47 protein-coding genes and 1 tRNA gene (1 of these 48 running past the window's edge) are annotated in these 57671 nt (G+C 48.5%); 17 read left to right on the forward strand and 31 right to left on the reverse strand.

Annotation, left to right across the window (positions count from 1 at the left end; translation table 11 throughout):
* Positions 1–56: 56 nt before the first annotated feature.
* Both Q0V82_RS06060 and Q0V82_RS06065 read left to right on the forward strand, forming a co-directional pair.
* Complete coding sequence (locus Q0V82_RS06060; protein WP_297573608.1) at positions 57–2390, forward strand: hypothetical protein; 2334 nt, start codon at positions 57–59, stop codon at positions 2388–2390.
* 175 nt (positions 2391–2565) lie between these two features.
* Positions 2566–3354 (forward strand): hypothetical protein, encoded by a 789-nt coding sequence (locus tag Q0V82_RS06065; RefSeq protein ID WP_297573612.1) that lies wholly within the window; start codon positions 2566–2568, stop codon positions 3352–3354.
* A gap of 188 nt (positions 3355–3542) precedes the next feature.
* On the opposite strand, the gene folD is transcribed toward Q0V82_RS06065, so the two are convergent.
* From folD to Q0V82_RS06105, 8 genes are all read right to left on the reverse strand, one after another.
* Positions 3543–4397 carry a bifunctional methylenetetrahydrofolate dehydrogenase/methenyltetrahydrofolate cyclohydrolase FolD gene (folD, locus tag Q0V82_RS06070; RefSeq protein WP_297573614.1) on the reverse strand — a complete coding sequence of 285 codons (855 nt, stop codon included), beginning with the start codon at positions 4395–4397 and terminating at the stop codon, positions 3543–3545.
* A gap of 299 nt (positions 4398–4696) precedes the next feature.
* A complete protein-coding gene (locus Q0V82_RS06075) occupies positions 4697–5686 on the reverse strand; it encodes a DUF4365 domain-containing protein (protein ID WP_297573617.1) in 990 nt (329 codons plus the stop codon).
* Between the two features lie 419 nt (positions 5687–6105).
* Entirely contained in the window at positions 6106–6588 is a 483-nt protein-coding gene (locus Q0V82_RS06080; protein WP_297573619.1) for a hypothetical protein, read from the reverse strand.
* Positions 6589–6671: 83 nt separating this feature from the next.
* The gene (locus tag Q0V82_RS06085; protein ID WP_297573622.1) at positions 6672–7151 is read right to left on the reverse strand and encodes a hypothetical protein; all 480 of its coding nucleotides are present in this window, start codon (positions 7149–7151) and stop codon (positions 6672–6674) included.
* Positions 7152–7239: 88 nt separating this feature from the next.
* Positions 7240–7566, reverse strand: coding sequence for a hypothetical protein (locus Q0V82_RS06090; protein ID WP_297573625.1), 327 nt, complete (start codon positions 7564–7566; stop codon positions 7240–7242).
* A gap of 375 nt (positions 7567–7941) precedes the next feature.
* Positions 7942–9636, reverse strand: a complete 1695-nt coding sequence (locus tag Q0V82_RS06095; RefSeq protein ID WP_297573629.1) for an AAA family ATPase — start codon at positions 9634–9636, stop codon at positions 7942–7944.
* A gap of 524 nt (positions 9637–10160) precedes the next feature.
* Positions 10161–10250 (reverse strand) — tRNA-Ser (locus tag Q0V82_RS06100).
* 87 nt (positions 10251–10337) lie between these two features.
* On the reverse strand, positions 10338–11858 hold the full coding sequence (locus Q0V82_RS06105; RefSeq protein ID WP_297573631.1) for a fumarate hydratase: 1521 nt from the start codon (positions 11856–11858) through the stop codon (positions 10338–10340).
* 115 nt (positions 11859–11973) lie between these two features.
* Between Q0V82_RS06105 and Q0V82_RS06110 the strand changes: the two genes are divergently transcribed.
* Positions 11974–12759 (forward strand): NUDIX hydrolase family protein, encoded by a 786-nt coding sequence (locus tag Q0V82_RS06110; RefSeq protein WP_297573634.1) that lies wholly within the window; start codon positions 11974–11976, stop codon positions 12757–12759.
* A 242-nt stretch (positions 12760–13001) separates the two neighbouring features.
* Entirely contained in the window at positions 13002–13883 is an 882-nt protein-coding gene (locus Q0V82_RS06115; protein WP_297573636.1) for a DMT family transporter, read from the forward strand.
* A 95-nt stretch (positions 13884–13978) separates the two neighbouring features.
* Here Q0V82_RS06115 and Q0V82_RS06120 read toward each other — a convergent pair whose 3' ends face one another.
* From Q0V82_RS06120 to Q0V82_RS06180, 13 genes are all read right to left on the reverse strand, one after another.
* Positions 13979–16120 carry a bifunctional diguanylate cyclase/phosphodiesterase gene (locus Q0V82_RS06120; RefSeq protein ID WP_297573638.1) on the reverse strand — a complete coding sequence of 714 codons (2142 nt, stop codon included), beginning with the start codon at positions 16118–16120 and terminating at the stop codon, positions 13979–13981.
* A gap of 85 nt (positions 16121–16205) precedes the next feature.
* Entirely contained in the window at positions 16206–18023 is a 1818-nt protein-coding gene (locus Q0V82_RS06125) for a M61 family metallopeptidase (protein ID WP_297573641.1), read from the reverse strand.
* 210 nt (positions 18024–18233) lie between these two features.
* Complete coding sequence (gene cysS / locus Q0V82_RS06130; protein WP_297573643.1) at positions 18234–19625, reverse strand: cysteine--tRNA ligase; 1392 nt, start codon at positions 19623–19625, stop codon at positions 18234–18236.
* A 179-nt stretch (positions 19626–19804) separates the two neighbouring features.
* On the reverse strand, positions 19805–20968 hold the full coding sequence (gene clsB / locus Q0V82_RS06135; protein ID WP_297573645.1) for a cardiolipin synthase ClsB: 1164 nt from the start codon (positions 20966–20968) through the stop codon (positions 19805–19807).
* Positions 20965–21735, reverse strand: a complete 771-nt coding sequence (locus Q0V82_RS06140; protein WP_297573647.1) for an endonuclease/exonuclease/phosphatase family protein — start codon at positions 21733–21735, stop codon at positions 20965–20967. Before Q0V82_RS06140 ends, clsB begins: the two co-directional genes overlap by 4 nt.
* 208 nt (positions 21736–21943) lie before the next feature.
* On the reverse strand, positions 21944–23311 hold the full coding sequence (locus Q0V82_RS06145; protein WP_297573650.1) for an O-antigen ligase: 1368 nt from the start codon (positions 23309–23311) through the stop codon (positions 21944–21946).
* Positions 23311–25464 carry a hypothetical protein gene (locus tag Q0V82_RS06150; protein ID WP_297573653.1) on the reverse strand — a complete coding sequence of 718 codons (2154 nt, stop codon included), beginning with the start codon at positions 25462–25464 and terminating at the stop codon, positions 23311–23313. The genes Q0V82_RS06145 and Q0V82_RS06150 overlap by 1 nt, the downstream gene beginning before the upstream one ends.
* 9 nt (positions 25465–25473) lie before the next feature.
* The gene (locus Q0V82_RS06155) at positions 25474–26778 is read right to left on the reverse strand and encodes a glycosyltransferase (RefSeq protein ID WP_297573656.1); all 1305 of its coding nucleotides are present in this window, start codon (positions 26776–26778) and stop codon (positions 25474–25476) included.
* Positions 26775–27362, reverse strand: coding sequence for an acyltransferase (locus Q0V82_RS06160; protein ID WP_297573658.1), 588 nt, complete (start codon positions 27360–27362; stop codon positions 26775–26777). Before Q0V82_RS06160 ends, Q0V82_RS06155 begins: the two co-directional genes overlap by 4 nt.
* Positions 27359–28381 carry a glycosyltransferase family 2 protein gene (locus tag Q0V82_RS06165; RefSeq protein WP_297573661.1) on the reverse strand — a complete coding sequence of 341 codons (1023 nt, stop codon included), beginning with the start codon at positions 28379–28381 and terminating at the stop codon, positions 27359–27361. The genes Q0V82_RS06160 and Q0V82_RS06165 overlap by 4 nt, the downstream gene beginning before the upstream one ends.
* Complete coding sequence (locus Q0V82_RS06170) at positions 28381–29421, reverse strand: glycosyltransferase family 4 protein (protein WP_297573664.1); 1041 nt, start codon at positions 29419–29421, stop codon at positions 28381–28383. Before Q0V82_RS06170 ends, Q0V82_RS06165 begins: the two co-directional genes overlap by 1 nt.
* Before the next feature lie 83 nt (positions 29422–29504).
* On the reverse strand, positions 29505–31904 hold the full coding sequence (locus Q0V82_RS06175; protein WP_297573667.1) for a WecB/TagA/CpsF family glycosyltransferase: 2400 nt from the start codon (positions 31902–31904) through the stop codon (positions 29505–29507).
* Positions 31905–31917: 13 nt separating this feature from the next.
* A complete protein-coding gene (locus tag Q0V82_RS06180) occupies positions 31918–32631 on the reverse strand; it encodes a sugar transferase (protein ID WP_297573670.1) in 714 nt (237 codons plus the stop codon).
* A 77-nt stretch (positions 32632–32708) separates the two neighbouring features.
* Here Q0V82_RS06180 and Q0V82_RS06185 point away from each other — a divergent pair, with 77 nt between their 5' ends.
* From Q0V82_RS06185 to Q0V82_RS06240, 12 genes are all read left to right on the forward strand, one after another.
* Positions 32709–34169: an ATP-binding protein gene (locus Q0V82_RS06185; RefSeq protein WP_297573673.1), complete on the forward strand. Its 1461-nt coding sequence runs from the start codon at positions 32709–32711 to the stop codon at positions 34167–34169.
* Positions 34157–34546, forward strand: coding sequence for a response regulator (locus Q0V82_RS06190; protein ID WP_297573676.1), 390 nt, complete (start codon positions 34157–34159; stop codon positions 34544–34546). The genes Q0V82_RS06185 and Q0V82_RS06190 overlap by 13 nt, the downstream gene beginning before the upstream one ends.
* Complete coding sequence (locus tag Q0V82_RS06195) at positions 34539–34832, forward strand: Hpt domain-containing protein (protein WP_297573679.1); 294 nt, start codon at positions 34539–34541, stop codon at positions 34830–34832. Before Q0V82_RS06190 ends, Q0V82_RS06195 begins: the two co-directional genes overlap by 8 nt.
* A gap of 457 nt (positions 34833–35289) precedes the next feature.
* Entirely contained in the window at positions 35290–35628 is a 339-nt protein-coding gene (locus Q0V82_RS06200; protein WP_297573682.1) for an STAS domain-containing protein, read from the forward strand.
* Positions 35625–36812 (forward strand): NDP-sugar synthase, encoded by a 1188-nt coding sequence (locus Q0V82_RS06205; protein ID WP_297573685.1) that lies wholly within the window; start codon positions 35625–35627, stop codon positions 36810–36812. Before Q0V82_RS06200 ends, Q0V82_RS06205 begins: the two co-directional genes overlap by 4 nt.
* Positions 36809–39052: a hypothetical protein gene (locus Q0V82_RS06210; protein ID WP_297573687.1), complete on the forward strand. Its 2244-nt coding sequence runs from the start codon at positions 36809–36811 to the stop codon at positions 39050–39052. The genes Q0V82_RS06205 and Q0V82_RS06210 overlap by 4 nt, the downstream gene beginning before the upstream one ends.
* Positions 39049–39774 carry a glycosyltransferase family 25 protein gene (locus Q0V82_RS06215; protein ID WP_297573689.1) on the forward strand — a complete coding sequence of 242 codons (726 nt, stop codon included), beginning with the start codon at positions 39049–39051 and terminating at the stop codon, positions 39772–39774. The genes Q0V82_RS06210 and Q0V82_RS06215 overlap by 4 nt, the downstream gene beginning before the upstream one ends.
* 148 nt (positions 39775–39922) lie before the next feature.
* Positions 39923–41431 carry a lipopolysaccharide biosynthesis protein gene (locus Q0V82_RS06220; RefSeq protein WP_297573692.1) on the forward strand — a complete coding sequence of 503 codons (1509 nt, stop codon included), beginning with the start codon at positions 39923–39925 and terminating at the stop codon, positions 41429–41431.
* On the forward strand, positions 41424–42413 hold the full coding sequence (locus Q0V82_RS06225; protein WP_297573694.1) for an SLBB domain-containing protein: 990 nt from the start codon (positions 41424–41426) through the stop codon (positions 42411–42413). The genes Q0V82_RS06220 and Q0V82_RS06225 overlap by 8 nt, the downstream gene beginning before the upstream one ends.
* A gap of 20 nt (positions 42414–42433) precedes the next feature.
* Positions 42434–42976, forward strand: coding sequence for a heme NO-binding domain-containing protein (locus tag Q0V82_RS06230; RefSeq protein ID WP_297573697.1), 543 nt, complete (start codon positions 42434–42436; stop codon positions 42974–42976).
* A gap of 5 nt (positions 42977–42981) precedes the next feature.
* Positions 42982–45009 (forward strand): SpoIIE family protein phosphatase, encoded by a 2028-nt coding sequence (locus tag Q0V82_RS06235; RefSeq protein ID WP_297573700.1) that lies wholly within the window; start codon positions 42982–42984, stop codon positions 45007–45009.
* Between the two features lie 53 nt (positions 45010–45062).
* The gene (locus Q0V82_RS06240; protein ID WP_297573703.1) at positions 45063–45779 is read left to right on the forward strand and encodes a response regulator transcription factor; all 717 of its coding nucleotides are present in this window, start codon (positions 45063–45065) and stop codon (positions 45777–45779) included.
* Here the strand turns inward: Q0V82_RS06240 and Q0V82_RS06245 are convergent, their stop codons facing one another.
* The 10 genes from Q0V82_RS06245 to Q0V82_RS06290 all read right to left on the reverse strand — a co-directional run bounded on the left by Q0V82_RS06245 (position 45780) and on the right by Q0V82_RS06290 (position 55777).
* Positions 45780–46517, reverse strand: coding sequence for a PilZ domain-containing protein (locus tag Q0V82_RS06245; protein WP_297573706.1), 738 nt, complete (start codon positions 46515–46517; stop codon positions 45780–45782).
* A gap of 3 nt (positions 46518–46520) precedes the next feature.
* Positions 46521–47027, reverse strand: coding sequence for a serine O-acetyltransferase (locus tag Q0V82_RS06250; protein ID WP_297573708.1), 507 nt, complete (start codon positions 47025–47027; stop codon positions 46521–46523).
* An 8-nt stretch (positions 47028–47035) separates the two neighbouring features.
* Positions 47036–48040: a glycosyltransferase family 2 protein gene (locus Q0V82_RS06255; RefSeq protein WP_297573713.1), complete on the reverse strand. Its 1005-nt coding sequence runs from the start codon at positions 48038–48040 to the stop codon at positions 47036–47038.
* Complete coding sequence (locus Q0V82_RS06260) at positions 48037–49200, reverse strand: glycosyltransferase family 2 protein (protein WP_297573715.1); 1164 nt, start codon at positions 49198–49200, stop codon at positions 48037–48039. Before Q0V82_RS06260 ends, Q0V82_RS06255 begins: the two co-directional genes overlap by 4 nt.
* Positions 49190–49648 (reverse strand): DapH/DapD/GlmU-related protein, encoded by a 459-nt coding sequence (locus Q0V82_RS06265; RefSeq protein ID WP_297573718.1) that lies wholly within the window; start codon positions 49646–49648, stop codon positions 49190–49192. The genes Q0V82_RS06260 and Q0V82_RS06265 overlap by 11 nt, the downstream gene beginning before the upstream one ends.
* A 166-nt stretch (positions 49649–49814) precedes the next feature.
* Complete coding sequence (locus Q0V82_RS06270; RefSeq protein ID WP_297573721.1) at positions 49815–51050, reverse strand: glycosyltransferase family 4 protein; 1236 nt, start codon at positions 51048–51050, stop codon at positions 49815–49817.
* 188 nt (positions 51051–51238) lie between these two features.
* Entirely contained in the window at positions 51239–51886 is a 648-nt protein-coding gene (gene torD / locus Q0V82_RS06275) for a molecular chaperone TorD (RefSeq protein WP_297573724.1), read from the reverse strand.
* The gene (gene torA, locus Q0V82_RS06280; RefSeq protein ID WP_297573727.1) at positions 51883–54372 is read right to left on the reverse strand and encodes a trimethylamine-N-oxide reductase TorA; all 2490 of its coding nucleotides are present in this window, start codon (positions 54370–54372) and stop codon (positions 51883–51885) included. Before torA ends, torD begins: the two co-directional genes overlap by 4 nt.
* A gap of 12 nt (positions 54373–54384) precedes the next feature.
* The gene (gene torC / locus Q0V82_RS06285) at positions 54385–55566 is read right to left on the reverse strand and encodes a pentaheme c-type cytochrome TorC (RefSeq protein WP_297573730.1); all 1182 of its coding nucleotides are present in this window, start codon (positions 55564–55566) and stop codon (positions 54385–54387) included.
* A 49-nt stretch (positions 55567–55615) separates the two neighbouring features.
* Positions 55616–55777 carry a hypothetical protein gene (locus tag Q0V82_RS06290; RefSeq protein ID WP_297573733.1) on the reverse strand — a complete coding sequence of 54 codons (162 nt, stop codon included), beginning with the start codon at positions 55775–55777 and terminating at the stop codon, positions 55616–55618.
* Positions 55778–56639: 862 nt separating this feature from the next.
* Here Q0V82_RS06290 and gbpA point away from each other — a divergent pair.
* Positions 56640–57671, forward strand: the 5' portion of a protein-coding gene (gene gbpA, locus Q0V82_RS06295; protein WP_297573736.1) for an N-acetylglucosamine-binding protein GbpA. Its footprint extends 396 nt past the window's final position; 1032 of the gene's 1428 nt are visible here — the first part of the coding sequence; the start codon lies at positions 56640–56642; the stop codon falls past the right edge of the window.

Here is a 57671-nt window from a genome sequence, read left to right on the forward strand (position 1 = left end):
AGCGCAGCATGCCAGAGTCAGTGAAGAAATTGCTGTGGTACGGCTGAGCCCTTACTATGATTCCGACGAATCTGCTCCGTGACGTGCGTATGGGGGCAGACATGGGGTATGACCGACATCGAATTAGAGATAACAGTGGTAAATGGCATAGGGTGATGCGTCCATCAGCGGAGGATTATTTCCCGACCGAACGTCAGAGCAAGTGTTACGCTTCCATTGATGAACTTGATGCGCAGCGCCTGACTTGTGTGTATGAGGGGCAGAGCAACCTCTGGTTAACGATTGAAGCTCCCGATATGAAAAACCGCGGGCTCCTCATCGAACTTGCCAAAATGGTACGCACATGGATTGGGCGAATTGGCGAGACACTGGAAATTTTTAGCGAGCAAACAACCAAAAGATCAATAAAGGTCTACCTGCATTTTGCTGGTAGCGACGACATTGAAAGATTCGAGAGTGAGGCCGTTCCTCGTGACATGAACACTTTCTGGCAACTCGAACGAATCCGTGAACAGGGGGCTCTTCGGGTAGTACTCAAGGACGGATTCCTTGCTGGATTTCGTGCGCCAGATAACCGTTCAGAGCGAGCCCTTGTGCGTGCACTCAGCACTGCGTTTGCGACTCTTCTCCGGCTTGATGCTCCGGTTGACTTGGCGATCAAAATTGAACAGATGGCGGTTCCCAATAACACAGCTCGAAGCTTCCACCTTATGCAATCGTTCGATTTCAGTGTCTTTATGCGCGATTCTTTGACCCGCAGCCTTTTGTCCGTCGAAAACGTCGAGTCAGGTGCTGTCCGAATTGAGCTCGGGTGGCGTGCGGTTGCAGCCGATGCTCCTGCATTGTACGAGGGCAAGAAAGCGGTTGGGAAGCTTCTCCACGACGTAGTTGATGTACTCCTTCAGGAGATACAGGACGAGCTTTTCCGTTTTGATCGCAAGAAGACCCTCATGCGCCTTCTTGAAAACTGTGAAAAGGCACGCAGTGACGAGAACCTCTGGCACCGTACGGCTGCAGCCATCCTCGGTCTGCATGCAGGAGAGGATGGTGTCGAAGAAACAATTTCTCACCAATTGGGACGTTATGCTGGTGCGGCAATGACCTCTCGGCTGGTCATCGAGCAGGCTCTTTGTGTATGTCCCATAGACGGAGGGATTGAGCCCTCCGATATAGCACTCGGTCGGCTCCTTGCACGCGCGTCACTTCTTTTTCGCATCGGCGGCATGTCGGATGCGGTACGCTTTGGCGCGCTGCCGGCCATTGTCAGTATCTCCTCCCTAGGAGATCTTCTCTTCCGCGACGAGCTCGGTAAAATGGTACTCGAACCCTTGTTGTCGAAGGAGACCAACGAGCGGTTCGAAGCACATGCAGCACGATTCGAGCAACACTACTCAAAAGTGGGTGAGACGGAGCCCGTGGTTGACGAGGAAGAGTATGCTGACGATGCCAAGCTCGATGACGATACCGAGACCTTCCTTGCATTATGGGAGGCGGAGATGGGATTTACTCTCGACGACGCTCTGGGCTTTGTCAATGCACTTGAGCAAATCGGCATGGCGCAAAACTCTGCTATTTTCCCGATGAAATGGAGCCAGTTGGAGGCCGCCAGCAGGTCGGCTGGGCTCGAAGACGACGTCATTGGAGCTTTTCTTGACCAGTTTGTGCTTAGAACGCGCCCGAAGTGGGATAAGGTGCCAGTCGGGTTTGACCTTTCCGACATCTACCCTTGGCGGTTTGGCCGACGCCTGTCAGTTGCAGCTCGCCCCTTGTTGCAGGTGAACGATAGTCATGACCCGTTGGTGATCGTAACGCCCGGGCTCTTGCGCACGTCGCTACGGTACATCTTCGAAGGGGCGCGCTCGGGGCGGCTCAAACGGGATTTTTTCCGTACGAAGGAGATGCGAGACGACTGGTTAGTGATGGCACGAGAAGGACACACATTCGAGAAAAACCTTGAAAGGGAACTCAGCGACGCTGGATGGACTGTTCTGCGCGGCGTTGGCTTTCCAGAAATCCTGCGACGAAACCTGCCAACAGACCCAGGCGACATCGATCTTCTCGCTTGGCGTTCAGATCGCAATCAGGTGCTCATTGTTGAATGCAAGGATCTTTCACTTGCCCGAAACTACTCGGAAGTCGCCTCTCAGCTCTCCGAATACCAAGGCGATGACATAAATGGCAAACCAGATAAACTAAAAAGGCATTTGAAGCGTGTAGCGCTAGCGCGGGAGAACATCACTGACCTGGCTCGGTTCACGTCCGTGACAGACCCTGAGCTTGTGTCTTGGCTCGTCTTCAGTGGTGCGTCCCCGGTCGCTTACGCTCAGTCGCAGATTGCTGCACTGGAAGGTACTCATGTCGGGCGACCAGACAACCTACTTGAATTTTGATAAAAGGTAACCGGCTGTAGTCGATCAATAGTGGCAGTAACCTGCAGAGTGGCAATGCTAAAAAGCAAACACGACTTACACGGAAACACGTAAATTTAGAACAACTTGAATCGGATAACGCGCTGACTGCACTTGGGTGGTGACAGCCACTTATCTACTTACTCCCTCGGTAAAAATGACTAACAAAATCGTGCTCGACTGCGAAACATTCGAAACTGCTCTCAATAGTTTGGCGAGTATCTTTCAAACCACGCCGGATATCTTACATTCCCAACTCTCTGCAGAGGAAATCGCTACATGTTTTGAAACGCATTGGCGGGAGCTGCCAGATTTCGGAGAGTATCTTTATTCGATAGTTGAAAAATACCATGGAGACCCTTTGTCACTGGATGCAGTTTGTTGGTTCCACACGACGCGCATACTTCCGGGAACGGTTTTTTCGGAGGGCATTCTCCCTCTTAACGCGGCACTACCTTTGTTAAAAGAAATGCTGATCCAAGCGATTGACGACTTAAACATCAGAGAGCAATTGCGAAGATCTCTCGAATCAGGCTGCATCGCTGATTTTCACTACTCCTATAAGACTCAAAATTCCATTCACTGGGGCCCGTATGGCATTTTGGTCAAGGAAGTTGCATTCCATTCTCAAAAACTAAGCCAGCACGATTATTTAGCAATGCCCGAGATAATCGAAGACATTTGCAATGGGTTTCAGAAGACATCAGGCATAGACCTGATGCCTGAATATAGTGCAAAACTTAAACCTGCAATCATCAAGTTCGTCCACCCAAACAACTCTGACGAATTATGCCTCGCCGCAGCCTTGTGCTATGTCTATTCCCAAATTCATTCGGGTGCGCCTTGCTCAAATTCAGTGTTTTGCTTTGATGGCGAGAACAATCCGGTTCCTCCTCAGCACATCTTGAAGATGGAAATTGTTGAGTTAGCCCATCCCTCTGCATAGTTTTTCAACGGAAAAGATAGCGAATCTGCACACGAAAAAATTCCGCTTGCGATGGTGCAGTAGTGAAGGTCTGAAATGGCCAATCTGTCGATGCTGACGGATCAAAAATGAAAGGCCGCTAACCATAAGGTTGCGGCCATTTATATATTGAGGTTAGCAAGAGTAATTTGCTAAAACTGACAATAACATCAAATTGAAGCTCGAATTTTTTTCTCGCCAGAATCCACGCTCTGATAAATCAAAGTGTTGATTGTCATCGGGCCAACGCCGCCAGGCACTGGCGTATATGCTGCGATACGATCAATTAACGGGGAAAGTTCTATGTCACCTACGCCACCCGGGTGATATCCAGCATCGACGACTACTGCGCCATCTTTAATCCATTCGGCTTTGATAAACTCAGGTTTACCTACCGCACCAACAACAATGTCGGCCTGTTTGATCAATGCAGACAAGTTCTGAGTTCGCGAGTGGCAAATGGTAACGGTGCAATCCGCATTCAGTAGCATCATCGCCATCGGTTTGCCGAGGATAGGACTACGTCCAACAACAACGGCGTGTTTGCCTGATAATGGAATGTTATAGGCCTCAAGCAAACGCATGATGCCTTTTGGCGTGGCACAGCCATAAGCCACTTCTCCCATGCTCATTCTGCCAAATCCTAAGCAGGTCACACCATCTACATCTTTCTCTGCACAAATTGCATCAAAGCAAGCACGTTCATCAATTTGTTCCGGAACTGGGTGCTGTAATAAAATGCCGTGCACGTTTGGATTGCTATTTAGTTCATGAATTTTTGCTAGCAGTTCATCAGTTGTCGTCAAAGCAGCTAGTTCAATTTTTAGCGACTCCATGCCGATACGTGAACAGGCATTACCTTTCATTTTGACGTAAGTGGCGGATGAAGGATCCCCTCCAACCAAAATCGTGGCGAGAATGGGAGTTTGACCGTTTGAAGCCAATTTCAGTGCAGTCACCCGAAGCGACAGTTCTTGTTCTGTTTTAGCGGCAAGGGTTTTGCCATCTAGGATTAATGCTGTCACTGGGTAAGTCTCCACCGATTAAAAATCAAACGTATTTTCACATAAAAATAGGCTGAAAATATAAACACTTAAAATTTGACGAAAATGCGCAAACTACATATGGGCCAAGTGGCCGCTTCGGCCGAGAAGCACTAGCCTGATCCCAGAAAACGAAAGGCCGCAACCTGATGGTTAGCGGCCTTTCGTTTTTCACGCTTCGACATCTACAAATCGGCCAAAGCGGCCAATCAAAACCTATTTATTGATGGCCAAAATCACTCAGCCACAACAACCGGTACGGTGTCCGCTTGATGGACTTGTTAGGCGTTCTTTAAGTACTCTCTCTGAACTTTGTTTGTAAGTTCAATCCTCTGTATCTCGCTCGGAGTAAATAAGAGCTGTACAAAACCCTCTTGTGCGGCATGCAAATTCCCCGTGTCTTCTATTTTACCTTCCGACTTTAGCTTACCTTCTAATTCATGGATAAGCCGAACCAACTCTTTCCCCCTAGAAGTCAAAGGCGCCATAAATGATGGCTGCATTTCGCGATCATACCAATCAATCATGCAATCCGAGAAATCAACATCGGCTATACGCTGGTACACTATGAACTTTATATAATCAAACAAGAAGTTATGTTCAGAGTCGCCTACTCCGACCCCGAATGGTGAATTTTGATTATGTAATTCAACTTCTGCCACGGTCATCGCTACATCCATGCCAAAGTATAAAGAGCGGCATATATTAGTTAGACCTGAACAGAATAGATTTAAATAAGTGACAGGGAACGATGCATTATCACTTTGTGACTTAATCAAATAATCCAAAACTTCTTCGACTGACATGAAACCCTGATCTATCACCGCAAACCCTTCAAAGAGAGTTTGAGCGCTGGTGGCTTGTAGGACATTTGACTTGGGTATGCTGATGCCCTTTGCATCTGAAGGCTTAGCAACCCTCAACGCCTGACGGGCATCTTGCCAGTAACTTAAATTAGTATCTGGGCTGTGAATAATTATAAGTACAGGCAAAGGAAATCTTTCCCAGTAAAATCGGTGTTTCTCATCTGGATGGAAAACCCAATCTCCGTTGCTCTCTTTAAAAAATGATGGGCCCGATTTTATTTGAACGGCAATCATTCTTCCTGTCGCGAATCCTTCAGGACTAACATATTCAATCTGACCATCAATACCAACATCAGCCATTGGGGTTTCACGCCAAATCTGACCAATTTTCGCCATAGCTTCAGCTACAGCATTTACTCCTAGCCTCTCTTGAGAATTGGTCTGATTGTATTTGGGAAAGCTCATTTTTTCCTTGATGGCCTAACGTTTAGGTTAAGAGGCTGCGGCATGCCGCCCCAGAGAGCGAAGCGAACGATTTGAACCGTTTGTTAGCTTTGTCACGTCAGCACCGGTAAGAGCGGCTGAATTTCATTGGGCTTTTTTAAGGTCTGCTGCTTGTAGCCGCATTAGCGGCAGGCCAAGTAATCGTGCGATGAATAGTTCGAGGCGAACCCAGCCTGAGGCTTCTGCCGCAGGCGACTCCACTAGAAGAACGGCGTGTGAAGCTAGTAGCGCCATGATTACGCGCGACTGCTCCCATCGGGAGCCCGAGTCATGCAAACAGTGTATGAACGGTGTACATACTTGTTGTAGATGCATATCCAGAGATCGAAGGGCTTCTGTGGTAACTATCCCGTCTCTGCGCGAGTAGCTGACGAAAAGCTTCATTTAATAGCTCCTCCTAAGTATAGAAGCCAGATTGATAGATTTATAACGACTAACAATATGTAGAGCCACATAGAGTGATTGAACCCTGCGGCGAAAATGCGTCTGTATGCAGGGGCTGATACTCGTGATGGTTCGATAATTTGCCCTACAGAAGGAATAATTATTTTCAGATCATTTTGCAAAGCTAAACGAGTGCGAATTGCCTGCATTGTTCCTCGAAGTTTTACCTGATAAAAGTAACCGGTCGCATCTAGAAACCAAAAACATAAAGGTATCAAAAGACCGGCAACAAATATCGAATGATCAAGTTTGTCCAGTGTGAACTTTGCCATAAGGGTTAGCACTACAAATAATGTAGTAACACAGAACTTCTTTATCTCGAAGCAAAAGCTGCTGATTTGCGCGACAGCCCCGTGCAGTTGATCGAGGAGCTTCCAGTCAAGTTCGTCTTGCAGGGTTTTTGTATAGGGTTTAGTCATTATAGCCTGCAGAGCCTAACGTTTAGGTTAAGGGGTGGCGGCACGCCGTCCCAGAGAGCGAAGCGAGCGATTTGAACCGATAGTTAGCAGCCTAGCCACGATTTGATTTCTGAAATAAATTCTTCATCGGATAAGCCTCGCTCTTTGTTGAATATGTCTTGTTTTATTCCGTTATATTTTTGACCTACTTTGTCGCCCTGCAAGTAAGTACGACAAAGCTGCTCGGTGGTAATTAATACGACGCCATTGTTGTTTGTGTGCGTTTCGCTGTATAACGCCCAGCGAAGGTTAGATTCAAGATAGGCTGGCCGCTTTGTAATAATTTCTGGCTGATAGCCGCTACCATTTTTGCCACCTATTCCAAGGCGTCCCATATTTGGTTTTAAATGCTTAACTTCAATAAAGTAGAGTCCGGTGGCTCCGTGGTTTTTGCAAATCACTATGTCTGCAATGTTCTTGTTTTCAAGCAAGACTATACCTTCTTGCATGTTACAGATTTGTTCTGTGATGAGGCTTCTAAGATGGATCTCAAGTTCTTGTTCGTTTTTGAAATGCGATGTCATATCTGGCTACTAACGTAGAGCTAACCGGCGCTGCGCGGCTTTATCGCGCAGCGTCCAGCGACCGAAGGGAGCGAGGTTGCGCGCCATGTTAGACCGCGGTAGGTACGTGGCGAACAGGCTTAGGAAGAAAAATAAACTCCCCGAACTTTTGCGAAACAACCGCAGCCATTTCGTCATGCGAGACGGTGGGTTGGTATTGTTTGAGAGCTCCAATTGCCCCTGTGCGAAGGCTGAACGGGAAAAAGCCTGCGGCAAAATCCAGTGCAACAACCGAATCGTGTTCAATTGCTATTAAGTATGCAAATTGCAAATAAAGGCCGCTTAGAGAACTGGTCTCTAGTTTGATGTTCGTAAAGTCGATTGGGCCGACAGCCAAAGAATGAACTGGGTAGCCAAGAAGAATTTGGGTTTCCATGCGTATTTCTTCTAGTAAGGTCTAACGTTCGAGCTGAGCGTCATCATCGCCTTCGCTCAGATTAAAAATACATAACGCCAGCGGCGATGATGTGCGCTCCAGCGAGGCTTTAGAATGATTAATAAAGACTTTTCCGTTGGTATCTACGCCGTTTTGCGAATTTTTATCAATTTATCCTGTAGCTTGAGTGGCTGCTCCTGGCCGACTACCGTTAGCTGACATGCAATTGTCGGCTTAGTTAGAAGCTGACGCAAAAGTAAGTTGCTTGTTGTCGTGCGAGGCGAACACTAGTGGCAGCTAAGGCCGAGAAGCTGAAGTTCAACCTTGATCCATTAGCGGCAGTTTTACTGTTGTCAGCTGCCTTTTTCCATAGTTTTAATGCTTGGTTAAAAATCCTATTCCAGGGGATGGGTTGTTTTTCGGTGGCTCGGGAGCCGGAATTGGCTTCAGAAGATATTGCTGCGTTTCAATCGCAGAAACATCAGTGACATCATTTAATCCATTCTCAATGGCGAGCACAATTTGGCGTCGTAGTTCTCTGATACTTTCACTTCGGAAGACAATCACCTGCAAATCAGCCTCACCCATCACCGACACAAAATATTGGCTAATATTTCGTTCCTTCAGCTCTCGCTGATAGAAATTTTGCGCAAATTCTCGCATTTCTTGCTTACTTGGCGAGAGAACCGAGTTCACTTCAAGCCGACTTTTCAGAGGGGCACTTAAGCAATCTGTATCGTTAGCGGTTAATATAAAACTGATGTGACTCATATTGATCGGGGTTTCAACGAAGTTATCCATAAAAGAGCGCGAATTTTCAGGTTCCAACAGCATTAAAATCGTATCACTTAAATTCCCGTGCTGACTCCCACTGGCTTTATCGACTTCATCCAGCAGAATAATTGGATTTGCAATTCCACATGTGGCGATAAACTTTGCCGGCCGACCCGCATCAGAGCCAGTCCATTGCTGTTGCGACCCCCGCAGCACCATCACATCGCCATTTCCTGCCAGCTGAAGATTTAAAAACGGTAGATTCAGTGCATTGGCAATTTTTGTGCATAGCCACGTCTTCCCATTCCCTGGTGGCCCTATCAATAATTGACTACCCAAATGAATCGGATATTTGCTTAAGCACTGCCCCACTAACCGACTCCTTAGCTTTCCCAGCAATGCGCCAAATTGAGGACATTCTGTTTTTAATACACTGATCGCATCCACATCAGCCTGAGACGCCATTCGCAATGGCTTGGGTTGTATTAATTTTTTTAGCAATTCAACTTTTTGGCTTTCATTTTTGGTGGCTGCCAACTGATTAATTTGCCTTAAGGCTGCAGTACGATCAGCAAGCAACACCGAGTTTTCCAATAAAACCAGATCCGCATGTTGGTCTTCATATGGAAGCGGAATCACCACGGTCCCCAGCTGAAACGTTAACGGAAAAGGACTCACCCAAAACCATATATTGCCTTGCCGTTGATGTGCCCAACTACTTTGCAGGTAATTTAAATCCGGATCATTCAAATAGGTTACCAAGCTTGTACTTTGTGTAACCCGCAACAAATCAAAATAGCCATCATCAGCATTGCCTTTAATTTCTGCAAAGGGTAACGCTAAATCAACACAGACTGATTTAACTAAATCAGCGATTACTGTTGTCGAATAAGTCGGCAAATGAAAGATGATCGGTTGCTGCATATTAAAATTATTTCTACGCTGAAGCTCCGCTTTGAACTTAACTGCCCACTCCGGTTGAGCAACCTCAATGTGATCATGTTCCTCGCACATTTCTGCAGCAATAAAACCCTCATCGTCAGACGCTGGACCATCGAAAAAAGCAGTGAGATCGACAAATTCATATTCTGCATAGTCAGGATGATCATTTAACACCCGCATGCCAGCAGGAAGTGGTCGCGAGCAAAATCCTGGCACAACAACCGATTTCGATGCAACACCACTGGTTACAGGTTGAGCGGCGTAGGATAAGCGATGCATGCGCGCCAAGGTTTCATAGTCTGGTAGGTGCTTCATGTGTCTTGATGATGATGCAAAATAGATTGACTTGCTCATGCAAATGCTCCTTGATATATTAACCTTCAAAAGAACCATAAAATCTTCTACAGGACAAAAAAACCTCTTAAAGACAAATATATTCTTTAATTTAACATTTGCAAGTTATTTTATATTCCAGAAGGTTTATATGATTTCAAGGAGATCATTCCTGGCTAGTCAACACATTTAGCAGAAGTCAGCTTTGTGAACTGATTCGGAGCAAATAAGCAGCCTTACTTTGCTACAAGGACTGTGAGCAACGACGAGTAAACTTGTATTTATCCTAGATAAGACCCAGCAGCACACCTTATTTAGTGATGTGTCAGATTAATTTTTTCGTACTCTGGAGTGAAATAAATTGGAGGCGAAGACAAACCCTATGAACTTTCACAAGGGCGTGCCCTACTTTGCAATTGCAACGCATGCGATTGAGCGATCACAATGAATCACAACAGCTCAGCACAACTGGTGGGAAAAACGGTGGGAAGATTTTTCTTGAATGCAAAAAAGCCCTGAATAATCAGGGCTTTAGTTTAAACCTGTGGCGGAGAGAGGGGGATTCGAACCCCCGACAGGAATTAACCTGTGGCCGCTTTCCAGGCGACTAACTTAAACCACTCATACATCTCTCCGCAAGAGAGGCCGAATCATACCGAACCCATCCCTTAATGGCAAGCGTGGCGCGGGATTAATTCAAATCCGGCGCTCGCTCAGCCTAATCACACTTCAGCGACTGGGATTTTGCCAATTTTGGCTTGCCACTCTTTTGGTGCGGTGGCATGCACTGATGTGCCATTCGAATCCACGGCGACGGTGACGGGCATATCGACGACATCAAACTCGTAAATGCCTTCCATGCCCAAATCGGCAAAACCCACTACGCGGCTGGCCTTGATCGCTTTAGAGACCAAGTATGCTGCGCCGCCAACGGCCATCAAATACACTGACTGGTGTTTTTTGATCGCATCAATCCCAGCAGGACCGCGCTCGGCTTTACCGATCATGCCCAGCAAGCCGGTTTCTGCGAGTACTTGCTCGGTAAATTTATCCATGCGTGTGGCGGTGGTTGGGCCTGCGGGTCCGATGATTTCATCGCGCACGGCATCAACTGGGCCAACGTAATAAATAAAGCGCCCAGCAAAATCAACCGGCAGTTTTTCGCCTTTATTGAGCATATCAACCATGCGCTTATGCGCTGCGTCGCGCCCAGTCAGCATTTTTCCGTTAAGTAACAGCGTTTGGCCGGGTTTCCATGTCGCAACTTCTTCGCGCGTAACCGAGTTCAAATCGACTCGGGTGGCGGCGCTAGATGGCGTCCACGTTACATCGGGCCAGTCTTCCAATTTAGGCACTTCCAATACCGCAGGGCCTGAGCCATCGAGCGTGAAATGCACATGGCGCGTTGCCGCGCAGTTCGGAATCATCGCCACCGGCAAACTAGCGGCGTGCGTTGGGTAGTCTTTGATCTTCACGTCGAGTACCGTCGCCAAACCACCTAAGCCTTGCGCGCCAATGCCTAGCGCGTTGACTTTTTCGTACAGCTCGACACGCAGTTCTTCTACGCGATTTTGCGGGCCACGGGCGATCAATTCGTGAATGTCGATTTCTTCCATCAACGCTTCTTTGGCCATCACCATGGCTTTTTCGGCTGTGCCGCCAATGCCAATCCCCAGCATGCCCGGTGGGCACCAGCCTGCGCCCATTAAGGGTACGGTTTTCAACACCCAATCGACGATCGAGTCTGAAGGATTAAGCATGACAAATTTGGTTTTGTTTTCCGAGCCGCCGCCCTTGGCGGCAATATCAATCTCCACCGTACAGCCCGGCACGATTTCATAGTGAATCACCGCTGGCGTATTGTCTTTGGTGTTTTTGCGTAAGCCTGCTGGATCCATCAAAATCGACGCGCGCAATTTATTGTCGGGATGCAAGTAAGCACGGCGTACGCCTTCGTTAATCATGTCCGTCACGCCCATCGTCGCGCCGTCCCACTGCACGTCCATACCAACGCGAACGAACACCGTCACAATGCCGGTATCTTGGCAAATGGGGCGATGCCCTTCGGCGCACATGCGGCTATTGGTCAGAATTTGCGCGATGGCATCTTTGGCAGCGGGGCTTTCTTCTAATTCATAAGCCCGACCCAAAGCTTGGATATAATCCTTAGGATGGTAGTAGCTAATGTATTGCAAGCTATCAGCAATGCTGGTGATGAGATCGTCTTGGCGAATCTTACTCATTGTATGCTCCGTAGGGTCCAGTTTTACGCCCAAATTGTAGCGTATCCTGCGGCACTACCGATCATCGGTCTGCTAGATATTTCACCTACATCGTTAAATTTAATTTTTAGAGTTCATGATGACGCCGCTCGCCCACTACCTTGCGCAACAACCGGTGTTTAGCCCTGCGGGATTGTTGCCGTTTTATTTTGGCACCAATCAGCTTGGCTGGGTTGAACCGGAATTCGCCTCGATATTATGTAGTCAGACTCAAGACTGGAAAATAAGTCAGCAAACGCTCTACCTTGACAGCCCGCAGCCAGCACAAGCCATGTACCAAGCGGCCAAAATACTGCAACAACAAGGCTTAATCCAAGGTTGGCGTAATGAACAATATGGGGTCTATGCCCCCAACTCGAATAGCGCCGCCGATTTTACTCAGCCTTTATGGGCATTAGAGCGCGCCGCCTTTCGCCGCTTTGGCCTACTCAGCCGCGCAGTGCACATCAATGGCTACTACCCCGATGGCAGCTTATGCATTGCAAGGCGCGCCAAAACCAAGAGTATTGACCCAGACAGATTAGACAACATGGCCGCTGGCGGCATACCCCTTGGCGAAGAGCCTAAAATTTGTGCGATACGTGAATTATTTGAAGAAGCGGGTTTGAATGATCAATTCAGCAATACGCTGGTGTTGCAAGAAACCATCCTGATGCAACGCAACGAAATCGATGGCACTCACCGCGAACTACTGTATTGCTTTGATTTGGCGTTGCCGGAAAATTTTACACCGCACAATCAAGACGGTGAAGTCGCTGCTTTTTATCGTATGTCGCCAAAACAAGCAATCAACGAACTGAGTCTAATGACTTGGGATGCAGGCGTGGTGACGGCTCGCTTCTTACTGCGGCAGCAATTTTAGTGCTTGTGATCGAAATAAAACCCTAGTTCAACGCTAATACCTAATTAGCGTGTCGCGTAATTGACGCAAAACTAATCTAGCCACCCATTTATTAATTAAAAAACAATAAATTAAGGCAAAATAGCTAAAAAAACTAAAAATCAGCCAATTCATTTAAAAAAAATTTTTCAAATATTATTTTTTCACCTCACGCGAAATGACATAAATAACGCTAAAAATGCAGAGCAACAGGAATACAAACTATGCCCAATTATGCCACCTATGCCAAGCTAGCTTTAGTTTCATTGATCTGGGGTGGCACCTTTGTTGCCGGTCGCTATCTATCTGCAGATGTGCCTCCATTATTATCCGCCTGCCTGCGATTTTTGTTAGCAAGCATGACATTAATCATCTTCATTAGCATCAAAAATAATTTAATTATTGAATTATCAAAATCACAAACACTTAGATTAATTACACTTGGATTCTTCGGTGTGTTTTTGTATAACGTTTTCTTTTTTTATGGTCTGCACTATACCGATGCTTCACGAGCCTCTCTGATTGTTGCGCTCAATCCGGCATTAATTGCGCTAACCGCCTTTTTTATTGAAAAAGAAAAAATATCTCGCACCAATTTAATCGGAATAATGGCCTGTGTAGTTGGCGCGATTACCGTTATTCTCAGCAAAAGCACCATTTCTCACTCAAGCAGCGAACTATGGAAAGTCGACTTACTCATTTTTGGCTGTGTAATCAGTTGGGTAATCTATACGGTATTTGCAAAAAAAATAGTTTTGGAAATTGGCCCAATTCATACCGTAACTTATTCTGTGATTGCAGGTACGAGCATGTTATTTATGGCGCTTATTTTTCAAGGCGGAGATACCATTTCAGCGCTGACCTTAATCACGCAAAAACAAATATTGAGTCTGGTCTATCTTGGCGTGATTGGATCGGCTATAGCTTATATTTTGTATTACGATGGAATACAAAGCATTGGCGCTACAAAAGCCGGCGGATTTATTGCGCTCAATCCGCTATCTGCGGTGATCCTTAGTTTTTTGATTCTGGGTGAAAACTTAAGTATTTCCATGTTGCTCGGCGGCATCATCGCCATTACGGGCATCTATTTTTGCAACAAATAGCGCATTCAATTAGCACGGGAAAAGTGATTCCTACAATCATCCCATTTCAATAAAAACCATAAATAGCGGCCAGAACATCAGACTTTACCAGGCGTTTAAAAGTTCGACATGCTCGGTGGCGTTAACTCGGCAGGCAGGTGTGGCGCTTTGGCCAGCCAGCTCACTAAAGCGGCGCTACTCATGGGTTCGGCGATCAAATAGCCTTGCACTTCGTCACAGCCCATCACGGCCAAAGCTTGCCAGATGGCGATGGTCTCCACGCCTTCGGCGACGACTTTTAGCCCCAATATATGGCCGATTTCAATCATGGAGCGAACGATAGAGACGCTTTCAAAGGTGCTATTCATCGACATCACAAACACTTGGTCGATTTTTAATTCATTCACCGGCATTTTAGCCAAATAGGCAAACGACGAATAACCAGTACCAAAATCATCAATGGATAGCCGCACGCCAAGGGAGCGTAGGCGAGCGAGATTTTGCAGCATCACGTCGGGCTTGTGCATCACACCGGTTTCAGTGATTTCAAGACAAAGATTCGCCGCGTCGCCCGCCTTATTGAGCTGCGCTTCGACAAAATCGACAAATTGCACATCTTCCACATCACTCACCCCCACATTCACTGAAATCAGCAAGCGCAGTCCGGTTTGTTGCCAGGCGATTTGCTGACGCAACACTTCGTGCAACACCCATTCAGTAATGCCGCGTAATTTTCCGGTTTTTTCAGCAAATGGAATAAACAACCCTGGAGAAATCCAACCACGACTCGGATGCTGCCACCGCACCAAAGCTTCGGCCGCATTCACCTGCCCGGTGGCCACATTAATTTTGGGCTGGTAATACACCACTAAATGATTCTCTTGCAACGCTTCGCGTAAATCACCCAACAGCGTAAATTGATCTAAACGATTGTCTTCTCGCGAAGGATCATATAAAACACTGCCTTCACGGTTTAATTTGGCAAAGAACATCGCCACTTCAGCATGACGCAACAAGCCCTCTGCCGTATTGGCATGCTGTGGAAAGATGGCGATCCCCGATCGGATCGCAATATGAATTTTTTGTTCGCCCAATAACAGCGACGCCGATAAGGATTCTTCTATTTGCCGCATTTGCAGCTGAACTTGCGATTCATTCTCTGCCGAGAGTAATAAGGAAAACACATTGCCCGACACTCGCCCCACCAACCGAACCGGATTGGCTTGCAGCAAAGAAAATCGATCCGCGATAATGCATAAGGCACGGTCACCCGCTTCAAAACCAAACGCATCATTCACATAACGAAAATCAGCCAGATCAATCATCGCCACCGCCAGCCATGGTGGATTTCTACTGAGCGCCACGGTTAAGGCTTCAGCAAACTTCACGCGATTGGGCAAGCCGGTTAATCGATCGGTAAATGCTAACTGATGCAATAAATGTTCACGCGCCGAAATCGCGTCGCCCATGGCATTAAACGCCGAAGCCAAGCTGCCCAATTCATCGTGCCGATGAATTGGCATGCGGACATCAAATTCACCCGCAGCAAAGCGGCGCACCGCCAAAGAAAACCGCCGCAATGGCGCGGTCATTTTATTCGCCAAAATAGATGCCACGCCTGCACCCATTAAAAACAACAATAAACAACACAAAGCAGCCTGAACTTTAAGCTGACTTTGCTGCGCCAATACCGATTCCATCGAGATATCAGCCGCTAAAACATAAAACCCGCCGCCCTTGCGTGGCAGCGCCATGGCGGTTGAGCGAAAAACACCATACTCATCCCTCACCTCGCCAAAATAAGTTTTACCACTGTCTAACGCGGCCTTAAATCGCAATTCTTGATCGGCATACGGTTGCAAATAATGCCCATAGCGACCCTCTTTCACCTCGTCCGGACTGGCACTGTCGGCCAGATAACGCACCTGTCCTTGTTCCATCGCCAATACATATAAATAGCGCACGCCAACTTGCTCGGCATAGCGATTTAACTGCAGCACATTGCGCTCATAATCGGCGCTGGAAATCGATTTACCGCTGAGGGTACGATCTAGATATTGCTCAGGCAACACAAAAGGAATCGCCCGCGCAGCAGTCAACAATCGACCATCCAGCTCGGCAATTAAGGCGGTATTTAAAAAAACATACAGCGCAGCAGACAAAGCCATCGAAATTAATAAGTTCAGCAGCAATAAAACCAATAAAACCTTGGTTCTTGCGCCTCTAAACTGATTGATTAACTTCGTACGAAAATCCAAAATAGCGCCTCAAACTCAAGATCCATTGATTGAGCTTAATTAATAGACTGATTTGCTGCAGCGCGCAAAGAAAGTTACGTGAAATCTAACCAATAAACCACTTTCTTCTATCTTTCAGTTTATCTTGGCTTTCTACTGGGTTTGGCTGTAAACCAATGGTATCCAAAGCCGCCCATTGGGGGCTTACTTGGCAGCTAAACAGCACATCACGGCGAAAAGCATGAACTTCAAGCGAGCGCACCGGCAAGTCAGCGCCTTGCGCGGCAGTAGCCAGCATGGCGTCAAATTGACTGGCGTTCACTCGCAAGCCATCAATCGCCACCAGCACGTCTCCTGCAGCCAAGCCCGCTTGTTCTGCGGCACCGGCCGTCATTACATTGAGCAACTTCACCCCCATGGCATCACTTGCACTCTTCACGCCCAAGCTCAACTTGGGCGCGGCCGGTTGTGCTACCCACCCACCCCGATCTTGCGCCGAATCGGCGGCCCTTTGTTGCCAGACAATATCTAAATCGGCGAGCAATGCTTGCAATGGCAGCGGCGCAGTTGAGCGTAAGCCCAGTTCAAATAAAGCTGACAAATCAACACCGGTGACTCGCTGGGCCAAAGCTTCCCACTCGGCTTCGGCAATCCCTCGGCCAGCGGTCTCGAAGTTCAGGCCATACTCTTGCCACAATGCCCGCATCACATCATCCAACGATTTTTGCTGCTGGGTGGCTTGGCGGATGGTTAAATCCAAACACAGCGCAAATAGCGCGCCTTTGGTGTAATAGCTCACCAGCGCATTAGGGCTGTTTTCATCTGGTCGATAATACTTAACCCAGGTATCAAAGCTGGCGTCTTCTAGATTCTGCACTAGACGGCCATACCCCCGCTCAACACTGGTAATGGTTTGCGACAACAAATCCAAATAGGCCTGCTCTGTAATCACCCCTGCGCGCAGCAAACATAAATCATCGTAATACGATGTAATCCCCTCAAACGCCCACAATAGTCGCGAATAATTCTCTTGGCTTAAGTCATACGGCGCGTAAGCGGCAGGTTTAATCCGCTTCACATTCCAGCTATGAAAATATTCATGGCTGCATAAGCCCAAAAACTGTCGATAGCCCGATTTAACCTCAGCCTCATGCGCACGAGGCAAGTCACTGCGATTGCAAATTAACGCCGTCGATGCGCGATGCTCTAAACCGCCGTAGCCCTCGCCCACTGCCAGAGTCAGAAATAAATAATCTTTAAATGGTGCCGGTGTGCCAAAAAATTGAATTTGATACTCGCAGATTTTTTGTAAATCTTGCGCCAAGCGCGGCAAATCGGCTTGATGTCGCCCCGCAATCACCATGCGATGCGGCACCCCTGCTGCCATAAATTCAATTTGAGAAAAATCACTCATTTCAACCGGATGATCAATGAGATCATCGTAATTTTGCGCCAGATACTGACCAAACCCAGCCGCATCCACCTGCTGCGCAGGCAGGCTGGTGGCCACTTTCCAAGTATCGTTCTGGCTCGGAACCATCGTTAAGCTGCAAACTTGATCTTCTTGCCCTGCCACCGCCAAGAAAACGCTGGTGCCATTAAAAAAGCCGCGCTCATGATCCAAATACGCACCGCGTACCGATAAATCAAAGGCATACACTTGATACGTTACCCGCAACGGCGCAGCAACCGCGGCGGCTTGCCAGCTCGACTTGTCTAATTTAGTCAGCGGCACGCGAACACCAGCCGACTCGGCTTCAATACTGACGATATGTTTGGCAAATTCACGCAGCAAATAACTACCCGGAATCCAACTTGGCAAATGCACGATCTGCCCTGCCGCATCAGGCTGCTCAATCGTCAGCTCAACCGCAAACAAATGCGCGGCGATAGAGTGGGGTGTAATTTTGTATTGAATACTCATGATCAATAGCGACCTCAAAATGGGTTTTGCGTCTTTTATTCAAGCCAGTCGTTCAATGCGGCTCATATTGACCGACCTGCCTAGCCACGACTTCTTAAAACAACAGACCTTTGCAAAAAAAAAATGATCGCCAAGTGTTACCTGGCGATCAATCACTTTAAATCAGTTTGTAGAATGGCGCGGTCATTTACCGCGCCAGCCCTAGCGAGATTACTCTCGACGCCAGCCAGTGCCTTGCGCCGTATCTTCCAGCACAATCCCAGCCGCGGCTAATTCATCCCGAATTCGATCCGATTCGGCCCAATTTTTTGCCGCCCGCGCTGCTTTGCGCGCCGCGATTGCCGCTTCGATTTGCTCAGCTTGCCAAGCACTATCGCGGCTACCCGCTTGCAAATATGCTTCTGGATCGCGCTGTAATAAACCCAACACATTGCCTAACGCTTTTAACAAACTCGCGGCAGCAATGCCTTGCTCAGTAGCGCCGTGTTTATTGGCTTGCAAGGCCAACTCAAACAACACCGCCACCGCTTCGGTGGTGGCAAAATCATCATCCATCGCCGCTTTAAAACGCGCCGCCATCGGGTGTGACCAATCAATAGAAACTGCTTGAGCAGGAATCGACTTTAGCGTGGTGTATAACCGCGTTAAGGCGTTTTTAGCATCGTCTAAATGCGCGTCGCTGTAATTGAGTGGGCTGCGATAATGCGCGCGCAAAATAAAGAAGCGTAAAACTTCAGCGTCGTATTGCGCTAAAACGTCACGAATAATGAAAAAATTACCGAGGCTTTTCGACATTTTTTCATTATCAACATTGATAAATCCATTATGCAGCCAGTAATTGACATAAGGATGGCCGTGCGCGCCTTCTGATTGCGCGATTTCATTTTCATGATGCGGAAACTGTAAATCCTCACCACCACCATGAATATCAAATTGCTCGCCCAAATGGTGGCAGCTCATTGCAGAGCATTCAATATGCCAACCGGGACGACCGCTACCCCACGGTGAAGCCCACTTCACTTCATTCGGCTCTTCAGCTTTAGCGCTTTTCCACAACACAAAATCCGCTGGATCTTGCTTATTTTCGTCAATATCAACGCGCTCACCGGCACGCTGATCATCTAAATTTTTACGCGATAATTTGCCGTAGCCTTGAAATTTACGCACCGAATAATACACATCGCCATTGGGCGCTGAATACGCCAAACCACGATCAAACAACTGGCCAATAATCGACTGCATGCCATGAATATGCTCAGTGGCACGGGGCTCATGATCAGGGCGAATAATCCCCAGCGCAGCAAAATCTTCATTCATCGCAGCAATAAAGCGCTCGGTGAGGGCATGAATCGACTCGCCATTTTCTGCGGCACGGCGAATGATTTTGTCATCAATATCGGTGATATTACGCACATAATTCACTTGGTAACCCGACTCACGAAACCACCGCGTGATGACGTCAAATACCACCACCATCCGCGCATGGCCAATATGGCAATAATCGTAAACCGTCATCCCGCAAACATACATGTTCACAATGCCGGGCGTCATCGGTTTAAATTCCTGCTTCTCGCGGGCCAAGGTATTGTACAAAGTGATCATAAAGGGCTCGTAATTGGATTTAGTCCGTCATTCTACCAAAGCTACCGAGTACGCCCAACGCTGTTTACTGAAAAATTCAAACCTTGCTTTGGCTTTCACTCGGCACCTTTAACGCCCAACTCGGTGATATACCCAACACCAGCAGATTGATTTGGCATTTTTGCGCTAATAACGAGCCTTCATTCGAGGTATTTTCGCCCACCGTAGCCCGAAACGCCGAGCAGCAGTCGAACTAGGCCGTAACAAGTCCACACCACAGCCCGACGTAAATAACTGGCTTGATGTATATGCTCGGGCAAAATAAGCAGCGCATCACGCTGCAAGCGGTATTGCAAATCAGCCCGCAGCTGCAGCGCGAAAGACGCATTCTCAACAACAAGATTCGCCTCTCGCGCCAGCAACAAACTAAATGGATCAATATTGCTTGACCCCACGGTGGCCCAGACTTGATCAATCACCGCCACTTTGGCGTGCATAAATCCGCTTTTATATTGATAAATCTCGACGCCAGCGTGCAATAAATCACGGTAATACGCCCAGCTGGCGTATTGCAGCAAGGCATGATCGCGCTCGTCTTGCAGCAAGAGCACCACCTTCACCCCCCGCTTAGCGGCGCGCATTAAAGCTTGGCGTAAACGCAGACCGGGCAAAAAATAAGCGTTGGCGATTATAATTTCAGATTGCGCCGCTTCAATCGCTTGCAAATAGGCTTTTTCAATCGCATGCCGATTGCGCGCATTATCTCGCACCACCAGGCGCGCTTTAGCGTCGCCGACTACCACCGGCAATGGCCATTGCCTGCGTGCAAAAATCGATTTTTTAAATTGCATCCAAGCGGTATACCGCCACTCACGCAGCAAGGCCTGCTCAATCTCCAGCACCACCGGCCCTTTGACGGCAACGGCATAATCGTAGCGCGGCGCCATGCCGGGGCCATCATCGTCGCTAATGATATTGATGCCGCCGATAAACGCCAGCTGGCCATCAAAACAAGATAATTTTCGATGCAAGCGCCGTAAACGTGAGCGCTTGAGCGCAAAACGGCTCACCTCGGGGCGAAAAAACAAAACTTGCACCCCTGCGCCCTGCATCTCTTGGCGCAACGTGGCCGGAAAAGCATAAGCGCCAAAGCCATCGAGCAATAAGCCGACTCGAACGCCGCGTTGGGCGGCGCGCATCAACGCGCGGGCCACCGCAAGGCCGATGTCATCGCTCGCAAAAATATACGTTTCAAGGCGAATTTCAAACTGAGCCGCGTCAATCGCCGACAGCAGCGCAGGAAAAAACGCCGCACCATCGCGCAATAAGGTCAGTTGATGCCCTTCATAACAAGGCGGCGTCATACCTGATTTAAACTACGGGATAACGTGGCCAATAAAGGCGCGTGGTCCGACAAGCTGCGCCAAGGCGCGCCGTGCAATACCTCGGCCGACTCAATACTAAAACCACGGGTATAGATACGATCTAAAGAGAAAAACGGCATTCTGGCAGGAAAACTACGCGCATGCGCCCCATGCAAAGACTGAAAAACTTCGTCCATACCCAATTCAGATTGCAACACTTGGCTAACTTCACCGCGCCAATCGTTAAAATCCCCCGCCAGCACCAGCGGCGCATCTTCAGGCACTTGCTCAGCAATGGCGCGAATCATCAGTTGCAATTGCTTACGCCGATCCGAGGCACGTAAATTCAGATGCACACAAAAAGCATGTAAAGGTTGCGCCCAACGCGGTAAATCTAACTGACAGTACAGCAAACCCCGTTGCTCAAACCGATGCAAAGTTAAATCGTGATTACTGCGATGCAAAATAGGAAACCGCGACAACAAGGCATTGCCGTGATGCCCGAGTAAATAATGGGCATTACTACCGTAAGCAGAAAACAGCGCGTCGCCAGCCAAATACTCATGCTGCGCATCCAGCGGCCAAGTATGGATTTTTTTGGCTAAATCATGGTGCAGGCCTTGTACTTCCTGCAAAAATACAATATCCGGATCGAGTGCTTTTAAAGCATGCCGCACGCCATGCAATACAAAATTCTGATTGAGCGGTGACATGCCTTTATGAATATTGTAAGAAGCAATCTTTAATATATTTTCTTTATTTTTCAACGCTCTACCCATTTTTATTTCGAGACAAGATACAAAAACCCAATCAACGAGGGTTAAAGCCAATGTTTAGCTAGCCACTTTGTTATTTGTAAACTCGAAATAAGTTCAAATGACATTACTCTGACACGCCGCCACCACAAAATAAAGCACGTCAAACCTTAACACAAACACCAACCATCGAGCCTACACCAGTCAGCACGACACCAAGCTAACGCATTACATGCCGAAATTGCTTAGTCCGACTGGATTGATTGTCTCTACCTTGCGACAAAATAGGGATCGCAATAAGATCGCGTTTTAAGAGCGACTCGGCCCAACCAATAATAAAAAACAATGCGGGCATTGGCTGCTCGCCTAAATACACCGTGCCTAAAGAAACAAAAACCATCGCGATAATCCCAGCAAACGTAAATGGTAAAGAATTTGGATTTGCGGGTTCGCGCAGGCCTTTTACCACCAATCTCACCACCATCCATGCCATTAACAACACTAAAAAAACCACTGCAATTACGCCATGCATCAAAGCAAGCAATAAATAGTAATTATCGATTGATTCCATGCCGCCCACTTTGGGCCAAGTGTTACGCCCCCAACCAATTGCCGCATGCTCTAAAGCAATTGCTTCATATTTATCCATTAACTCTTTGCGATACAGCGCTGATTCTTGTGATAGCGTCATCACTGCCCCGGGCTGAACATCAAGATAAGCATCGAGCAACACCTGCCCGACCAATCCGCCAACGACCAAAGCGCAGAGAACCCATTTAAGGCGTTTAGTGCGGTCTTGACCGCGCGATACCCACATCAAGACCCCTCCGATCGCGCCACCAATCCAAGGCCCACGCGCAATCGTCATAATGATACCAAGTAACAGCAAACCATTAACCCAATACGATTTCTTGCCTGGCAGGCGAATATGTCGCATTTGCGCTTCCCAGCACTGCCCCCATTGCAGCCAACGAGCCAGTCGCCATGCCATGGCCAGCATAATGCCTGCCAAAATCGCATGCGAATAAGGGCCAGCAATTCGAGCAACGCCATAGCGAAATGTCGTTACCCATCCCGTGCCTTGCCCAGGGAAAAATGGGCCAATCAATACACTCCACGGATTAATCCCAAAGCGAAACTGATAAATACTTACCGCAGAAACAATCGCGCAACTAATCACAAACACGCGTGCCGCAGCAATATCGTCCGCTTGCTTTTGCAAGCACCAGCGTGCGGCAAAATAAGGTGCCAATACCGAAGTGAGCATCGCGAACATGAGGTTTTGCGCTTCAGCATAACCGGCGTTGGTGTATTCAGAATATGCAACACAAAATGCAAAACCAAAGACCAAACCATCGGTGATGGATGGCCGCCAATTTTTATATTGCGAAATCATCGCTACCACAAAAATCGGCAAAATAGCGGCCTGATTAAAACTAGGGTCAGGTAAGCCTGGCGTCATCGCACGATAACAATCGGGAAGTAATAGCAAAATTGGCAAATAACCCCGAATTAATGCGTATTGAGTGCCTTGTTGCCACACCAAAATAGCGGTCATCAGTAGCGCCAGATAAACCACATATTGCATCAAGACCCCCTTGCACTGACAACCAAGAGACTTTCTGCCGGCAATTTAACGCTGGCCATCCCTTGCTGGCATACACTCTGTCCCCGTACCACATTCACTTTGGCACGGTCACCTTCGTTATCGCCAGGCTGACGACCATCGAGCAAACGCCATTTAATGGCGGCTTGACACGGGATTTGTAGCGCATGTGCTTGAGTTGACGCATTGACCATAGCCATTCTTGTTGGAGAAGCTGTCGCCGTATCTGCAAAACCCAATACCACGAGATCGCGACATGCCTCTACTGAGCCTTGACATTGATAACGCCAAGGCTTGCCACCGGATACCTCATTGAGCATCGCCAGTGCCAAACCTGTAGGGCGTAAGCGTTGCGCCGTCGTCAAATCGCGGCTAATGCCAAACAAAGCCACATCACCCAAACCGTCATGTAATTTAAAACTAAATCCAGCCAAGCTATATACCGCTTGCTCACGAATACCCAGCAATGCCGCATCAAGCAATTGCCGTGCTAATGCCACGCCAGATATCGCTGTAGTGACAATTTGATTCCGTGCTTTGGCATCAGCGCTACCCTGTGTTGAATGAAAATTAACTTCATAGATTGCCAATCTTTTCCCTGCAACTTGTGCGCGCTGTTGCTGCTTTTGCAAAACAGCTTGTTGGCTTTGCAATGCTTTGCCGCGATTGACTTGCTCAGTGTCTTGCACTTGTACATCGTAAAAGAAATAAGGTGCAACAGCGACGCGATCAGCATGAGCCGCCGCGACAATAGGCCCCGGGCTATCGGGCCATGCAAAAGGTGCATTCACCACCGTAATCAAACGTCGCCCAATACCAAAACCACGCTTAGCACTCGCAAGTGCGCGATCGGCCGCCTCGCGATGCTGATTCACATTGCTTAATCCTGCGGGGCGAAATAAGGCATTCCAATTCTCATTTCCAAATTCGAGTACCACCTCATCGAGCTGCAGTTGATCAGCGCTCTTTCGTAATAAGCGCCCAAATTCTTGCCACTCAGCAACCGACAAAGTCGGTGGACCAACCACCCACGGTGCCGCACTCACCTCGGCGCACAAAGCAAATAACTCCGGTACGCTATACGCAAAAAAACTCTCACCCTCACCCGCCCGATAGCGGATCGGCTGACGTGCCAGTTCCGATGCAAATCGGTTCGCCACACGATCACCTAGCTGCCCTTGCCAGTCACGCAAATACCCTGGTTTGAGTGCTTTTAATGTATCAACTACGGCGCGTCGAAAGCCCCCGCTTTGCGCCACAGCCTCCCCGAGATACACATCATCAAGCCAAATTTCACCATCACCTTCACTACTAAAGGACAAAGCCAGCGGGCTCGCTTTCGCCTGCGGTGTTTCAGTCCCCTGCCAAGTTAAATGAATGCTTTGCCATTCTGTCGTTGGCGTCAGTGTTTGCATAACAAAGGGAGCGGCCCCATCACGCGAAAAACGCACCTGCAGCTTGGCACCTGCACGTGGCATTTTGACGCGAAAATTAAGTTGCCACGCCCCCGTTACCGGTAATAAGCGCCCTGCGGAACCACCCAAAGTATCAAAAAAACTCGATACGCCCGCCGCTTGCGCGGCAGTGGATTGCAAACGCAAAGCATATTGCCCTCCCGAAGGAGATACCTGCGCGACTAAACTTGCACGGCCTTGTGGCCACCATTGCGGAACGCCTGTCAAACGCGCGGTTTTCTCTACACTGATTACATCGCCAGTTTGCAAAGTTTGTAAATCATGCTCAAACCAAAATAATCCAGGACCTTTGTCATTACGCCGATAGTCACGAATACGTCCTGCTTTACCCGCTAGCGCCCCAGTTAAAACCTGAAATTGCCCACCAATCCAAAAGCCATCCGGTCTTGCCACCCACGCATCACGATCCGTAATTTGTCGTCCATCAAGTCGATCGACAATCACCAAAGAGCGATCCAATAACGGCTCAAAGCCAGGGTTTCGTACAATATTGGCGCGTAATTGCTCTGCGCCCCAATAAGACGGACCGCCTAAATTTAAACCAAAACGAGGAACAACTTCACCCGGCAATGCCACCAGCGGCGTCAAACTCAAGTTTGCCGCACTCACTGAATTCACTAAATTCAAAACCAAGACAAAGCAAAATAAGTAGCGCCACATACTGACCGCCTAAGCACGGCGAAGTGGGGAAGAATACGCTGTCAGCTGAGTCTGCTCAGCCAACTCGGCATATAGCTTTTCGGCGACATCCAATTTATCTGCCCAAGTAAAACCAAGCTGATTCGACTGATGTATCCGTAATGCACCAAGACGCCCCATTTCACGCCAACGCTCGGGGGCTAAATAGCAATTAAACAATGCCGCATGCAGCTGCTCTAATAAAACGCTGGGTGAATCGGCATCAATGAGTACGCCCACTTCGGGCGTGACCAATTCAGCGGGGCCACCAAAATTAAAGGCAATCACTGGACGCGCACACGCCATCGCCTCAAGTAACACCGCACCGCCGGATTCACGGATCGATGGCAAACAAAAAACATGACACGCTTGCATCAAAGCAGGGATAGCGGCTAAATCAATATGCCCTAAAAAATGACATTCTTGCTCGATCTGTAGCGCCTGTGCTTGCGCTTTAAAATCAGCGAGTTTTCCGCCATTGCCTGCCAAGATCAACTCAACCTTAATCCCCTCTTGCTTTTTCAACTGCGCTACCGCAAGCAATAAGAACTCAACGCCTTTAACTGCCAACATTCGACCAACAAACAGTATTTTTAATGGCTTATTTGGGCTCGGTAGCGGCGGATAAGGACTGGCGACAAAGCGACGCGGATCTATCCCATTTTCAAGCAACATCCGGCTCTGTTTTTGTTGCACTGCTGGCAAAGCAAGTCGTGTCGCTTGTGTGGCCGCTAGCGTAATCCGTAAGGGACAAGACCGCTCTAACCATGCAGACCACCATTGCCCCAGGCGACGTCCATGATTGAGCCATTGTGACTCTTGCTGTAAAACACGATCAAAACCCTGCGGATTACCTAAACCACAATTGAGCGGCCCGCGCAGTAAGGGTAGCGCTAAGCGATCAAGGCATGTGCCTGCAGCCGAACTCACCGGTGTTGGCACGTGTACCGCGCCCCAATCTTGGCCTTGCCGACGTAGGCGACGCGCCAAACGTAAGGCCAAACGATCAAATAAGAAATAATCCAGAGAACTCAATAAAAAAATCGCGTGCTCGCGCCCTGGGAATAAACGACATGCGATGCGATACAAGGGCCCCGCCAACCATTCCGTATCAATAAAATGAATCGTATCGCCAAGCGCAATCCTTGCCGCTAACGCCGCACGATTGCGTTCATGCGTAATCAAAGTCACCGGACGGCGTTGCACCATGCCTTGGTACCACTCCCAGCCAATTTGTGACACCGAGCCCATATCCGGCCCACATTGATACGCCACCATCAATAAATGCTGATTCATGAATGCGCCTCCTGTATACGGTTGGATGACAATAGTTTGGCTGGCACTCCGCCAACAACCGTGCCAGCCGCAACGTTTTTGCTGACCACCGCGTTAGCCGCAATCGTGGCACCATCGCCAATAGAGACCCCAGCTAAAATCACCGCCCCACGACCAATCCATACTTCACGACCAATCTCAATGGCCGCCGCATTAAATCCAGACTCACGTATCGGCAGACCACGGACACGGCGATGATTAGCGTCTCGTACACTACAATATTCGCCCAGCATGCTGCCGGCACCAATCCGTATCGCAGAATGCGCCACAATATGCACGCCGCGTGAGATCACGACCCCATCGCCAATTTCGATTGTGGCGTCATGCTGTGTTTCTAAATACAAACCAGGATACAAAAATCCACGGTCACCGATTGCAACTCGCTGCGTGCCATGCAGTTCCACCGGTCCCAATACAATGCAACTGACCGGCAAAGGAATTCGCACCGCCAAGCACAGCCAGCACCAGCCTTGATACCCACGTTGTAAGCTTTGCAAAACCAAGGGCAACCATGCACGGCAACAGCGCAATAACAATTGCTTCATGAGGACTCCCCTTTGCGGGTTTTGCAGTCAATCGCCTTATACTCAATCAACGGCGCGGGACTTTTTTGCTGTAGATCCCGCCAGCAACGCCAAATACCCCAACTCACTGGCAATTGCTCAAACCAGCTGTGCACGCCATATAGCAATAAAGTTAAGACCTGCTCAGAACGCCAGCGTGCCCGCCATGCACTACGCAAAATCAAGCCCAATAAAATCAGTAGCGGCATACCCCACCCCTGAATCCCAACCAAAGCCAAAAGCAAGCTCGTACTCAATAACAATAAAATGATCATTGTTTGCCGGAGATTATGCCGTACTTCATCATGCCAAAAAGAGCCGCAAGACTGGCTCACCGCTAGATAGGCATACCCCGCTCGCACCGCGCGTTGCCAATATTGATCAAAATGAGTGATGGCTAAATCATGCTGCGTCATCAAATGATCGATATGCAAAATCACACCGCCTGCTTGACGTAGACGATGGCATAGCTCTGGCTCTTCTCCGGCGAGCACCGCTGAATTAAAACCCGCTACTGCCATCAATGCCGGGCGGTAAAACAAAGCATCGCCGCCGCAAAATAAAGTTTCGCCCGCTGGATAACACCAATCCAAATCCAGCACGCGAACATAAATCGATTGCCGAGGGTTTAACTCTCGACGATGCCCCCAGACACACACCACATCCTGAGATTGCATCGCGTGGTAAGCCTGCAATAAAAACTCGGCATCCAGCACAGTATCGCCATCCAAAAACATCACCCAATCAGCGTGACACGCTTGCCAACCCCGGTTTCTTGCCGCTGCAGCGCCAGGTGCCAACGACTGTAAAACATGAGCGCCGGCTGCTTTTGCCACTGCAATACTGTGGTCTGTCGAACCGGAGTCAACGTAAATCAACTCCAGCTGTGGCCAAGTCGCCGCCTTAACTGAAGCCAAACATCGCGCCAAACGCTCTCCTTCATTACGACCAATCACCACGACGCAAATCAGACTTGACGGCGTAAAAGGTCGGCGCGACATCAGATTGACTCCGATAAGTTCAATAACCGAGCATAGTCACTGATCCGAGCTTGGGCAGAAAATCGCTCAGATAATTGCTGCCGTGCCGCAGCCACGACGGCATTGAGCTTAGCCGGCGATAATTCGTTAATTCTGAGCACTTGGCGTTGTAAATCATACGGATCACTGGCACGAAAATGAAAGCCAGTCACGCCATCCTCAACCAGCGATGCCGCGCCCCCTTGATCGGGAACCAAAACCGGCAAACCAATCGCCATGGCTTCTAAAATCGCCAGCCCAAATGGCTCACACGGACAGGTATGCACATACAGATCGCACTCGGCAACGATTTCAGCCGGATACTGAACAAATCCAAACCAGCTAACACGCTCGTTTAACACACTCAAATCAATCAGTGCCTGACTCTGCCAGCCGGTTCCCATTACCAATAAGCGCGGCATACCCAAACTACCAGGCAATCGCCAAGCCGCAATCGCCACCCCGACTTCTTTAATTGGATCAATGCGACTGACCAACGCCACATGAGCAATTCCTGAGCGCTGAAAAGGTGCTCGCTGAGGCAAGTGACCAATTAAAAAATTCTCGATCACCTTCACCCCTTGCTCGGAGCAATGATGCGCCAGCAATCTTTCACGTACAAAATCAGACACGGCAACCAAGGGTAAACCCAGATGTTGCAGCCAATGCTTACGAGCATAACTGAGTCGCTCATCGGTGCCGCCATGCACAATGTGCAATTGCGGTAAGTCAATGCCGCGTAATTTACTCAACAACAAGGCCAGCAGCGATTGGGTCACGGCCGTCGTGAACAAAACATTGTCTTTTTCACTAAGATATGGCCAAAACACTCGGGCTAATGACCACTTATTATAAAAAATATGGCTTTGAATCCCCTGCCGTTTTGCTTCTTGATGCACCGGCCCTGCTGGCGCAAATAACACGGGTATACCGTGACGTGTCAATTGATTCAAAGTGGCCAAAGCCATACGCTCTGTCCCATATAATTGACCGCTATGTAAGATATAAAGAAGGTGGCGCATGATCGGGCTCCAACAAAAGGATACATACCATTATCTGCAATGCAATCGAAGCAATGATGGCCAAATTGCAAACTCAAATCACTTCAATACCCCTGCGATGGCCGCGCCAAACTCCAACGTAAGCGTGGCAACTGCGACCAATGCAAGCGGTGTGGCACCGCCGCGCCATACAAGTCGAGCAACCAGTCTTGCTCAGCCCGACTCACTTGTGGCGCAGGAAACAAAGGGGTTTGTAGATCAGATAAGCGCAGCGCCCCAAGGCGCAAACGATGCACCGCGCCTTGCCAATGGGAGTGCGCCTTTATATCAAAATCGGGCAAGCCAATCAGATGCCGGTAACCCAAACAGACTTCTTGCAAATGTTGCGTTAACACTTGCCAACGGTCAGGATCAAAATGACGGCGTTGTCGCCCTAACCACAACCATAACAGCGCGGCTTGCAAGCGTTCGACCGTATCGGGCTGCACCACCGGATTCGCTAAGCTGCTAACCAAGCAATCCCCAGCCGATAATTGCAAGTTTAGATTTGAGTCCACCCAATGAATTTGCCCATCACCTGCAATGCAGTTTTTAAGTAATAAACCTTGCGCAACATAACTATCGGGCAACAGCAGCGCGTTTTCAGCGTACACCGCTTGATCCAAGACGCAGCCACTGGCCAATACACAATTGGGTCCAAGCTCAACGCCTTTACGAATAATGCAATTGGGGCCGATTAACAACGGTCCTTGCAAAATGGCCCCGTCCTCAATCAACACATTCGGCGCCAACCAAATATCACGCCCTTCTTCAACATAACCCGGTACATAATTGGGTTCAGATTTTAAGAGCGTCGCTTGCGCGGCAAGAAATTCTGCAGGCGTTCGCAAGCGAAGCCCTTTAAAAACCAATAAATTATTCGGTAAGAGTAAGGATGCGCTGGGTGCTTGGCGTAAAGTTTCGGCGAGACACAGCGCCCAACCCGACCATGTGCCATCATCCAATAACCACTGCGCACTGATTTCCGAGGGCAATGGTTCATCGGGCAAGCAGCCTGGCGCAACCACCCACACCGAACCGGATAAAGGTAAATGACTTAAACGCTCAGACAGGTTTTTATTCGCCGCCAAAAGATGATAGTGAATCTCAATCCCCCAGCGACTACCCTGCCCAAGTAAAGCCTCAATACCCGCATGGGCTAGATCCACCATCACATGCAGTTGCTGTACGCCCTGCTCAACCATGCGGATCACCGTCCGCTCTAATAAGGTTTGCCCGACCAAAGGCAATAACAACGTCGTCATTTCTCCTTGATCAGGCCAGGCATTCATTTCCGCCAACAACACGCCATGCACCTGATGACTCGGGGTGGCCCCACTGGGCGGCGCAAAGGGCAGCGGAAGATCTCCATAAGCAAACCGACAACGCTGCCAAACAACGCGCGCAAGAAATGTAAAATTCCCGACCAAATAACGTTGCCACATCCGCCGTGGTTCTTGGATTAAACGCCAACTCCACTCCATGCCAATTTCTCGCAACCAAACTGGCGCACGTAAAATTCGTCCAGAATAAAAATCAAACAAGCCACCCACACCCATCGCTACGGGGGTTTGTAATTGCGCTAAATGTTCGGCAATCCACATATCTTGTTTGGGCACGCCCATGGCCACCAATAAAACATCAGGATGGGCATCGCGTATTTTTTGAATAATATTGGGGGTATCTTCTTCTGCGAAGTAGCCATGTTGGCTTCCAGCAATATGCAGCCCTGGGTATTCCCAAAGTAATTGTTCTGCCATTCGGCCTGCTACGCCAGGATGGGCACCTAATAAATACACCCTAGCCTTTTGCTGCTGCCAATAGCGGCACAACACCGGAAACAAATCCGTCCCATTGGTATTTTCTTTTAACGGCGTTCCCAACATCCGACTGGCTAAAAGCACACCACTGCCATCGGGTAATAACAAATCCGCGCCATTGAGCATGCCGCGATAGCGTGGGTTATTGCTGGCTAAATTGGCGCAATGCGGATTCACAAAGGCAATTCGATGCCATTGACCATCCCCTTGCCATTGCTGCAATTGCTCAACCACCTCGCTTTGGCGCAAATTGTCTAACCACAAGTTAAGTAATGGCCAACGCGCCTCACCTTGGCGTGCTGCACGACCAATCAAGAGGCTCAAACCATAGCGCACTAACAAAGCGCTATCGTAGCGCCAGCTGCGCAAAGTCGCATCGGCAGCATCACACACCAACTCTGCCCCCAAGGGCAGCGCCATTCGTTCATGCAAACGCCACGTCGAACATAAACCATGACTTTTCCCTTGTGCACTACCAATCCAGCGTATTTCTTTACGCCAAATCTGCGCCATTCGCTGCGCGCCATGCTGAAAAGCGCCAAAGAACCAACCCAAAGGGGCCAGCAACAAGTAACACACCCCCGCAATCAGGCGACTCAAGCGCGGTGCTAACCGTTGATAACTTAATTTAGAAAATGAATTCATCACACACCTCGGCTCAATAAGCACCACGGCCAAACAGCACCGCTGGAATGGTTTGTAATAAAATAACCACATCCAGCTTCAAACTACGCTGGCGGATATACGCCAAATCCATTTCTAGCTGCCCGGCAAAAGCCACCTCGGCACGGCCACTCACTTGCCAGATGCAAGTCAAACCCGGCTGAACCTCCAAACGTTGCCGAGCATACAAACCATACTGAGCGACTTCCTGTGGTAATGGCGGACGAGGCCCGACCAAGGTCATCTCACCTTTAAGCACACACCAAAGTTGTGGAAATTCATCCAGACTGAAACGGCGAATAATGCGCCCAATCCAAGTAATCCGAGGGTCACGTAGCAATTTAAAGGTGTGATTATCTTGATGCTGATTGGTCAAGGCAGCCTGCAAGGCTTCGGCATTGATCACCATGCTGCGAAACTTAGGGAAATCAAACAACTGGCCGCGATAACCGACTCGCCGCTGCCAATACAAAATAGAACCGCCATCGGTCAATTTGATGGCGCACGCTAAAAATAGCCACAAAGGCCAACCCAAAAGCAGCGCCAATATCGCCACTGACACAGCCAACGTACGGCGAAAAATACGGACCAATGACAAGTTAAAACGCAATCGAGCACGCAATAGTGTCATCCGCCAACGTTGTACATTGCGCTGGCTATAGCGTTTTTCTAACTGTTTGAGTTGAGATAATTCAATTGACGAATTCATGGTGGTCTCCAGAGGGCCCTGTGTATATGCTGATTAAAGCAAGCCCTGCTCAATCAACTGTGACCACCTTGTAAAATATGCCACTTTCTCAGCCTATTGTTTTGCACACCAATCTCTGCGTTTTGGTCGTAGATGACATTGCATTTATTCGTCAGCAAGTTTGTATGGTCGTGGAGAGTCTAGGATTTAAGACCTTGCAAGCCAGTGGTGGCGCTGAAGCTTTACGCTTATTTGCCGCCGAGCAACCCGATATTGTGTTGCTGGATTTACTCATGCCAGAAGTCGATGGTTTTACCGTTACACGAGAAATCAAAGCCAAAGGTGGGGAGCGCTGGACGCCGGTGGTGGTGGTGTCGGGTTTAGAAGGGGATGCGCATTTACTCGAAGCGCTAAAAGCACAAGCCGATGACTATCTGCATAAGCCCATCGTCCCCGCGATTTTGCAGCATAAACTCAACAATCTAGCGCAAGTGCTGAATTTACAACGCCAACATGAAGCGTTACTGACTCGCTCGAGGGCGATCACTGAAAACAGCTTTGATGCCATTTTGGTGATCAACTCGGAACAGAAAATCCAGAGTATTAATTTCCGTTGCGAGTATTTATTTCAAACCCCTCGCGAGCAACTCATCGGCAAAGGTCTGCTTGAACTACTGCCCAAACTACAATTAAATTGTGCTAAAGGTTCAAGTCAGCACAGTCAAATCTTACTCGCCAAACGCCCCGATGGCAGTAAAATCACCATTGAAGTGGGCATTACCTCGTTCGATCAAGACAATGAGCGTTTCTTATTGGCAACACTGCGTGATGTGAGTGAACGTGAGCGAGTCGATCAACTTAAACAACAATTTATCGCCACACTGAGCCATGAATTACGGACACCATTAACCTCCATCATTGGCGCACTAAAAATGCTGCAAGGCACCCAAAGCACACAATTTAATAGTTCGAGCAGCCAACTGATCGAGATGGCCGATCGCAATGCGGGGCGATTACTTAAAATGGTCAATGAATTACTCGACATCAATCGCAGCGTGTCTGGTCATTTGCAACTGAACCTACAATGGCAATCGCTCAACGATCTTCTGGCTGAAGCGCGATTGGCCCACGAAGGCTATGCCAATCGGCATCAAGTTCAATTACAACTGACTGTAGCGCCAGAACTCAGTACCGCCACAATCTTTACCGACCATTATCGATTAATGCAAATTTTGGGCAATCTGGTTTCAAATGCTTGCAAATTTTCACCGCCCGATGCCATCGTGGCAGTACGCGCCAGCACCGACGATACACAACTCATCATTGAAATCGAAGATCAAGGCAGCGGCATCCCCATCGCCTTTCAACCACGGATGTTTCAAGCTTTTAGTCAAGCCGATGCCGGCGACGCGCGGATTCGTGGCGGCAGTGGGCTCGGTTTAGCCATTACCAAGCAATTAATAGAAGCCATGGAAGGACAAATAAGCTATCGCACCAGCGAACACGGCACTTGTTTTAAGCTCACCTTCCCACAAGGAGCCTTGCAATGCAGACCTTAAAGCAAATCGCCATCATCGAAGACGATGCCGACATTCGTCAGTTGCTAGAACTCAGCCTAAGTACTTTAGGTGGATATACGGTACTAACGTATCCACTTGCAAGCATTGCCATTAAACAATTACCAAGCAATACCCTACCACAAATGATCATACTCGATGTCATGATGCCCGAGCTTAGCGGGCCAGAATTTATCCCGCTGCTGCGTGCATTACCCAAAGGAAATTCCGTCTGCATTGTGATGCTCACAGCCAAAGCGGCCACCGAAGAGCTGGCGCCCTTACTCACTGCTGGCGCTAATTTTGTCGCCTGCAAACCTTTTGATCCGATGTTACTACCTGAATTGCTACAGCATTTTTGGAGTGAATTTCATGCCTGAATTTGACGTTGCCGCGTTTAACGCGGGACTCAGCCAATTGCGTCGGCGATTTCAAGCCGAGCTACCCCAACGACTGGCTTTAATCGATACGGCCTGGAAAAACAGTCCTTCAGCATGCGCCAGCGCGCAATTACTCGATGAACTACACCGTCTTGCTGGTGCTGCTGGCTCGCTTGGGTTTGCAGAAATCGAACGCCTCACTCGTGAACTAGAGCAAACCCTCAAACATGATTTTGTCGCTATTGACGACTTTATCGAGCAATGCCAAGCAAAAATCACCGACTAAAAAATACGCTTACATCTGCCCTTAGGGTCTGTTGACGTTTGGTTTGCTGTCGCGCTGGAGCGATTTTCGCGGCAGATCAAGGCATTTTATGCGACCAATAACCCGTTATTCGAGCATGAAATAACGCAGAGATGCCGCGAAAAGCGCCCAGCCCTTAGGGTTTGGCTGCTTTTGGCCTGACACTGCGTTGAAAAACGCTTGCATAGAATGACTATGCCACGCGTCTTTCGCCTTGTTTCAGGCCAAAATCAGCACAAACGCGATCCGTAAACCAAACGTCAACAGACCCTAGTCTTCCCTTCCAAAAAACACACCAAAGCTGTCTAAAATCTCACCAATTTTCCAATTAAATTGACCGACTACTGAATAAATTTACAGTTGATTCACATTCCAATCGCATAAGTGAACTTTAATAGAGTAGATAACCGCTACCGGTTCACTTATGGAGATGCAGATCATGGAACTCATTACCCGCCACCAGCACAACACGCAAACCATCATTACTTTTAACACCACCAGTCTAGATGCCAGTAACGCCGACACCTTTCGCAAACAAATCCGAGCATCTTTAGAATCATCTACAAAGATTGCCATCGATATGTCGTCGCTCTCCTTTGTCGACAGCTCAGGATTGGGCGCGCTCTTGTCCTGTTTACGCTATTGCACCGAACAAGGCAGCAGTTTTGCGCTCTATGGTTTGCAACGCCCAGTCTCCGCGCTTTTTGAATTAATGCGAATGCATCGTGTGTTCCAAGTCTTTAATTCACTCGACGAAATCGCAGGAGTTCAAGCATGAAAGCCCTGATCTTAGCGGCAGGCAAAGGCACTCGCTTAATGCCACTGAGCCGTGATTGCCCCAAGCCCATGCTGTCGATCTTGGATCGCCCCGTGATCGAGTGCCTGATCGAGCAGCTGGCCAAGCATGGCGTGACTCAAATCATTATCAACACCAGCTATTTAGCCAAAGAAATCGAAAGCTATTTCACCAGTGGGCGCCGTTTTGGCGTTGAGTTGGCTTTTAGTTACGAAGGATTTGAGCAAGACGGTGAACTCCACGACAGACCGCTAGGTTCTGCTGCGACCATTCGACAAATCCAGCAACACTCGGGATTTTTTGATGATACTTTCTTAGTGCTCTGTGGCGATGCACTGATTGATTTAGATTTAACCGCACTCATTGCAGCCCACCACCAAGCGGGGGCCTTGGCGACCTTGGCTCTGGCTCAAGTGCCGGCAGAAAAGCTCTGCCAATATGGCGTTGCGCTATTGGACGATACCGGCCGAATTATGGCTTTTCAAGAAAAGCCCAAACTGGGCGAAGCCAAAAGCGACCTGGTCAATACTGGGGTGTATGTCTTTGAACCCGATATATTGAAATACATTCCGAGCGATACCCCATATGACCTAGGATCGGATGTTTTTCCACAATTGGCGCGTGAAGGTGCGGCATTGTATGGCGTAGAAATCCCATTCAATTGGATCGATATTGGCCGAGTGGCCGATTATTACGCGGTGCAAATGGCGGCAATTTGCGGTGATGTCCCCGCGATTTCTCGCCCAGGCATCGAAATTGCGCCGGGCATTTTCGTTGGCGCCAATACCCGATTCGACCCACGCCGCTGTCATGTACAAGCGCCGATGGTGATTGCCGACAGTGTCACCATCGAAGATGGTGCAACGCTGATTGGCCCACTGTGGATTGGGCGCGGGTCTTATATTGAATCGGGCGTTCACATCGAGCGTAGTTTAGTTTTTGATTACACCCGAGTCGGTCGTCAAGCTGCATTAATTGAAATGCTCGCCAGTGGCCGCTGGTGCGCTGGCAAAGATGGGATCACCATCGATCCCGTCGTCAGCGACATTCCTTGGATTCTTGCCGATAGCCGAACCAAACTACCGTCTATTTACAATCGCGAGCAGCATTTTTTAGCACAACTGAATCAATTTGAACCGTTAGAAATGGGTCAACGAACGTCATGACTCTCCTTGCCGCCAGTGCAGGTATTGGCATCAAACCATTGGTGAGTTTGCGTCAGCACCCCAAAATCGCAGTTTGCGCTGCGCTACTCACTTTATTGGCTGCCCTACCGATAGTGTGGATAAAAGGTCAATCTTTTTACGAAGCTGAATCGGTGATTCAAATCGCGCCGCGTTATATGAAAACGCTCAAAGACGATAATGAGCTCGACTTTCAATCCAATTCACAATATCGCCAATTTGTGCAGCAACAAAGCAATACCATCCAGCGTTACGACATCCTGCGCGATGGCATACGGCTTGCCAATCAAAACCACCAAACACAAGCTTCAAGCCCAACAAATACAAATCAATTGCAATTAGATTACGCCATTGGCGGTTCAAAAATCACACACGCTCCTGCACAGCCACAAAAGACTTCGCTGTGGCAACGCCCCAATGAGAGCGAGCGTCACGCCGTAGAGCGACTACGTAATCTCTTACAAGTTTCTGCCGTTCCAGACACCTATATGGTACGCATTGGCTTGTCTGGCAAAAACAAAGCCGAACTGGCTCCGATTATAAATGCCGTCGTGAGCATTTATTTAGAACGGGTTCGCGATGAACAAGTGTTTGGCAAAGACGAGCGAATTGCGCAATTACAAAAACGCCAAGACCTTTTACTCACGCAGATTGATGAAAAAGCCGAGCGGCGCAACACCATTGCGGGCGATTTGGGTATAGCAACCTTTTCCGAAGAAGCGGGTAATCCTTACGATAAAGCCATCGAACGACTACGCGAAGCCTTGGCCGATGCCAAGATCAAACGTTTTTCAGCCGCGGCAAATGAAAAAGCCTTTCTGACGCATGGCGATACCGATCCCGGTGTTAGATCCATTTTAGAAAGTGTGTCAGTGGACCCAGGCCTAAATAGCCTAAAAGCCAGCCTAAATAATCGAAGGGCAACTTTAGTATCTGGCATGGCGGGACTCACCCCACAACACCCTGGCTATCAACAAAATAAAATCGAACTAGCGGAAATTGATGCTGAAATTCGCCAACAGTCTGAAAAAATCACCAGCGAAGTACGTCGCAATCTACAAAGCAGATTTAGCACCGCGTCGACCCAAAGCGCTCAATTAGAGGCAGATTTACAGCGTGAGCTCACCGAGCAAGAAAAATCCCGTGGCCACTTCGCAACGCTGTTTAAAGAAGCGCAAAATTTATCCGCCGATGTCACGCAAATTCGTAAAGAACTGGATGCCATCCAAGAACGCTTGAATTTCTTCGCCGCCGAAACCAGCGCCTTGGGTTTTGTACGTTTAGTTAGCACCGCGATGACGCCAGAAACACCACTGGGCGTTGGCAAAACCAAATTACTACTCATGGCAATTATTGCATCGCTGGCTGCAGGCCTTTTATTGCCAATCGTTTACGATTTAATGGATCGACGCATTCATACCCCCAATGATGTGGTGAGCGGCTTTGGTTTTGCGCCGGTAGGCTGGTTGATTCATGCCAAAGATGCAGACAGTCATTTATTTCGTACCGATCAATTACGTCGCTTAGCCAGCGCCTTGATTCGTGAGCAAGACCGCAGCCAATTACGTATTTTTGGGCTCACGGCTTTGCAGCCACAAGGTGGCGCGTCAACGATTGTATTCGATTTGCAGCAAACCTTTGCCGAGATGGGTTTACCGGCGATTGCCGTTGAAGCCAATGCATTTAGTCGAGACGCGCGCTTTGCGAACGCCATGCAATATGACTTAAGCGATGGCCCACCAACCGCACTCCCCCCCAGCACCCATTTACTGCATTTAACGGGCAATGACCGACATATTCACGCCATCGATCGACTTGGGGAGACATTGCAATATTTGGCCCAAACCTATCGATTTGTACTGGTCGATTTGCCGCCACTCTTAGTCAGCGGCGATGCTGAATTGGCCTTACGAGCCACACCGGCGGTGATCGCGATTGTTGAAGCAGAGGCACAAGGTCGAGGCGAAGTTGCGCGTGCGGCAAGGGTGTTGCAAGGCATCGACCCGGCTTCAATTGGTGTGATTGTGAATCAAGTTCGACCCTTAGACGGCGGTGGCTATGTCAATGATTTAATGGAAGAATTCATTAGCGGACGCAAGCAACGATCAGCAGGGCTGCTACTACAAATAGCTCAGACCTTTAAAATCTTGTTGAAAACCGCGCTCGGCTTGCCGCGCGATCTTCAGCAACGTATCAAAACCCTATTGCGGAGCACATCATGAACCTTGTCGATATTGTGACTCGAATTTATGTCATCAATTTACCTGAGCGAGTAGATAGAAAAAAAGAAATTCAATACGCGCTTAGCAACCTGGGTATTGAATGGCAAGCCAATAAAGTCATGTGCTGGCCAGCAATACGTCCAAATAACAGCAATGGCTACCCATCTATCGGTGCCTATGGTTGTTTTTTAAGCCACCTTGCTGCTTTACAAGACGCTCAACGAGCAGAGCAGGGCTGGGTGCTTATTTTAGAGGACGATGCCATTTTTACCCCCGCCTTTACCACGCAATTACCCGCAATCGCGCAATTACTCGCCAGTGAACAGGCCGATCTAATTTATCTTGGGCATTGCCAAGTGATCGGCGACACCAAACCTGAGCTCGGACTAAGTTTAACGACACAAGCCATCGTCGGCGCTCATGCCTATTTAGTTCGAATTGAGTATTTATCGACGCTATTACCCTATCTCGAAGGCTGCCTCTCTCGCCCAGCTGGAGACCCCATGGGCGGACGATTGCATTACGATGGTGCGCTCAGCTTATTTCGACAATTTAACCCCAGCTGCCGCACTTGGATTGCGCAACCTAGCCTGATAGAACAACGCTTTTCCCGTAGCGACATTCAAGCACATAAGTGGTATGACCGTTGGCCTATCCTAAGCCAATGCGCAGCATGGGCTAGAAAAATCAAACAAGCCAAACGAGACATCATCTCGCTTTGAGTGAGCTGGCGACGTCATAGCGCGGCCTGCATTCAGGCTACTTTTAAAACGCACACTGCCCGCAATTCGCACTGTTTACACTCTTGCCATCATTGCACTGCGTCGTTCAGCTTTAATAAAGCCATCACCCCCCTATAGCAGACGCATCATGAGCAGCAATTTTCATCGCGTGGCACTCGAAAGCATGATGGCTCGCCTACTGTACCTGATCAGTCGTTTGGCTTTACCACCGCTGGTGCTCAATTACGTGGGTTTAGCCGAGTATGGCCTATGGTCCATCGCCTTTGTATTGGTCGGCTACCTGGGTCTCTCTGTGTCGGGGCTCGCCACCGTTTATGTGCGTGAAATTGCTTTAGCGCATGATCGCAACGATGCGCTGTATGCCAGCAAAATGCTGAGTACTGGCGTGGCTTTGGCGCTGTTAATTGGTGGAATTTTCTGCGCTCTGGTCGCCATGTTTATGCCGATCATCATAAGCTGGTTCAAAATCGAGCCCCAACTCAATACCTTGGCAGGGCATTTGTTATTACTGACTTGCTTGATTTTTCTGGCTGACTTGACCTTAGGCGCATGGGGCTATGTTTTAAACGGCCTCAAACTCATTCATGAGCAACAACGCATCTGGGTGGCCAGTTTTATTTTGGAATGGGGTATTGCTGCGGCCCTTTTAGCATTAGGCCAAGGGATTAATGCTTTATTGTGGGCCTTTTTATTGCGTTATGTGCTCTCCATTTCGCTGTCTTGGTGGCGTGTAAAACACGCATGGCCAGCACTGACGCTACACCCCAAATATGTTTCTAAATTACATTTACAACCCTTTTTAAATTTAGGGCTACGCGCCCAATTGAGTGACACTTGGGCGATTTTATTGCATTCAGCCGATCGAATGCTGGCCGGTTTAAACTTTGGGGCGGCCACCGCAGGCTTAATGGATTTAGGCAGTAAATTACCCTCAACCGCCACCTCAATAACCTCCGGAATCAGCCAAGCACTACTCCCTCATGCTGCCAGCCTAGATGCTGCTGCCTTAAGCCAACTGTATCAACAAGCGCAGCGCTTAGCGCTGTTCTCTTTACTGAGTTTAATGCCGCTATTGGTTGCAACGGCACCGGCTTTAAATATGGCGTGGTTAGGCCCACGTGCTGAGCTAGCACAGATTGTCACGATTTTATTATGGGTCACACCGGCATGGCATTTGCACATCCAAACTGGGCCAGCCTCTAGTGCGCTGCGCGGCCAAGGACAGACCCAACTCGAATTTTTTTATCATGCCTTGCGTACTTTGGTATTTATTGTTTGCTTACAAGCCAATAGCTTTTTCGAGTTTCTGCAAATTCTCTGTATCGGCCGCTGTATCGCTGCCGTGATTTACTTAACCCTCGCCAGTCAAGCTTTACAATTTTCACCTTGGCATTTATGGCGGGAAATTTTGCAGCCCTTAGCACTGAACTATGCCCTAGCCTATGGTTTTGTTCATTTCTGGCCATGGCAATTGACCGATCGTGGCAGTGCCTTACTTGAGCTGATCATTGCGGGCACGGTTTTTTTCTGCATACAGTTTGGGCTAGCATGGCGGTTTATTTTGCGCCAAGACGAAAAAATCGGCTTAAAGCGTGCATTGCACTTAACGCGCTCTGTTGAGGTTTATCATGCTTAAAATCACGCTATGTATTGCCACAATCAGCTTATTAATCAATGGCTGCAGCAGCATACCCGACAGTTTGCCAGTAAATAATCAGGTTTTTCAACCAGCACAAAAATCCGAACAAATCGATTATGCCAGTCCGGAACTGCTGGCCGAACTCGACGTGACGGGAGAGCCGATTTATCGCCTTGCAGAAGGCGATCAATTACAAGTCACGGTCTGGAATCACCCCGAACTATCCGGCAAACAATTACTCGGTCCCGATGGCCAAATGAGTTTGCCACTCACCGGAACATTGCGATTAGCCGGAGAGACTCGAGAGTCCGCAGCGAGCCGGATTCATGCTGCCTTGCAAGTTTTTCTTAAAAAACCAGCGGTATTTGTCGGCGTTGAACAATATGCGGGTAACCGTGTCACCGTTTTAGGCCGAGTGCAAAATCCAGGCGTACAGCAATTTGATCGTCCGCCCTCTTTACTTGAAACCCTTGCTCGGGCGGGGGCCTTACCGGTGATCGATAAGCAAGCGACCTTAACCCGCGTCGCTATTTTTAGAGGTCGTGATCGCATTATTTGGGTCGACTTAAAAAAACTACTCAATCGAGGACAGCTCGCTTACAACATCAAATTACAAGCCAATGATTTAGTGTATATCCCCGATTCGTTTGACACCTTGGTGTATGTGCTGGGCGCCGTGCATAAACCTGGAGCCTATCGACTTACCCCTGATATGTCCTTAATGGATGCCTTGTCTCAAGCGGGTGGCCCAAATGACGATGCCGCAGACGAAAAAATCGCCATTTATCGCCCTAGCCAACAAGCCAGTAATCCAACCCCATTATTGAGCTTAATGACACGCGCCCAAATGGTTAATTTTTCCTTAGAAGAAGGCGACATCATTTTTGTACCTAAGAGTGGCATTGCCCAGGCCGGTTATGTAATCCGGCAATTAATCCCTGGATTATCCATACTGACCCTAGGACTGGGCGCACTGTAAGCTAGCAAAGGAGAACCGCCATGTATGGCATTGTCAATAAAGCACTCGAAGAGATGGTTTGTAGCCAATACGGGCCGCAGATTTGGGAAAATATCCTGCGACAAGCCGATCTCAATGATGAAATATTTTTGTCCCATAATTGTTACCCCGACGAAATCACTTACCGCCTCGTCGGCGCGACTTGTGCCATAACAGGGAGAGAGGCCGCGCCCTTACTGGAGGATTTTGGCCGTCATTGGGTACTGGAGACTGGCCGGCGCAGCTACGGTGGTTTGCTTGAGGCTGGCGGGCGAAACTTAAGCGATTTTTTGCTCAGTCTGCCCAATTTTCATGCGCGCGTGCGATTGATCTACCCACAATTAAATCCGCCAGAATTTAATTGTGAGGTGATCGGCCCCGGTCAGATCAAGGTGCGTTATTTCTCAACTCGTCCAGGTCTAGCGCATTTTGTGATTGGTTTACTCGACGGCTTAGGCACTTTGTTTGCAACCAAGGTCAGCGTTGAACAAATCAAAGTCCGTGAGCGCCAAGATGATTACGATGAATTTCTTGTGCAGTGGTAGTCATCATGCATGACGCAACCTTATTGCCACTTGGGGTACTCGACACGCTGTTCCCCTTTCATTTTGTACTCGATTCTGAGCTCAATATCGTGGGTTTCGGCCCTTCTTTGCCACTGATTATTCCTCACATTGCCATCCAACATCCATTGAGCCGCTTTATGCAGATTCAACGGCCACACCAACAACTGAACAAGGAAAGTATTGCCAATAGCCCACACACGCTATTTGTGTTTATGTGTTGCCATTCTGAGTTACAACTGCGTGGTCAGTTCTTATGCAATACCCAAAATCGCTTCATTTTTGTTGGCTCGCCTTGGTTGTCCAGCGTATCGCAATTACAGCAATATGCGCTGTCACTCAATGATTTTGCGGTTCATGACAACACGGCCGATTTATTGCAAATCATGCAGATAGAGAAAAATGCGCTTGAAGAAACCCGCAACCTCGCCGTGCGGCTCAAAAAAAAGCGGGTAATGTTGCAAAGCGTACTCAATACCGCAGCCGATGCCATTATCACCATCAGCCAACATGGCCTGATCGAAAGCTTTAATCCGGCAGCAGAATTAATGTTTGGTTGGTCGACTGTCGAAATCATCGGTCAGAATATTTCGCTGTTAATTCCTGAGCTACACACCCCCAATTACGATGATTATCTATCGCATTACATCCAAAAATCCCAATCCAACCCACAAGAACAAGGCCTGATTGGCCGGCGGCATGAGCTCAATGCCAAATATCGTGACGCCAGCGAGTTCCCGATCGAGCTCTCATTAAGTGCCCCGCTTTATGGCGATGAATTTCATTTCACCGCCATTATTCGTGACATTAGTCTGCGGCAAGCGCAGCAGGCGGCCCTTATTTCGGCGCGCGAACGTGAATTAAAAATGGGGCATGACATTCAGCAGACCTTGCTTTTTGGCACGCCACTCAAAGTACCTGGCGTAGAGATTTCGGCCTTTACCCAACCTTCGCAAGGCATCGATGGCGATTTTTTTGACTTCTTCCCCATCGAGCCCAACTGCTTTGATGTGCTCACAGGCGATGTGATGGGTAAAGGCGTAGCGGCAGCAATGCTGGGTGCGGGGCTGAAAAATCAATATATCCGCATTATGGCCGAACTTTTAGGGCCGGCATTACAGCTAGGACAACGTCCAGCGATAGAAATGATCATTAACCAACTCAATTCTCGGTTAACGCCTGAGCTGCAAAGACTCGAATCTTTTGTGACTTTGGCATTTGCACGCATTGATCTAGATGCCAATCTTTTTAATTACATTAGTGCGGGCCATCCTGAAGGCTTGTTATTACATACCGATGGCAGCATCACCATGCTCAGTGGAAAAAACCTTCCCATCGGGATTGAATCAAAAGAACATTATGAGTCAGCCACCTATCCCTTTTTAGCTGGCGATTTATTGCTATTGTATTCAGATGGTTTAACTGAAGCGCGAAATAAAAAACAAGAATTCATGGGGATACAGCCGATATTAGATCTGGTCAGTCAGCTCTATGCCGCTCAAATCCCGCCCGCCATTATTTTGCAACGCTTACGGCAAATCGTTGAACAATATGAAGGTACATTGCAGCGCTCGGACGATTTTACGGCGATTAGCCTTTACCGGCACACCACCACGGCATTACATTACCAAGAATTTCCACGAAAAATGCAGATTCTTAGCCAACTTCGGCAGTGGATACGCGAACGAACCGATTTAAGCCCCGTTTTACATGACCAGCTGACACTCGCTGCCGTCGAAGTCGCTACAAATATCATTCGCCATGTTGCTGCACCATTAGCAGACACGCCATTTGTTGTGCATTTACTCTCAACAGCGACCGTCGTTACACTCAGCTTTTACTATGTCGGCGACGCATTTGACTCGACTCAGTCGCTTCCCCCCGATTTTAGTGGTCATAAAGAAGGCGGATTTGGCTTATACATTATTCAAAATTGCGTCGATCACGTTGAATACCTTATCCCTGCTGAACAAGTCAACCTTACTCGCTTACGGCTAAACAAAGACTGTAGTTAAAATAAATATGGCTATACTAAAAATCAGACACCGCTCTGTCATTAGGATGATTCATGTTTATTGCTATTGTTGAAGATGATGCGATTCAGGCTGACACGCTGGCTTTAGTTTTAAATAGTGCCGGTCATCAAACTCAGCAGTTTTCAACCAGCATTGCTTTCTTTGAAGCCATCAAGTTAGTTCAATTTGACCTGTTTTTGCTAGATTGGAACTTACCCGATTATTCGGGCGGCATGATTATTAAATGGGTCAGAGAAAACGTCGGTTGGCAAACGCCCATCATGGTGGTCACCGCGATTGAAGAAGAAAGCAATATTGTTGCTGCACTCAAAATGGGTGCCGATGACTATCTCGTTAAACCGATTAAACCGATGGAATTACTTGCGCGCATCGAAGTATTGCTGCGGCGCTTTAAATCGGTGGCACCGCAAATACTTCATCTAGGCAGTTATGAAATCGACACCAGCCAGCGCTTAATTCGCCATGCGGGCCAAGATATTGAATTAACCCAAAAAGAATATGATCTGGCGCTATTTCTTTTTAAGCACCCAGGAAAGCTATTCTCAAGAATGACGCTTTTGGAACAAATCTGGGGGTTACACGTTGAAATCGACACGCGTACAGTCGATACCCACATTAGTCGTTTGCGCCGTAAGCTGATGCTTGACGGCAAACATCAGTGGCAACTCACTTCAGTTTATGGCTATGGTTATCGCCTAGAAAGCGTCAATTTAGTTGTACCAAGTCCTATCGACCAATCACTGACTTAATTAATGATGCCACTCCACCAGCAAAAAACGACGCAAACACATCATCTCGGCTGCCGACACGCCAAAAAATTCGATGCCAATTCGCAATAAATTACTCTGCCCTAATCCTTGCTCGCTGCGAACAACAAAGGAAGCGACCTGAAATTCAATCGCCGGTAGCACGATCTTTGCCATGCCAAAGCGGCGTATTTCAAGTAATGGTTTGGCTTGATCTACCGGCAAAACATAGGCTAAACCACCTTCGCTTAAATCGACCAAGCGACCTGAAGTTTGCACTTCTGCGCTATGAATGGATAACGCCACATCCGCATGGGGATGAAAGCGATAAAAATCACGTCCCAACCCCCTCACCATGCAATCTGGCCATGACAGCGTAAATTCATTGGCAGTGTGTTGTTGTAAAACTTGAGCGCTAAAAGCCAAGACCTTCCCACTCCAGACGGCAACCAGTGTTAATGATCGAGGTGATTTACCAGGGTAATCTTGCGCAAGTCGTACGCGCATATAGCCAGCAACACGGTCTAATTTAAAAGCAATTAATAACTCACCTTGCGATAAATCTGGGCTTAAAACCCTCAGAAGCACCGCGCTGTTCAAATGATGCTGCTCGATACTCGACAAAATAGCGTTAATTTCTTGCTTATTTTTCAATAAATCATCACCTTCATCCAAGACATCTGGTGCACGAATTGTTTCTTGTGGCGTCAGACGCGGCAAAATATTAAATAGATTAAACATGACTCACTCCTTACGATAAGAAACGACTCTAGCGGGAATCCCCACTGCAACTGCACCACATGGCACATCGTGTAAAACCACCGCATTGGCACCGATTTTGGCATCATGCCCGATGGTGATTGCACCAATAATTTTTGCCCCAGCCCCCACCTCAACACGATCCCCCAAAGTCGGCGCCCCACCTTGGCCTTCATGGCGTAAACCCAAGGTCACACCATGGCGCAAAATGACATCATCACCAATCACAGTATCACCACTAATAATCACGCCACCGAAATGATCAATCCGCAAGCGACGCCCAACTCGCGTTTCACAGGGCAAATCAATTCCCGTTAAAATTTGCCCCAAAATTTTTAAACATTTATAGATAAAAGACAGCGGTTTTCTGAATATGGCAGACCGCACGCTGTAGCGCCAGTTGCCAAAGCGATAAATCAGCATCACCCATAAACCTTGCCGCCAAGGGTCACGCTGGTAGGTTTGCCAATCTTCACGAATGAGATCAAACATATACGCCTCTATAACCATGGGCTAGGTGGCGAAACACGACCACCCGCTGTATCGCGCCATGCTTGCGCTAACAAATTGCGTAAAGCGCGTGATTCAATGCATTTATATCGTGCGCTCGGCAAAGCGCGAATTTGATTTCGCCACAACCGTAATCCATGCCAAACCCGCTCTAACTGACAAGCCCCCCAAGCACCGAGCCAACCATGATGCTTGCGGTAGTACAGCATGGCACTACGCATTCGCCAGAGAGACAATTGACTACCATGCGCATTAAAGTGTTGCCCCTCAACCTTGGCCGATGAAACGCCGCCAATATGCACCGCACGCCAATCAGGCTGATACCAGACTTCAAATCCTGCTGTTTTTATCCGTCGACACAGATCAACTTCTTCAAAATACAAAAAGAAACGTTCATCAAATACGCCCACCTGCGCCAAAATAGCCGCATTGAGCACGACAAATGCCCCAGGCACCCAATCAACTGGACTGGCAAGATTAGGGTCGGCCCAAGTTCGATCGACTCGGCCAAAAAAACGTGATTTTGCAAAACGATTCGATAGGCCGCTGATCACCAAAAAATCATTGAGCACCGAAGGAAAACAACGCGCCGAAGGCTGATCTTGACCATTTTCAGCCAGCAAACGGCCGCCCGCCATACCAATATGCGGGCGCTCTTGCAGCCAAGAAACTGCACAGGTCAAAGCATGAGCCTCAGGTCGAGCATCCGGATTAACCAAGGCTAAAAATTGTCCTTGCGCCGCTTTAAATGCCAAATTATTACCCGCAGCAAAGCCCAAATTAACCTTGCTTTGCAATACGCAAATCTCGCTATCGAAAGCCCTTATCTGCGCCACGCTGGCATCACGACTGGCGTTATCGACCACAATAACTTCATAGTGCAGCCCCAAGCACGCTTGATGAATACTGGCTAAGCAGCTGACAATTTCAGCCTCATTGTTGTACGCCACAACAATCACACTGAGTATTGGTTTGAGTGAGTTCAGCGGCATCATGCTTTCTCCTGCTCGATATGCCGCACTGAACGTTGCCACGATGCGCCAGAACGACTGCTGCGCACAATATGTGGCAACTGCATGATTTTCCAGACGATATACATCGGTGCGGCCAACACTGCGCGGCATCGCATCACTCGCGGCAACTCAAATAATGCCATTGCGGCGTGCGCGATTAAAACCAAGATCCCTAACGCCCCCAAAATCAGAGGCCAACCACCCGTACTACACGCCAACAACAGCAATAAGGCATGCTGACTAAGCGGCAATAAAAGCAAATCTTGTAGCGCTGGCCATAACTGAGTTTCACCGCGGCCAATGCCTTGAATCAAGGGCCACAGATTGCTTCGCATCATCGCCAAGCGACCGCCTTCCCAGCGCTGGCGCTGTGCTTTGGCGTGCTCGCCTTGTGGCATCTCACCATAAACCGCCACATCCTCTAACCAAGCTAATTTGCAATTGGCACGAGCTAAAGACAATTGATATTCCAAATCCTCAACAATCGATCCCGCCCGATAAGGTACACGGCGTAAAGTGGCATTAGACAATGCAAAGCCATTACCCAGTAAGCCAACCCCCTCTCCCAAAGCCGATCGGCCACGAGGTCGAATCACATTAAACGCTTGTAAGGCCCAATGTTTTAACGGGGCGTTCATATCACCACTCGCGCAATGCGGTGCATAACGGGCTTGAATGCCATCGGGTTGCTCCGCCATTTTGCACCGCAAAACGGCTAAAAAATGAGGGTCGAGCGTACTGTCGGCATCAACAATCAAATACCACGGTACATCCGGCAATAATGCAAAAGCGGCCGCTAGGGCATGACCTTTACCACGCTCATTGGCTTGTCGTTCCAACACCATGGCGCCATGCGCTCGCGCCACTTGCGCCGTATCATCCGTACAATGATCGGCAATCACCAAAACATGACAACGCCCATCCGCTTGTGCTTGCGCAACTAAGGCTGACAGTGTTTTGGGCAAACTCGCCGCCTCATTATGCGCCGGTACCAAGATTAAAATTTGCTCAGTCACTGGCGCTAAATGCGGCGATACAGCGGGTCGACGCGCCGCCCACGTCCATCTTGCCAATGACCAACTGCCCGGTAGTGTGAGCAATGCCGCACCCGCAGCGACGCCTTGCATTAATTCAAGCCACATGATGTTTCTCCTGACCATAAAAAACCTGCACTCTTGCCACGCGTAAAGCGGCGCTTTCCGGCTCAAGCACATCCTGACGTCGATTAAATTCAGCAGCCCATGGCAATTGACTGTTTTCTTGCTTCAAACGATCAATCCATTCATCCAAGCTGCAAATCACTTTGGCCGGAACACCAGCAACGACACTATTGGCTGGCACATCACGCGTCACCACCGAGTTCGCGGCGACAATGGCATTAGGTCCGATACATACGCCGGGTAAGATAATCGCCTGATGACCAATAAATACATTGTCACGAATATCGATTTTTCCGACCCGATCTAAATGAAGACCAAAGGCGAGATTCACCATATTCACCGCGCCATCATGACCAAATAAGGTGCAACCCGATAAGTGCACGTTATTACCAAGACGGACATAACTCGGATCAGTAATGGTGACATTCATATTGATGGCGCAATTTTCACCGATGGCATAAAACCCGCCCCAACGTTTTAAATATACCGTCCATTCATAAGCAAATGGCTGACATATACGGCGGTATAGCCATACAAACCTTTTATTCTGATGTGCCTGTTTATATACCCAGTTAGAAAATGCTTTTTTTATGAATTTAAGCATGACGAACACCCCCACAAAAATCGCTAAAGCACTGCGCTAACTGATCGAGGTTTTGCGCCAAGCAATATCGCTTTGCCACTGTGATCTGTGCCTCTGCGGTAAAGCACGAGCGTAAATCGGCATCGTTGACCAAACGAGCAATGGCCAAACTGAGTGCGTGAACGTCGCCCGGAGGCACTAAATAACCATTCACATTGTGTTCAATCAACTCAGGAATTCCGGCCACCCGCGTACTAATGCACGGCAAGCCAGATGCCATCGCTTCCATCAAAACCACCGGAATGCCTTCGTCAAAACTGGGCAACACGAAAAGATCAGCCTCGGCGTAAAGCTGACGTACGGCCTCTTTACTGAGCGGCCCTGTAAGCTCAACATCTAAACTTAAATTCAATTGCTCAATTTGCTGACGCAGTAAATCTTCACTCGGCCCAGCACCACATAAAATCAATCGCAAACTCATCCCTTCGCGACGCAATGCGGCAATGGCATTGAGCAGTACAATTTGTCCTTTTGCTGGTGTCAAACGCCCCACACACAGCACGGTAAACACCTCAGCGCCATGCCGTTTTGGTAGCGCATAGTGATCAAAAATACCCAAACGAACCACGTGTATTTTTGACCAATCTTGCGGGTGGCTAAATTGCATTAATTGGCTACGTGCAAATTGGCTAATGCATACAATCCAATCGGCGGCAGCGACTTTAGCCGCCAATTGCTGCCCTGCCACATCATGAAATTCATCGGGCCCGTGTATGGTATAAGACAAAGTACAGGCACTAATCCGCTTAGCGAGCACGCCCACCAGCGCCGCTTCATTGCCAAAATGCACATGCAAATGGGTCGTCGATTGCTGCTGCATCCAACGCACTAACAGCATGGCCTCTAGCCAATAAGCTAAAGCCAAGAGATGCCCCCGCAGACCGGGCCTTGCCAACTGCCAAGCCAAGCGCACACTCGCGAGAACGGCAATGCAATTGCACTGCCAGATCACGCGCAAGACATCAAAAATCAGGGTTGCGCGTGACCAGCTTTTAAGTACCCGCGTATTTAATTGCTCTTGCTGCTCAAGCTCATCCAAGGCTTGCAGTGCACGGACATCGGGATTCACACTCACGGTCTCCACGCGCCAACCCCGCTCACGCAAACCCAACACTTCGCGCAAAATAAAGGTATGAGAGGCGGCGGGATAAGCGCTGACTAAATAGGCTAAGGCTGGAAGTTCAATCATGTTGCACTCCTGCGAGACCGTCTCGCTATAAGACTATTAAAAGTCGGAACGCCATTCACCTTGTGTCCAGATTGCAAAATCGAAGGGCTAATCTCGCAAACGATTGACTCGTCGTCATGCAATGCTTTCTTCTGGACGTAAAAAAAGGGCCTTACGGCCCTTTTGCTCTGTTTTAAACTCAAAACGCTTTAATTTTGCGGTGAAAGATCGGTCAGCGCTGCGCTTTCTTCTTGCAATAAGCGGCATAACATTCGGCTTAGCGCCGGATAAAACGCCACTTGAGTTACGATCGTTTGGCATTTTTGGCTAAATTCTGGCACCCAGCGCAGCAAAGACGCCACTAGCTCTTGCTCGTCCAGCGCTTTGCCGGTCATCGCCAGCCAAGACAACAACTCAAGCTGAATCGCCAAATGATCGGCCGCTTCAGGGTAGTTGCTATCTAAGCCTAGGCCGTAGCGCTCTAGCTTTTCACGCATGGCTTTTTCTTCTGGACCAAACAGCGTTTTATGCTCGCCCAAATAACACGACGCATACGGCAAAGCACTGCTTTTAACGTCTAACAAAAAACACATGGTGTAATCGGCCGCCAATTCAAGCTGGGCATCGGGCAGATCACGTAAAGCATTGATCGCGCCTTGCATATCCTGAACTTCAGCGGCAAATCCAGCTTGCGCCAGCACGTCAAATAGCGGCTCAGCAGCACCGGAAAACCAAGTCTGTAGCTGTGCCTCGCTTAACTCACGCGCATAGAGCGTCGCAAACCAAGCGTATAAAGCCGCGCGTTGATCGGCAGGCGCCGCTTCTGCTGGCTCCGGTGTTACTGTGCTGGCATTCATTTAGGCATCACCTCAGTTGGGCCACCAAACGCAGTCACTGCGGGGGCTTTTCCTTTGTATTTTTCAACTTCAACCACGCAAGTATTGGCACTAATGGCCTGCGCCAAGCTCGACGTACCAATGTCTTGCGTCATGGTATTGGGGTCACCATAGGTATCGAGTGCACCAATTTCGGGGCCAGTTGGGCCATACCAAGCGCCTTCTTGCAAACGTACCACGCCTTTAGGGAAATCACTGGAAACATGCGCGCCAACCAAGGCTTGACCACGATCATTAAACACCCGAACCAAATCACCATGCTTAATACCACGTTGTCGCGCGTCTTCTGGACTCATAAACAAAGGCTCGCGCCCTTGAATCGCATACGTTGCCCGCATCGGTTCCGAATCACACATTTGCGAATGCAAGCGTTTATCCGGGTGCGCCGATTGCATCCACAACGGGAAGCGTTTTGAATTCGGACCGCCGTGTGAGCGCTCGCTTTTTTCCATCCATACCGGATGCCCCGGGCAATCGGCGTAATTATAGCTAGCGATTTTCCGACTAAAGATTTCAATAAAACCCGATGGCGTTCCTAAGGCGTTGATTTCCGCGTCTTCACGGAAATCAGCGTGCCGCACCCATGGTTTGCCCGCAGGGAATAACACAAAGCCTTTGGCCCAGAATTCTTTAAATGGCGGCATTGGGAATTTACTGCCGTTTTCCTTGCGACAATTTTCGTACAAGAATGCCAGCCACTGCATTTCATCCATATTGCGGCTGTATTCTTTGTCGCGACCAAAGCGCTGCGTTAAGCCCCGGAAAATCTCAAAGTCCGTTTTAGAACTAAACAGTGGATCAACCAGTTTTTGCATCGCAATCACGCCACGGCCACTGTACGAGCCATACGCGTCAATATCGTTACGCTCAAATTGCGTACACGCTGGCAAGACGATATCGGCAAAGCGGCAGGTTGCCGTCCACGTGTAATCCACCGCCACCACGGTTTCGAGACGGTGGAAGGCTTTTTTCATGCGATTACGGTCTTGCTGGCGATGCCATTGATTGCAACCGCTATAAATCGCCATTTTATACGGCGGCAATTTAACTTTCTGGCCGTTGTAATCAATCACCTTACCGGGTTCTAGCAATGCGTCGATCGCTCGAGCGCACGGAATCATTGGGCTATAGCCTTTGTAATCAGTGTTGGTGTATTTCGGTTTTTTACCCGGATCTAAATTCAACGGGAAAGAACCTGGCATTGCAGCGCCCGAAGACGGCACGCCAATCGAGCTGTAGTGATGGGCATAACTAATCCCGCCGCCTGGCAAACCAATTTGCCCCAACATCGCCGCCAACACCGCGCCCATCCAATATGGTTGCTCGCCATGCTGTTGACGCTGCACCGCCCAGCCAAAAATCAGCTGGGTACGCCCGCTAGCCATCAAGCGCGCCAATTCACGAATTTGCTGCGCTTTGACGCCGCAAATTTTCTCGGCCCATTCTGGCGTTTTTGCCGTTTTGTCCGCGCCTTGCCCTAATAGATAAGGCAAGAATTTTTCAAAACCGAGGGTATACGCATCAAGGAATTGCTGGTCATGCAGTTTCTCGGTATACAGCGTATGCGCCAAACCCATCATCAACGCCACATCCGTCAATGGATTGACGTATTGCTTTTCGCAGCCTAGATAGTTTTGCGTTTTGCTTTTCACCGGATCAATGCTGATCACGCGAATTTCTTTCTTGGCGATCTTGTTTTTTAGTTGCTCAAGGTAGGCGAAAGATTCATGCGTTTCGCAATTCCAACCTACTTGCAAGTTTTTAACCGGATCACTGGCCCAAAAAATAACGGTTTTACTTTCTTTGAGGATGACTTCCCACGAAGTGCCTTGTGAATACACTTCGGTTGAACCCAGTACATACGGCAAAATCACCTGCCCAGCACCGGTCGAATAATCCCCTGCGGTAGAAATCGTATGCCCGTGCATATTCATTGCTCGCAACATATGATTGCCGCAGGTATGAAATTGCCCAGTCTGACGCCAACCGACCAAACCGGTGTGCATCGCCCACGGACCATAGCTGGTTTGCACCCGCTCGAGCTCGGAATAAAACAGATCTAAAGCTTGATCCCAAGTCACACGGACAAAGCGGTTGTCCCCGCGTTGGGTGGTGTCACTCTTGTGGCCATTTTTGAGCCAATCTAAGCGCACCATCGGGTAGCGAATCCGCGATGGGCTGTAGATCAAGCCGATAATGCCTTGAATCATTTCGGTGGGGTATTTATCAAATTCAAACGCTTTGATTTCAACCACTTTACCGCCAGCCACACGGGCACGAATCGCGCCCCAGTGTGAACCGGTGATTTTCCAATCGGTGCCACTGCCGGTAACGGCAGCCGCTTTGGCTTCGCTTTCGCGAGAGAGTAATAAACTAGGGCTTACTAACGCAGCCACTGTGGCCAGCGACAAACCCTTTAAAAATACACGGCGTGAGTTCTGAGTCATGAGCTTATTCAATTAGTGGCTAGGTTTTTTAAAATCTGACGAATTATTTTGTAGGTATTTCAGTACCAAGCCTTGGGTATCTTTATCCATGCTAGTAAAACCGACCATCCCACCAAATAACCCCGGCCAGGTATTTGCATCAAAATGCGCTTCGTCCGGCTGCTTATGGCAAACACTACAGCTATTTTTGTAACTGTCTTTGGCCACCGACCAGATTGGATCGGTACTCGCCACCACTTCGCCTTTTTTAATCCAGAACGTAGCTGACGATTTTTGCCAAATCAAACCGGTATTTGGATCTTCTTTACTTTCTGCAATTTTCACCAATTGCTTATCTTGCGCGACGGCTTTTTCAAGGGTGGCAACAGTGATGTTTTTAGCAAAATGACCATACCAAACACGGCCAAAGCCTTTGCTCTTACGCCAAGCCGAAACTTCCACCTGCTGCGCATCGCCTTTCTCTTGCAGCACTTTAACTGGCGCACCAACTTCCAACTTACCCGCCACTTTGCTCATGGCTTCATCCAAGTACAATTCACGCGGATACACATTAAAGTAAGTGCCACCGACTTTGACGCTTTCATTGCCAGCCGCTTGAATCAAGCCATCAAATGCTGGATTACGCGCATCGGTTTTTTCTGGCTTTTTATGCGCAATCCCTTGATGGCAATCGACACAACTTTGATTACGCTCTGCCGCACCGCGCATTGCTTCACGCGATGTTTCGCGCATTTTTTCAAAGTCCATGCTGTTGTAGTCATGGCAAGTACGGCATTCTTTGGAGCCATTGGCTTTAAAGCGATCCCACTCGTTTTGCGCCAAACGAGCTCGGTTGGCTTCAAATTTTTCTGGCGTATCGATTTTGCCGGTTAGGTGCGACCAAACCTCAACACTGGCTTGAATCTTACGCGCCATTTTGTCGGTAAAGTCATGCGGCACATGGCAATCGGAGCACTGCGCCCGCACGCCTGAGCGATTACTCCAATGCACTGTTTCTTTAAGTTCTTCTTGGTTTTGATGCATGGTGTGGCAGCTAACACAGAATTCTTCAGTGTTGGTCGCAGCCATCCCCGCATTAAAGCCTTGCCACGCCAAAATACCGGCAATAAAACCCACCGTCACCAAAACACCCAGGCCAATCTTGGCCGCTGGTTTGCAAAATAAATTTCGCAACCAGATCCATATTTTTTTCATAAACAAATCCAATTCATCAATACATAAAAAGCGAGATAAAAATCTCGCTTTACGCGCCGGGCAAGCCGATTAAAAAAATCTGCAACAAGCGCACAATCAAACCATAGGTGGCAATCGCGCCAAACATCGCAATTGGCAAGCCCACAAAGGCCAACAGCAATAATTTTTTCCACTCGCTATTGCGCGTTTTTTCTGCTGTCATTTCTGTCATTATTACCAATATCCAATTTTTTAATTCAAACTAACGCTCACTGCAATACACAGCAAACTCTCAATATATTAATAATTATCCGCGCTCTAATTAATTATTTCAGTTAACTTTTACCTACAAAAAAATTATTTAAACAATGTATTTGTTTATTCTGGTGGCTACTTTACAAATCGCCATTCAAGCACGAACAACAATAGCTACATCTAAATGAGCCACAGAAAAATAATTTAGAAACCATTAGGTTAAATAAAACAGAGGCCATCAGAGAACAGCATAAAAAAAACAAAAATTACCGCTAATTTATTTAAAATTAACCCACAAAACAAAGCACCACATTGACCTCAATCAACAATGCCGTGCGTGTAAAGATACAGAAAGATACTCAGCACAAAAACCAACCGTTGCTCAGCTAACAAAACCCAACAAAAACAACTTATTTACAGCAAAATACCAAAAAAATCACATTACTCGCCGTAAATATTAACACCAACACTTACAAACACTCCCTTACAATGGCTCGCAGCAAATACCCATCTGACTGACAAAACCTCGGTTTACACCGACTCGTTTGATTCTTACTTACAAGGTACTCGATGCATTTAAATACACTGTTAACGCTGTTTGCTGTCGCATTACTGAGTGCATGCTCAAGCGGAGAAGATCTGCCAGCACCCGAAGCATCGAGCACTCCAACTCCGGTCATTGCCAGCTCACCACCAGCCGCAAGTAAGACCCCAAATTCAAGTAGCGCTCACCAAGAAAATGGCCTTCCTCCTGTCATTGAGCAATTTTAAATTGCCAGACAGGTTGCCCGACAAGGGCGCAGATTTAATTTTTCAATTCATAAAATTCAAGGCCACACATGAAGCGTCATTTCATCCAGCATTTACTCATATCGACCAGCCTACTTGCCGCCAGCACCGGCGCATTCGCTCACGGCTATATGACCGAGCCGACCTCACGGGCTTATTTATGCAAAATTGGCGGCAATAGCCAATGCGGCGCAGTGCAATGGGAACCACAAAGTATTGAAGCACCGTCTGGATTTCCAGCCCAAGGCCCTGCCGACGGCAAAATTGCCAGCGCCGGCCATATTCAGTTTTCGGAATTAGATGCGCAAACCAGCGATCGCTGGACCAAGCGCGACATCAAAGCTGGCCCACAAAACATGAGCTGGTTTTTTACCGCCAATCACGCTACCCGCAATTGGCGCTACTACATCACCCAACAAGACTGGAATCCAAATCAAGCACTGACTCGCGCGGCGTTTGATCTCAAGCCTTTTTGTGAAGTGGATGGCGGCATGCAAAAGCCAAACCCACAAACCAGTCACCTTTGCACCGTACCGCAGCGCACCGGCTATCAAGTGATTTTGGGCGTCTGGGAAGTGGGCGACACCGTTAATAGTTTTTACAATGTGGTTGACGTCATGTTTGACGACAATGGCGGCCAACCCGCTCCCGACTGGCGTCAAGGCGGCAGCATCCACCCTTCGGTCGATCTAAAATCGGGCGATCGAGTGATGACACGCGTTTTTGACCAAAACGGCGAACGCCCTCAGCTGCAAACCACACTCACAATTGCCAATAGCACCCAAGGCCAGCGCAATAACTGGGCGCACGCTCTGGCGAGCAAAATCAACCAAGAACAACAGCACATTCGTGCCGGACAAAAAGCCAGTAATGGCCAATTTGGCCCCGTATATGGTTTAAATCCAATTTATTTGAAAACCAGTAGCGGCTTAAGTCGGGTTGAGATTCAAATCGAGCAAAAGCAACCACCGCTGGTCAATAGCGTTCAAGTCAGTAATCTCGCTCGTGAATACAGCATCCAAGACGGCAAAGTGACGCTAACTTTTAATGTCGCAGCGCAAGGCGACTTAAACGTCAGCAAT

The sequence above is a fragment of the uncultured Deefgea sp. genome (assembly GCF_947072475.1).
In the GTDB taxonomy this organism is placed as follows: Bacteria; Pseudomonadota; Gammaproteobacteria; order Burkholderiales; family Chitinibacteraceae; genus Deefgea.

What these genes read in the sequence shown, in the direction of transcription:
- Q0V82_RS06210 (WP_297573687.1), top strand. Translation starts at nt 36,809, where the DNA reads ATGACTCTCCTTGCCGCCAGTGCAGGTATTGGCATCAAACCATTGGTG.
- Q0V82_RS06150 (WP_297573653.1), bottom strand. Translation starts at nt 25,464, where the DNA reads ATGTGGCGCTACTTATTTTGCTTTGTCTTGGTTTTGAATTTAGTGAAT.
- Q0V82_RS06065 (WP_297573612.1), top strand. Translation starts at nt 2,566, where the DNA reads ATGACTAACAAAATCGTGCTCGACTGCGAAACATTCGAAACTGCTCTC.
- Q0V82_RS06125 (WP_297573641.1), bottom strand. Translation starts at nt 18,023, where the DNA reads ATGAGTATTCAATACAAAATTACACCCCACTCTATCGCCGCGCATTTG.
- Q0V82_RS06110 (WP_297573634.1), top strand. Translation starts at nt 11,974, where the DNA reads ATGATGACGCCGCTCGCCCACTACCTTGCGCAACAACCGGTGTTTAGC.
- Q0V82_RS06080 (WP_297573619.1), bottom strand. Translation starts at nt 6,588, where the DNA reads ATGACTAAACCCTATACAAAAACCCTGCAAGACGAACTTGACTGGAAG.
- cysS (WP_297573643.1), bottom strand. Translation starts at nt 19,625, where the DNA reads ATGATCACTTTGTACAATACCTTGGCCCGCGAGAAGCAGGAATTTAAA.
- Q0V82_RS06255 (WP_297573713.1), bottom strand. Translation starts at nt 48,040, where the DNA reads ATGATGCCGCTGAACTCACTCAAACCAATACTCAGTGTGATTGTTGTG.
- Q0V82_RS06155 (WP_297573656.1), bottom strand. Translation starts at nt 26,778, where the DNA reads ATGAATCAGCATTTATTGATGGTGGCGTATCAATGTGGGCCGGATATG.
- Q0V82_RS06220 (WP_297573692.1), top strand. Translation starts at nt 39,923, where the DNA reads ATGAGCAGCAATTTTCATCGCGTGGCACTCGAAAGCATGATGGCTCGC.
- torD (WP_297573724.1), bottom strand. Translation starts at nt 51,886, where the DNA reads ATGAATGCCAGCACAGTAACACCGGAGCCAGCAGAAGCGGCGCCTGCC.
- clsB (WP_297573645.1), bottom strand. Translation starts at nt 20,968, where the DNA reads ATGACGCCGCCTTGTTATGAAGGGCATCAACTGACCTTATTGCGCGAT.
- Q0V82_RS06160 (WP_297573658.1), bottom strand. Translation starts at nt 27,362, where the DNA reads ATGAAGCAATTGTTATTGCGCTGTTGCCGTGCATGGTTGCCCTTGGTT.
- torC (WP_297573730.1), bottom strand. Translation starts at nt 55,566, where the DNA reads ATGAAAAAAATATGGATCTGGTTGCGAAATTTATTTTGCAAACCAGCG.
- Q0V82_RS06115 (WP_297573636.1), top strand. Translation starts at nt 13,002, where the DNA reads ATGCCCAATTATGCCACCTATGCCAAGCTAGCTTTAGTTTCATTGATC.
- Q0V82_RS06205 (WP_297573685.1), top strand. Translation starts at nt 35,625, where the DNA reads ATGAAAGCCCTGATCTTAGCGGCAGGCAAAGGCACTCGCTTAATGCCA.
- Q0V82_RS06290 (WP_297573733.1), bottom strand. Translation starts at nt 55,777, where the DNA reads ATGACAGAAATGACAGCAGAAAAAACGCGCAATAGCGAGTGGAAAAAA.
- Q0V82_RS06105 (WP_297573631.1), bottom strand. Translation starts at nt 11,858, where the DNA reads ATGAGTAAGATTCGCCAAGACGATCTCATCACCAGCATTGCTGATAGC.
- Q0V82_RS06170 (WP_297573664.1), bottom strand. Translation starts at nt 29,421, where the DNA reads ATGCGCCACCTTCTTTATATCTTACATAGCGGTCAATTATATGGGACA.
- Q0V82_RS06165 (WP_297573661.1), bottom strand. Translation starts at nt 28,381, where the DNA reads ATGTCGCGCCGACCTTTTACGCCGTCAAGTCTGATTTGCGTCGTGGTG.
- Q0V82_RS06250 (WP_297573708.1), bottom strand. Translation starts at nt 47,027, where the DNA reads ATGTTTGATCTCATTCGTGAAGATTGGCAAACCTACCAGCGTGACCCT.
- Q0V82_RS06085 (WP_297573622.1), bottom strand. Translation starts at nt 7,151, where the DNA reads ATGACATCGCATTTCAAAAACGAACAAGAACTTGAGATCCATCTTAGA.
- Q0V82_RS06230 (WP_297573697.1), top strand. Translation starts at nt 42,434, where the DNA reads ATGTATGGCATTGTCAATAAAGCACTCGAAGAGATGGTTTGTAGCCAA.
- Q0V82_RS06195 (WP_297573679.1), top strand. Translation starts at nt 34,539, where the DNA reads ATGCCTGAATTTGACGTTGCCGCGTTTAACGCGGGACTCAGCCAATTG.
- Q0V82_RS06180 (WP_297573670.1), bottom strand. Translation starts at nt 32,631, where the DNA reads ATGAATTCGTCAATTGAATTATCTCAACTCAAACAGTTAGAAAAACGC.
- Q0V82_RS06215 (WP_297573689.1), top strand. Translation starts at nt 39,049, where the DNA reads ATGAACCTTGTCGATATTGTGACTCGAATTTATGTCATCAATTTACCT.
- Q0V82_RS06060 (WP_297573608.1), top strand. Translation starts at nt 57, where the DNA reads ATGATTCCGACGAATCTGCTCCGTGACGTGCGTATGGGGGCAGACATG.
- Q0V82_RS06260 (WP_297573715.1), bottom strand. Translation starts at nt 49,200, where the DNA reads ATGTGGCTTGAATTAATGCAAGGCGTCGCTGCGGGTGCGGCATTGCTC.
- Q0V82_RS06190 (WP_297573676.1), top strand. Translation starts at nt 34,157, where the DNA reads ATGCAGACCTTAAAGCAAATCGCCATCATCGAAGACGATGCCGACATT.
- Q0V82_RS06185 (WP_297573673.1), top strand. Translation starts at nt 32,709, where the DNA reads ATGCCACTTTCTCAGCCTATTGTTTTGCACACCAATCTCTGCGTTTTG.
- Q0V82_RS06200 (WP_297573682.1), top strand. Translation starts at nt 35,290, where the DNA reads ATGGAACTCATTACCCGCCACCAGCACAACACGCAAACCATCATTACT.
- Q0V82_RS06235 (WP_297573700.1), top strand. Translation starts at nt 42,982, where the DNA reads ATGCATGACGCAACCTTATTGCCACTTGGGGTACTCGACACGCTGTTC.
- Q0V82_RS06245 (WP_297573706.1), bottom strand. Translation starts at nt 46,517, where the DNA reads ATGTTTAATCTATTTAATATTTTGCCGCGTCTGACGCCACAAGAAACA.
- Q0V82_RS06270 (WP_297573721.1), bottom strand. Translation starts at nt 51,050, where the DNA reads ATGATTGAACTTCCAGCCTTAGCCTATTTAGTCAGCGCTTATCCCGCC.
- Q0V82_RS06265 (WP_297573718.1), bottom strand. Translation starts at nt 49,648, where the DNA reads ATGAATGTCACCATTACTGATCCGAGTTATGTCCGTCTTGGTAATAAC.
- Q0V82_RS06145 (WP_297573650.1), bottom strand. Translation starts at nt 23,311, where the DNA reads ATGCAATATGTGGTTTATCTGGCGCTACTGATGACCGCTATTTTGGTG.
- Q0V82_RS06090 (WP_297573625.1), bottom strand. Translation starts at nt 7,566, where the DNA reads ATGGAAACCCAAATTCTTCTTGGCTACCCAGTTCATTCTTTGGCTGTC.
- Q0V82_RS06095 (WP_297573629.1), bottom strand. Translation starts at nt 9,636, where the DNA reads ATGAGCAAGTCAATCTATTTTGCATCATCATCAAGACACATGAAGCAC.
- torA (WP_297573727.1), bottom strand. Translation starts at nt 54,372, where the DNA reads ATGACTCAGAACTCACGCCGTGTATTTTTAAAGGGTTTGTCGCTGGCC.
- Q0V82_RS06240 (WP_297573703.1), top strand. Translation starts at nt 45,063, where the DNA reads ATGTTTATTGCTATTGTTGAAGATGATGCGATTCAGGCTGACACGCTG.
- Q0V82_RS06225 (WP_297573694.1), top strand. Translation starts at nt 41,424, where the DNA reads ATGCTTAAAATCACGCTATGTATTGCCACAATCAGCTTATTAATCAAT.
- Q0V82_RS06175 (WP_297573667.1), bottom strand. Translation starts at nt 31,904, where the DNA reads ATGAATTCATTTTCTAAATTAAGTTATCAACGGTTAGCACCGCGCTTG.
- Q0V82_RS06075 (WP_297573617.1), bottom strand. Translation starts at nt 5,686, where the DNA reads ATGAGCTTTCCCAAATACAATCAGACCAATTCTCAAGAGAGGCTAGGA.